47 protein-coding genes (1 of these 47 running past the window's edge) are annotated in these 57,671 nt (G+C 41.6%); 21 read left to right on the top strand and 26 right to left on the bottom strand.

Features of this window, described 5'->3' with window-relative positions:
* The 3 genes from mrdA to QZ576_RS16090 all read left to right on the top strand — a co-directional run.
* Nucleotides 1–1,687, top strand: the 3' portion of a protein-coding gene (mrdA, locus tag QZ576_RS16100; protein WP_297098819.1) for a penicillin-binding protein 2. The gene continues 131 nt to the left of window position 1, outside the view; only the last 1,687 of its 1,818 coding nucleotides appear in the window; its start codon lies off the left edge, out of view; its stop codon occupies nucleotides 1,685–1,687.
* Entirely contained in the window at nucleotides 1,687–3,114 is a 1,428-nt protein-coding gene (gene rodA / locus QZ576_RS16095) for a rod shape-determining protein RodA (RefSeq protein WP_297098818.1), read from the top strand. Before mrdA ends, rodA begins: the two co-directional genes overlap by 1 nt.
* 263 nt (nucleotides 3,115–3,377) lie before the next feature.
* Nucleotides 3,378–4,673, top strand: a complete 1,296-nt coding sequence (locus QZ576_RS16090) for a lysine 2,3-aminomutase (protein WP_297098817.1) — start codon at nucleotides 3,378–3,380, stop codon at nucleotides 4,671–4,673.
* Nucleotides 4,674–4,688: 15 nt separating this feature from the next.
* On the opposite strand, the gene QZ576_RS16085 is transcribed toward QZ576_RS16090, so the two are convergent.
* On the bottom strand, nucleotides 4,689–5,303 hold the full coding sequence (locus QZ576_RS16085; RefSeq protein WP_297098816.1) for an ACP phosphodiesterase: 615 nt from the start codon (nucleotides 5,301–5,303) through the stop codon (nucleotides 4,689–4,691).
* A 177-nt stretch (nucleotides 5,304–5,480) separates the two neighbouring features.
* On the opposite strand from QZ576_RS16085, the gene QZ576_RS16080 reads away from it, so the two are divergent.
* Both QZ576_RS16080 and QZ576_RS16075 read left to right on the top strand, forming a co-directional pair.
* Entirely contained in the window at nucleotides 5,481–6,386 is a 906-nt protein-coding gene (locus QZ576_RS16080) for a carbohydrate kinase family protein (RefSeq protein ID WP_297098815.1), read from the top strand.
* A 101-nt stretch (nucleotides 6,387–6,487) separates the two neighbouring features.
* The gene (locus QZ576_RS16075; RefSeq protein WP_297098814.1) at nucleotides 6,488–7,411 is read left to right on the top strand and encodes a DUF1338 domain-containing protein; all 924 of its coding nucleotides are present in this window, start codon (nucleotides 6,488–6,490) and stop codon (nucleotides 7,409–7,411) included.
* Nucleotides 7,412–7,870: 459 nt separating this feature from the next.
* Here the strand turns inward: QZ576_RS16075 and ppk2 are convergent, their stop codons facing one another.
* The 8 genes from ppk2 to QZ576_RS16035 form a co-directional block, all read right to left on the bottom strand.
* Nucleotides 7,871–8,683: a polyphosphate kinase 2 gene (ppk2, locus tag QZ576_RS16070; protein ID WP_297098813.1), complete on the bottom strand. Its 813-nt coding sequence runs from the start codon at nucleotides 8,681–8,683 to the stop codon at nucleotides 7,871–7,873.
* A 64-nt stretch (nucleotides 8,684–8,747) separates the two neighbouring features.
* Nucleotides 8,748–9,971 (bottom strand): hypothetical protein, encoded by a 1,224-nt coding sequence (locus QZ576_RS16065; protein WP_297098812.1) that lies wholly within the window; start codon nucleotides 9,969–9,971, stop codon nucleotides 8,748–8,750.
* Between the two features lie 69 nt (nucleotides 9,972–10,040).
* Complete coding sequence (locus QZ576_RS16060) at nucleotides 10,041–11,276, bottom strand: efflux RND transporter periplasmic adaptor subunit (protein WP_297098811.1); 1,236 nt, start codon at nucleotides 11,274–11,276, stop codon at nucleotides 10,041–10,043.
* A gap of 3 nt (nucleotides 11,277–11,279) precedes the next feature.
* Nucleotides 11,280–12,761 (bottom strand): TolC family protein, encoded by a 1,482-nt coding sequence (locus tag QZ576_RS16055; protein WP_297098810.1) that lies wholly within the window; start codon nucleotides 12,759–12,761, stop codon nucleotides 11,280–11,282.
* A 24-nt stretch (nucleotides 12,762–12,785) separates the two neighbouring features.
* A complete protein-coding gene (locus tag QZ576_RS16050) occupies nucleotides 12,786–14,159 on the bottom strand; it encodes an ABC transporter permease (RefSeq protein ID WP_297098809.1) in 1,374 nt (457 codons plus the stop codon).
* An 18-nt stretch (nucleotides 14,160–14,177) separates the two neighbouring features.
* A complete protein-coding gene (locus QZ576_RS16045; protein WP_297098808.1) occupies nucleotides 14,178–15,563 on the bottom strand; it encodes an efflux RND transporter periplasmic adaptor subunit in 1,386 nt (461 codons plus the stop codon).
* A gap of 245 nt (nucleotides 15,564–15,808) precedes the next feature.
* Entirely contained in the window at nucleotides 15,809–16,720 is a 912-nt protein-coding gene (locus QZ576_RS16040; RefSeq protein WP_297098807.1) for a DMT family transporter, read from the bottom strand.
* A gap of 169 nt (nucleotides 16,721–16,889) precedes the next feature.
* A complete protein-coding gene (locus QZ576_RS16035) occupies nucleotides 16,890–17,123 on the bottom strand; it encodes a hypothetical protein (RefSeq protein ID WP_297098806.1) in 234 nt (77 codons plus the stop codon).
* Nucleotides 17,124–17,146: 23 nt separating this feature from the next.
* On the opposite strand from QZ576_RS16035, the gene QZ576_RS16030 reads away from it, so the two are divergent.
* Together QZ576_RS16030 and pgi are read left to right on the top strand one after the other, a co-directional pair.
* A complete protein-coding gene (locus QZ576_RS16030; RefSeq protein WP_297098805.1) occupies nucleotides 17,147–17,341 on the top strand; it encodes a hypothetical protein in 195 nt (64 codons plus the stop codon).
* A 177-nt stretch (nucleotides 17,342–17,518) separates the two neighbouring features.
* Nucleotides 17,519–19,165, top strand: a complete 1,647-nt coding sequence (gene pgi / locus QZ576_RS16025) for a glucose-6-phosphate isomerase (protein ID WP_297098804.1) — start codon at nucleotides 17,519–17,521, stop codon at nucleotides 19,163–19,165.
* A gap of 179 nt (nucleotides 19,166–19,344) precedes the next feature.
* On the opposite strand, the gene QZ576_RS16020 is transcribed toward pgi, so the two are convergent.
* A complete protein-coding gene (locus tag QZ576_RS16020) occupies nucleotides 19,345–20,340 on the bottom strand; it encodes an NAD(P)H-dependent glycerol-3-phosphate dehydrogenase (RefSeq protein WP_297098803.1) in 996 nt (331 codons plus the stop codon).
* Nucleotides 20,341–20,637: 297 nt separating this feature from the next.
* On the opposite strand from QZ576_RS16020, the gene QZ576_RS16015 reads away from it, so the two are divergent.
* On the top strand, nucleotides 20,638–20,841 hold the full coding sequence (locus QZ576_RS16015; RefSeq protein WP_297098802.1) for a hypothetical protein: 204 nt from the start codon (nucleotides 20,638–20,640) through the stop codon (nucleotides 20,839–20,841).
* Between the two features lie 8 nt (nucleotides 20,842–20,849).
* Nucleotides 20,850–22,097, top strand: a complete 1,248-nt coding sequence (locus QZ576_RS16010) for a M14 family metallopeptidase (protein WP_297098801.1) — start codon at nucleotides 20,850–20,852, stop codon at nucleotides 22,095–22,097.
* Nucleotides 22,098–22,107: 10 nt separating this feature from the next.
* On the opposite strand, the gene QZ576_RS16005 is transcribed toward QZ576_RS16010, so the two are convergent.
* From QZ576_RS16005 to QZ576_RS15975, 7 genes are all read right to left on the bottom strand, one after another.
* The gene (locus QZ576_RS16005) at nucleotides 22,108–23,262 is read right to left on the bottom strand and encodes a DUF819 family protein (RefSeq protein WP_297098800.1); all 1,155 of its coding nucleotides are present in this window, start codon (nucleotides 23,260–23,262) and stop codon (nucleotides 22,108–22,110) included.
* 100 nt (nucleotides 23,263–23,362) lie between these two features.
* On the bottom strand, nucleotides 23,363–24,412 hold the full coding sequence (locus QZ576_RS16000; protein ID WP_297098799.1) for a DUF819 family protein: 1,050 nt from the start codon (nucleotides 24,410–24,412) through the stop codon (nucleotides 23,363–23,365).
* Nucleotides 24,413–24,811: 399 nt separating this feature from the next.
* Nucleotides 24,812–28,561 carry a hydantoinase B/oxoprolinase family protein gene (locus QZ576_RS15995; RefSeq protein ID WP_297098798.1) on the bottom strand — a complete coding sequence of 1,250 codons (3,750 nt, stop codon included), beginning with the start codon at nucleotides 28,559–28,561 and terminating at the stop codon, nucleotides 24,812–24,814.
* 1 nt (nucleotide 28,562) lies between these two features.
* Nucleotides 28,563–29,867, bottom strand: coding sequence for an NRAMP family divalent metal transporter (locus QZ576_RS15990; protein WP_297098797.1), 1,305 nt, complete (start codon nucleotides 29,865–29,867; stop codon nucleotides 28,563–28,565).
* Nucleotides 29,868–29,961: 94 nt separating this feature from the next.
* Nucleotides 29,962–30,501: a GNAT family protein gene (locus tag QZ576_RS15985; protein WP_297098796.1), complete on the bottom strand. Its 540-nt coding sequence runs from the start codon at nucleotides 30,499–30,501 to the stop codon at nucleotides 29,962–29,964.
* Nucleotide 30,502: 1 nt separating this feature from the next.
* Entirely contained in the window at nucleotides 30,503–31,903 is a 1,401-nt protein-coding gene (locus QZ576_RS15980; protein WP_297098795.1) for an alpha/beta hydrolase, read from the bottom strand.
* 10 nt (nucleotides 31,904–31,913) lie between these two features.
* Nucleotides 31,914–32,723, bottom strand: coding sequence for an alpha/beta hydrolase (locus QZ576_RS15975; RefSeq protein ID WP_297098794.1), 810 nt, complete (start codon nucleotides 32,721–32,723; stop codon nucleotides 31,914–31,916).
* A gap of 150 nt (nucleotides 32,724–32,873) precedes the next feature.
* On the opposite strand from QZ576_RS15975, the gene QZ576_RS15970 reads away from it, so the two are divergent.
* A complete protein-coding gene (locus QZ576_RS15970; protein WP_297098793.1) occupies nucleotides 32,874–33,377 on the top strand; it encodes a response regulator in 504 nt (167 codons plus the stop codon).
* A gap of 10 nt (nucleotides 33,378–33,387) precedes the next feature.
* On the opposite strand, the gene QZ576_RS15965 is transcribed toward QZ576_RS15970, so the two are convergent.
* Nucleotides 33,388–34,647, bottom strand: coding sequence for a DUF819 family protein (locus QZ576_RS15965; protein ID WP_297098792.1), 1,260 nt, complete (start codon nucleotides 34,645–34,647; stop codon nucleotides 33,388–33,390).
* Nucleotides 34,648–34,842: 195 nt separating this feature from the next.
* On the opposite strand from QZ576_RS15965, the gene QZ576_RS15960 reads away from it, so the two are divergent.
* The 9 genes from QZ576_RS15960 to QZ576_RS15920 all read left to right on the top strand — a co-directional run bounded on the left by QZ576_RS15960 (nucleotide 34,843) and on the right by QZ576_RS15920 (nucleotide 44,813).
* Nucleotides 34,843–35,868 (top strand): DUF481 domain-containing protein, encoded by a 1,026-nt coding sequence (locus tag QZ576_RS15960; RefSeq protein ID WP_297098791.1) that lies wholly within the window; start codon nucleotides 34,843–34,845, stop codon nucleotides 35,866–35,868.
* Nucleotides 35,869–36,014: 146 nt separating this feature from the next.
* Nucleotides 36,015–37,532, top strand: a complete 1,518-nt coding sequence (locus QZ576_RS15955; RefSeq protein WP_297098790.1) for an NAD(P)H-hydrate dehydratase — start codon at nucleotides 36,015–36,017, stop codon at nucleotides 37,530–37,532.
* Nucleotides 37,533–37,865: 333 nt separating this feature from the next.
* Nucleotides 37,866–38,387, top strand: coding sequence for a PepSY-associated TM helix domain-containing protein (locus QZ576_RS15950; protein ID WP_297098789.1), 522 nt, complete (start codon nucleotides 37,866–37,868; stop codon nucleotides 38,385–38,387).
* An 889-nt stretch (nucleotides 38,388–39,276) separates the two neighbouring features.
* Nucleotides 39,277–39,753: a hypothetical protein gene (locus tag QZ576_RS15945; protein ID WP_297098788.1), complete on the top strand. Its 477-nt coding sequence runs from the start codon at nucleotides 39,277–39,279 to the stop codon at nucleotides 39,751–39,753.
* Nucleotides 39,754–40,018: 265 nt separating this feature from the next.
* A complete protein-coding gene (locus QZ576_RS15940) occupies nucleotides 40,019–42,010 on the top strand; it encodes a T9SS type A sorting domain-containing protein (RefSeq protein WP_297098787.1) in 1,992 nt (663 codons plus the stop codon).
* 154 nt (nucleotides 42,011–42,164) lie between these two features.
* Nucleotides 42,165–42,695 carry a GNAT family N-acetyltransferase gene (locus QZ576_RS15935; RefSeq protein WP_297098786.1) on the top strand — a complete coding sequence of 177 codons (531 nt, stop codon included), beginning with the start codon at nucleotides 42,165–42,167 and terminating at the stop codon, nucleotides 42,693–42,695.
* A 116-nt stretch (nucleotides 42,696–42,811) separates the two neighbouring features.
* Complete coding sequence (locus tag QZ576_RS15930) at nucleotides 42,812–43,549, top strand: carbon-nitrogen hydrolase family protein (RefSeq protein WP_297098785.1); 738 nt, start codon at nucleotides 42,812–42,814, stop codon at nucleotides 43,547–43,549.
* Between the two features lie 25 nt (nucleotides 43,550–43,574).
* A complete protein-coding gene (locus QZ576_RS15925; protein ID WP_297098784.1) occupies nucleotides 43,575–44,045 on the top strand; it encodes a C-GCAxxG-C-C family protein in 471 nt (156 codons plus the stop codon).
* A gap of 33 nt (nucleotides 44,046–44,078) precedes the next feature.
* Nucleotides 44,079–44,813, top strand: a complete 735-nt coding sequence (locus QZ576_RS15920; RefSeq protein WP_297098783.1) for a hypothetical protein — start codon at nucleotides 44,079–44,081, stop codon at nucleotides 44,811–44,813.
* 40 nt (nucleotides 44,814–44,853) lie between these two features.
* Here the strand turns inward: QZ576_RS15920 and QZ576_RS15915 are convergent, their stop codons facing one another.
* From QZ576_RS15915 to aat, 4 genes are all read right to left on the bottom strand, one after another.
* Entirely contained in the window at nucleotides 44,854–45,678 is an 825-nt protein-coding gene (locus tag QZ576_RS15915; RefSeq protein ID WP_297098782.1) for a hypothetical protein, read from the bottom strand.
* Between the two features lie 274 nt (nucleotides 45,679–45,952).
* Complete coding sequence (locus QZ576_RS15910; RefSeq protein WP_297098781.1) at nucleotides 45,953–46,396, bottom strand: hypothetical protein; 444 nt, start codon at nucleotides 46,394–46,396, stop codon at nucleotides 45,953–45,955.
* A 146-nt stretch (nucleotides 46,397–46,542) separates the two neighbouring features.
* Entirely contained in the window at nucleotides 46,543–47,853 is a 1,311-nt protein-coding gene (locus QZ576_RS15905) for a DEAD/DEAH box helicase (RefSeq protein ID WP_297098780.1), read from the bottom strand.
* Nucleotides 47,854–47,974: 121 nt separating this feature from the next.
* The gene (gene aat / locus QZ576_RS15900) at nucleotides 47,975–48,643 is read right to left on the bottom strand and encodes a leucyl/phenylalanyl-tRNA--protein transferase (RefSeq protein WP_297098779.1); all 669 of its coding nucleotides are present in this window, start codon (nucleotides 48,641–48,643) and stop codon (nucleotides 47,975–47,977) included.
* Between the two features lie 121 nt (nucleotides 48,644–48,764).
* Here aat and QZ576_RS15895 point away from each other — a divergent pair, with 121 nt between their 5' ends.
* On the top strand, nucleotides 48,765–49,868 hold the full coding sequence (locus QZ576_RS15895) for a DUF4831 family protein (RefSeq protein ID WP_297098778.1): 1,104 nt from the start codon (nucleotides 48,765–48,767) through the stop codon (nucleotides 49,866–49,868).
* Between the two features lie 547 nt (nucleotides 49,869–50,415).
* On the opposite strand, the gene QZ576_RS15890 is transcribed toward QZ576_RS15895, so the two are convergent.
* Nucleotides 50,416–51,945 carry a peptide MFS transporter gene (locus tag QZ576_RS15890; protein WP_297098777.1) on the bottom strand — a complete coding sequence of 510 codons (1,530 nt, stop codon included), beginning with the start codon at nucleotides 51,943–51,945 and terminating at the stop codon, nucleotides 50,416–50,418.
* A 212-nt stretch (nucleotides 51,946–52,157) separates the two neighbouring features.
* On the opposite strand from QZ576_RS15890, the gene QZ576_RS15885 reads away from it, so the two are divergent.
* A complete protein-coding gene (locus QZ576_RS15885; RefSeq protein ID WP_297098776.1) occupies nucleotides 52,158–53,621 on the top strand; it encodes an aminoacyl-histidine dipeptidase in 1,464 nt (487 codons plus the stop codon).
* 201 nt (nucleotides 53,622–53,822) lie between these two features.
* Here QZ576_RS15885 and QZ576_RS15880 read toward each other — a convergent pair whose 3' ends face one another.
* From QZ576_RS15880 to QZ576_RS15870, 3 genes are all read right to left on the bottom strand, one after another.
* Nucleotides 53,823–54,923: an alanine racemase gene (locus tag QZ576_RS15880; RefSeq protein ID WP_297098775.1), complete on the bottom strand. Its 1,101-nt coding sequence runs from the start codon at nucleotides 54,921–54,923 to the stop codon at nucleotides 53,823–53,825.
* An 8-nt stretch (nucleotides 54,924–54,931) separates the two neighbouring features.
* Nucleotides 54,932–56,359, bottom strand: coding sequence for a nicotinate phosphoribosyltransferase (locus QZ576_RS15875; protein WP_297098774.1), 1,428 nt, complete (start codon nucleotides 56,357–56,359; stop codon nucleotides 54,932–54,934).
* Nucleotides 56,360–56,609: 250 nt separating this feature from the next.
* Nucleotides 56,610–57,671: adenylosuccinate synthase (locus QZ576_RS15870; RefSeq protein ID WP_297098773.1), on the bottom strand; the 1,062-nt coding region annotated here is incomplete at its 5' end.

Here is a 57,671-nt window from a genome sequence, read left to right as displayed (position 1 = left end):
TTTGCGCGAAGTTGTGCAGTATCCCGCACGCGGATTGGTTTACGACCGTGATGGCGAGTTGCTGGTATACAATAAAACCGCCTACGACCTGATGATCACGCCGCGCGAAGTGGAACAATTTGATACGCTTCTGCTTTGTAATTTGCTCGATATTACCCGTCCTGATTTGGAAGAAGGAATTGCCAAAGCCAAGAAATATTCGAGGTACAAACCATCGGTGTTGATCAAACAGATATCGCCCGAGAATTTTGCCTTGTTACAGGAGCAGCTTTATAAATTTAAAGGATTTCACTCGCAAACCAGGACACTGCGCGAATATACACACCCTGTTGCAGCTCACGTTTTAGGGTATGTTGGCGAGGTGAATGCCAACGACATCAAACGAGATACCTACTATAAATCGGGCGACTACATTGGGCAAAGCGGGGTAGAAAGAACTTACGAAAAGCAGCTTCGCGGAGTTAAAGGCGTAAAAAAATACATGGTTGATGTGCACAACCGAATTCAAGGATCGTACCTGAACGGCGGGGAAGATAAACCGGCCGAAATTGGCAAAAACCTGGTGTCGACAATTGATATTGATTTGCAGCTTTACGCCGAAGAACTTTTTCAGAATAAAAAAGGTGCTGTTGTTGCCATCGAACCAAAAACCGGCGAAATACTGGCAATGCTGAGTGCCCCGACTTACGATCCGGGTTTGCTGGTGGGCCGGGTTCGTGGAAAAAACTTTAGCCACCTGCAAAACGATACTTTAATGCCCTTGTTCGATCGGTCGTTACAAGCACGTTATCCACCTGGATCAACATTCAAACCATTCAACATTTTAATTGGCTTGCAGGAGGGCGCAATCAATACCTCAACGCATATTGTTTGTAACGGCCCCTTATCGAGTCCAATCAAGTGTACGCACAATCACGTCACGCCCACGAGTGTAATCGATGCAGTGCGCGAGTCGTGTAACCCGTTTTTGTGGAATACGTTCCGAAATACGATTAATAAATACCCAACAACTGCTGAAGGATTTCATGTGTGGAGTGAGTATGTAAAACGTTTTGGGCTGGGACAAAAAGTAAGTGCCGAGTTCTATAATGAAAATTCCGGATTGCGGCCAACCGTTGAGTATTATAACCGGGTACATAAAGGAGATTGGTGGCGGGCTTTAACAGTGCGTTCGCTGGCAATCGGGCAGGGAGAAATGGGAACAACTCCGTTGCAAATGGCCAACCTGGCTGCTATTCTGGCCAATAGAGGGTACTATTATCAACCCCACATTATTAAGGAAGTTGAGAATGATACCGTACGAAGTAGTTTTTCTGTAAAACACGAAACCGGAATTGAAGATCAGTATTTTGATCCTGTTTATGAAGGAATGCGACAAGTAACGATTGCGCGTTTGAATCGTTCGGTACCCGGAATCAGCTATTGCGGAAAAACCGGAACCATTGAAAATAATCAGGGAATCGACCACGGAGCGTACATGGCTTTTGCACCTGAAGATGATCCGAAAATTGCGCTTTGTGTTTATGTAGAGCATAGTAAGTGGGGGGCAAGTTATGCCGCGCCCATTGCCAGTTTGCTGATTGAAAAATACCTGAACGATAGCATTGCCGATAACCGACTTCGGTACGAGAAACAAATGATGGAGGCTGTTTTAACAGATCCGCACAACCCTGAATTAGCAAATTAATGCCAAGAAGAAATAACATATTAGCAAATATTGATTGGTTAACCGTTGGCCTGTATATACTGATGCTGTTTTTAGGCTGGTTTAATATTTATGCAGCTTTGTACAGCGACGAACACCAGAGTATTTTCGATATCACGCAGCAATATGGAAAACAACTGATGTGGATCGGAGCCGCTTCGGTTTTGGCGCTGGTAATCATGTTGCTCGAAGTCAATTTCTATGTGTTTTTCTCCTACATAATTTATGGCGTATTAATGCTGTTGCTTTTGCTGGTCCCGTTTATTGGGAAGGAGATAAACGGTGCACGATCCTGGTTTCAGCTGGGGCCGGTTACTTTTCAGCCGTCGGAGTTTGCCAAGTTTGCCACTGCACTGGCACTGGCGCGGTACATGAGTACGCACGGATTTAAACTTCAAACAACAAAATCGTTACTCACCATTGCGGCAATAATATTTGCACCGGTGGTTTTAATTTTGTTGCAAAACGATACCGGTTCGGCATTGGTTTACTTTTCGTTTGTGCTGGTGTTGTACCGCGAAGGATTATCAGGAGTGGTACTTTTCTTTGGAACTTTGGTGGCAATTCTGTTTGTTTTGGCCTTGGTTTTGACGAACCTCACGTTGGCCTTAATAATGGTTGGAGTTGCTTTATTAATGTTCCTTGTCTTTAATCCAAAGCTCAAACAGTTTTTTAATGTTGCCATTATTTATGGCTTGTCCATCGGCTTTTTTATTCTTCTGAATTTTGTAATCAACACCTCATACGAACTGGCGCAATTTATATTGGCCGGAGCAGTAGTAGGCTCAATAATTGTTTTGTACCAAAGTGTTCGGAATAAATTCTCGAATTATACTAAAATCGCAATTGTATTTATTGGTTCGATTCTGTTTACCATCTCGGTTGATTACGGTTTCGAGAACTTTTTAGAACCTCACCACCAGGTGCGAATAAACGAGTTGTTGGGAATTGAGTCGAATCCGCAGGGTGCCGGCTACCACGTAAATCAAAGTAAAATTGCAATTGGTTCGGGTGGTATGTGGGGAAAAGGTTATTTGGAAGGCACACAAACCAAGTTCGATTTTGTACCAGAACAGAGTACCGACTTTATATTTTGTACCGTTGGCGAAGAGTGGGGATTTGCAGGAACCCTGACCATAATTTTGCTTTTTATGACTTTGTTTATTCGGCTAATCTGGCTTGCAGAACGGCAACGATCTACGTTCTCGCGTATCTATGGTTACTCGGTGGCAGTCATCCTCTTTTTTCACTTTATGGTAAACATTGGAATGACCATTGGTATGATGCCGGTTATTGGTATACCACTTCCGTTCTTTAGTTACGGCGGATCGTCGTTGTGGTCGTTTACAATCTTGCTTTTTATATTTATCCGGTTGGATGCCAGTCGTTTAGAAAAGCTTTCCGACTAGTTTTTAGGCACTTCTTAAGATTCTTTAAAACATTTTTTTACTACCCCCATTTTTATACCTTTGTGGGGCTTTTAAAAAATCGGAAGAATTTCTACGCAGAAATTCATCAAATAAAGGGAAAAACAGACAGTAAAAATTAACATAGTTCTTTAATATCCTATGGGAGGAAGAACCGCAGATTTATTCGAGTAGCGAATACTTAGACTTGTGCGTTCACTTTTGCAGATCGACTTGCATGCGATCCCATTAAAAATTTTAATGAGATGATTTATAGACCTTATTCTCTTCATAACTTTAGGCAAATTCCGCAGATGGAGTTTCTTTCGGAAGAACAGAAACTGGAAATTGAGGTGGTTGGAACGGTTTTGCCTTTTAAAACTGATAATTATGTAGTTGATGAGTTGATCGACTGGAATAATTTTGAACGCGATCCATTTTTTATTCTAAATTTTCCGCAACGAGAGATGCTTGACAAAGCCAGTTTTGATAAAATGGCTTCGTTAATTAAAAGTAACGCTCCCCGAAAAACCATTCAAGAAGAAGTTAATAAAATCAGGTTAAAGCTTAATCCAAACCCTGCCGGACAAGAAAGTAACGTGCCGGTTTTTAACGGGAAAAAGCTTAGCGGCATTCAGCATAAATACCGCGAAACCATGTTGTTTTTCCCTACCCAGGGACAAACCTGCCACGCATATTGCACATTTTGTTTTCGTTGGCCGCAGTTTGCGCTAAACGACTTTAAATTTGCCATGAAAGAGGCAGACACATTGGTAGAGTACATAAAAGCCAACCCGCACATTAGCGATGTACTGTTTACCGGCGGCGATCCGGCAGTAATGAAAACCAAATTTTTCGAAGCGTACTTTAACGCTTTGCTTGATGCCGATATTCCACACCTTCGTAATATCCGAATCGGAACAAAATCGCTGGCTTACTGGCCTTACCGTTACACAACCGATGAAGATGCGGATGATTTATTGCGTTTGTTCGAGAAAGTGAAAAAACGCGGAATCAACATTGCGCTGATGGCTCACTTTAATCACCCGGGAGAATTGAAAACAGAGGCCGTTCAGAAGGCTGTAAAACGACTGATTGGTGCCGGAGTACAGATTCGTTCGCAATCGCCTTTACTGCATCATATAAACGACCATACCGACATTTGGGCTGAAAACTGGAGAGAACAGGTGAAACTGGGAATTATTCCGTATTACATGTTTATTGCCCGCGATACCGGTGCGCAGGATTATTTCGCAGTAACGCTCGACCGTGCCTGGAAAATTTTCAGAAGTGCATATAACCAGGTTAGTGGCGTTTGCCGAACCGTTAAAGGGCCAAGTATGTCGTGTAACCCTGGTAAAGTGCAAATTGTTGGTGTTAGCGAAATTGCCGGCGAAAAAGTATTTGTGCTGAACTTTTTGCAGGGCCGTGATCCGAATTGGGTAGGTCGACCGTTTTTTGCCAAATACGATAAAGATGCCATTTGGTTGGATGATCTAAAACCGGCTCTTGGCGAGTCGAATTTCTTCTACGAACAAGCATTTCTTGAATTACTTGCTTAAAAGATATTTTATTATTCAAAGTCCGGTCATAAGATCGGGCTTTTTTATTTCTATGCCGTGAATATCTGTAACAAAGTCTACAAGATCAGAGAAAAAGGCCGCAAAATTTGTTTCCAATTCCGTATAGTTTTCCAAAAGTATCCGTTCAACTTCCTCCGATTTTGAGGGCAAACTGGAATGTTTACCCATAATTTTTAACGACTGGATAATTCCATCAACCGAAGCATACGAAACCAAACGTTTGTGCTGAATTAGGAAAGGCAAAAATCCCTGAACCCGCAACGGGAGCGTACTAAAGTGGCTGAGTAAAATAGCGTGAACCCGTTTAGCAAAAACCGGCAGGCGAAGTGTGGAATACTGGTTCCAGTTTTTCGCCAGAAAATGATCGTAAACAAAATCAATCACAATTCCGGAATACAATCCAAACTCGGGCCGGAACATCAACCGGGCTTCCCGCTGCAGCGGATGCGAATCGGTAAACGAATCAATTTGCCGATGAAGCAAAATACCTTTGGCTACTTCGTCGTCGTACTGCAAGTATTTATTGCCTTTTATGTAATCGCCGATGAAATTGCCAACCAGCATTTTTTCCGATTCGCCCGAAAGATGGAGATGTGCTAAATAGTTCATAGTATTGAAACAAACGCTTTAGAGTAAAATTTGTTTTTTGGCCTCATTTTTTTTGTTGCTAAAAACAGTTCATTATCAATTGATTAATATGTTTTTGTTTTTAATTTGTAAAAGAGACACATACAGACTTTTGTTAGCTTTTTATTAATTTTTACATTTGCATCCGAAAGTAAAATTATGGCTAAGAAAATAGTTGCATTTGGCGAGGTTGTTTGGGACATTTTACCTAATGGTAAAGTGTTGGGAGGCACGCCTTCGAATTTCGTTTTTCGGTGTAACTCATTGGGCGAAAAAGGCTATTTACTTTCGCGCGTTGGCGACGACGAGCTGGGAACTGAAGCCATTGAAACGCTTATAAAACTTGGTATTTCTGATAAAAACGTTCAGCTCGATCCTGTTTTTAAAACAGGAACAGTTGAGGTGAGTTTTAACGAAAACGATGAGGCGGTTTATAAAGTGGCTCACGATGTTGCTTTCGATCATATCGAGTTTTCGGCCGAAGCATTAAAATTGGTTCGCAAAGCCGATTGTTTGGTGTTTGGCTTGTTGCCACAACGTTTCGGGATCTCGAAAAATACCTTGCGCGAGCTCATTAAAGAATCGCCCGATTCACTGCATTTTTTCGATCTTAAATTGTTCGAGCACTTTTTTAGCGTAAAAGTGGTAAAACGTTTGTTGAACGCTGCCAATGTTGTGCGTATTAAAGAGAAGGAAATCGAATTTCTGGCCGAAAAACTGGAGATCGAATACACAAACGTTGAAGATTTCGCAGAAACTTTATCAAAAGAATTCAAACTCGATATTGTAATTATTACACGTGGTAGTGTTGGTGTTTTAGCGCTTCATGCCACCGACGGTTTATTTTTTGAACCGGGTTATGATTTGAAGGCGATTGACAATGTTGGATCGGGAATGGCATTTGCCGCCGGATTTTTACATTATTACCTCAATGGAAAACCGGTTGACGAAGCGCTGAAATTCGGAAATGCCGTTGGCGCATTAAATACTACAAAAATGGGCGCAACCAGTTCGTTCACAAAAGACGACGTGCTCGAATTCATGAAAAGCACCGCCCAGCATTAGTCTGTGCTATAGTTTTTTTAGCAATTATCCTATATTCTTAAACATCTGTTTTTTAGTAACAAAAGCCCTGTTTTTTATGTTTAAAATAAAAAAGCTACAGGATGAAAGTTACAGCAAAAGAAATTACCAAAGCATTACTCACCCAGCTGTGGGTTTTGTATCTCGATCGGGTTTCATATGCTCGGGAATACCAGCGTTTGGTTAACGAAAAGGGAGGTAGCGTAGTCAACGATCACATCGCCTTTCGAACATTTAACACGCACACCGGAGAACAGCCGGAGGGGATTAGAGCAATAAATCATATCATTTCCTGCCTCGAATACGTCCCGGTTGAAAAATATAATTTCAAGAAGAAAAAACTTAATGCCGTTCATTTTGAGCATCCCGATCCCATGTTTCCTAAACTATTTGTGAGCCAGCTAGAGGTAGAGGAATTACCTGAGTGGGCGCAACAAATAATAAAGAATACTGTAAAAGATACGCCTTACTTATTATCTGACGAGAGTATCAGTTTACTGGCAACTTTAAAAGAGAAAGGTGAATTGCCAAGGGTAGCAGGAGAGATGTTGGTAACGGATTTAGCTAAATACTTCAGAAGACCTTGGAATGTTCCAAATAAAGAGGATGTTTTGAAGTTAAATGATGTATCGCAATATGCAGCCTGGGTGCTTTTGCATGGTAATGCGGTGAATCATTTTACAGCTTTTGTAAACTATCAGAACGTTAGCGAGTGGCCCGATCTGGAATCTACCTGCAAAGGAATGGCTGATGCAGGGATACCCATGAAAGAGGCACTTGAAGGAGAAAAGGGAAGTAAGTTACAGCAATCGGCTACGTTGGCTGTAAAAGAAGAAGTAGAGGTTAAGGGCGAAGATGGTATAGAAAAAATGCCCTGGACCTATGCCTACTACGAATTAGCCGAAAGAGGTTTAGTGATTGAAAATGGGGAGGAGAAATTATTCTCAGGATTCCTTGGAGAGCAGGCGAGGCACCTGTTCGACATGACCAGAACAAGGGATAACTAGAATAATGGAGAAGAAAATGGAAAGGGAAGCAGTTAGCTTCCCTTTTTTCTTAAATTCCCGATCTTTTTAAGTGTATTGCCCTTTGAGTTTCGTCCGGGAGAACCATCTGGCTTCGATCTGAACTCTTCGCCAGACGATTTCTCTGTGGTCATTTCATCCCGGCGCTACGCACCGGGTTATTCACATTCGACGCTTCCAGCGTCATAAAGATTCTCATAACGATAACTCAAGGAATTAGTTTTCTCCTATAATTCGTTTCAATATCCCGAAGGGATAAAATATGAATAACCTTGGGTGAAACCCGGGGTTGGTGTGCGGTAATTTAAAGGCGCAATCAGTAAGCTATTCATAGCGCAATTGTTGTGTGCGCCTTGTAATCTGGCCATTTTCATGAAATGGTGTTAACAGGCCTCGCTTTCATCTCTGTTGGTGATAATTGGGAATCATGAATGTTTTATGCTAATAAACTTCCGGTACATAAGTCATTTCATCCAGTGGCGGGCGGATATAACCTTTTCTATCCTGTCGCTCAGGAAGCACAATTTCCGGTTGTTCCAGTTCCTTGTATGGTATTGACGATAATAAGTGATGAATACAATTTAGCCGGGCGCGTTTTTTATCGTCGGCATCAACCATTAACCACGGACTTATTTTGGTGTCGGTATAGGCAAACATTTCATCTTTGGCTTTCGAATATTCTTCAAATTTCTCCATCGATTTAATGTCCATCGGACTCAGTTTCCAGCGTTTTGTCGGCTCATTCAATCGTGCCCGGAAACGTTTTTCCTGTTCATCCTGGCTTACTGAAAACCAGTATTTAATCAGAATAATTCCCGACCGAATAAGCATGCGTTCGAAATTCGGGCATGCGCGAAGAAACTCCCAGTATTCTTCGTTGGTACAAAATCCCATCACTTTTTCAACACCGGCCCGGTTGTACCAGCTTCGGTCGAACAAAACCATTTCGCCGGCGGCAGGAAGATGCGGTGCGTAACGCTGAAAATACCATTGTGTTTTTTCGCGTTCGGTTGGAGTGCCCAGCGCTACAACCCGGCAAATACGCGGATTTAGTGTTTGAATGATACGTTTTATGGTTCCTCCTTTTCCGGCAGCGTCGCGCCCTTCAAAAATCACCACAACTTTAAGTCCTTTAAACTTAATCCACTCCTGCAGACGCACCAATTCAATTTGCAATCTGTTGAGTTCGTTTTCGTAGAATTTTTTGGAGAGCTTTTTCCCCTTCTTAGTCTGTTTTTCGTCCTTATTTTCCATAGAGCCCGGATTAATCGTTCATTTAAAGGTAAATAAAAATGAAGCTAATATCAAGGCAGCTGAATTAAACCAGGAGATAGGCGCCAAATTCGGTGGTGCCGGAAAAGGCTGTGAGCGGGAAAAAGCCGGACACAATTTTTTGATCTTGCAGAACAAGCGGGTGTTCGTGGCTCATTTGTTGGCTGAAATCAGCAAAACGTTTTTTGGGGTTGTAGTACATGCGGAAACGGCCTTTTTTTGTTGGGGCAACAAATTTTTCGAGGTAAAGCGAAAGCAATCCCATGTTGTGGCGAACATTAATTTCTAAACAAGGATTTATCTTTAGAGCTCCTGTTTTGTCTCTGAAAATCAGAGTGTCGACACCAAAATAGCCCTCGTAGTTTTCTGCCAATTTGCTTTTCCCGAGCTCTTCTTTTAAGGCGGGAATAATCTGTGCTGACATTTCCTCTGCAAAGTCTTTCACATCCTCATCCAGTTCATCGGGTAATCCGTTGAGGCTGTTTCCGAGGTATTGCCCTTTTTTGTCGGCTGAAAAATTACTTGTTCCCAGATACCGGATTTCGCCGGCTTTTAATTCAAACTGAAAAGCCAGATCGAGCTCTTTGTTCTGAAAAGCTTCAACAATCGCATAACCTTGTTCTTTTACAATTCCTAGTAATTTCTCCCAAACTTTATCATGGATCGGCTGCTTGGTAATTGGTTGTAATCCGCGTCCCGAACTGCTCCACGGAGCTTTTACCATTAGCCTGTCCCACTTAGCCAAAAGCTTTTCTATCTGCTCCTGTGTTTCGCAAACCTCGGTTCTTTCGTTTTGGCTGAGAAAATGGGGCGACGGACGATTTGTTGTTATTTGTTGTAAAATCTGTAAGGCAAATTTCTTCGAGTAAAGCTCGCGATAATCCGGTTTCCACATAAATACCGGAGACGTTTTGAATTCGTCGGTGCAAAGCGGCTTTAAACTTTCCAAACGTTTATGTACGGCCGGACTCCATCCCCAAGGTTGAAGTTTACCAACTTTTTCCGGCAGATTATTTTGCAGCTCTTTTTCTGTGACAAAATGAGGTGGTGTGACTCCAATTTTTTGGAGGTGCTCATAAAATTCATTGTTGGGAATTTGGGGAACAATTACCACATCATTTTCAGCAGCAAAATAGAGTGGGAGTGTGGCCAGATCGGCTTCCATTTTTTGCAGAATTTTATTCGGATGCCACGTAGCATTGCCATTAGCCACCGCATATTCGCAAGTGGGATTAAACAAATAAATGTTAGGATGTACCGATTTCTGCATGGCGCGAATTTAAATAAAAAAACGGACTGAAAATTCAGCCCGTTTTTAATATTGATTGCTAATGTTATTCTAAATTTCTTCCAACACCGGGTTTAAAATTACCTTGTCGCCTTCCTGAAGTCCGCTTTCTATCAGTACAAATTCTTCATTCTCGAAACCTGTTTTAACCGGAGTTTTTTCCTTGCTGTTATGTTTTGAGAGGTAAACAAAATCCTCACCATTTTCGCTAATAACAGCTTTTAGCGGAACAAACAAAGCTTCCTCTTTATTGGCCAGGATTATTTCATTGTTGCTCGACATTGCCGGCTTTAACCCGTCGTTCGATTCATCGAGATGGATGAGTACCTTAAAAACTTTCATATCGAAATCTTTATGGTCTTCACCAACGCGCGCAATCGAATTAATTTCGCCATTGATTACCACTCCTTCAAGCGCATCAAACGAAACTCTAACTTTATCGCCCACATTTATCTTCGAAATATCGATCTCTTTCACATAGGTTTCAGAAATTACGTCCGACATATCGGGCAAAGTGGCAATCGGAGGGCCGTTCGACCAGGTTGAAATGTCGCCATCTTTACTGTATTTGGTGCCATCCCAGCTTTCGCCAAAAATTACAATTCCGTCTTCAGGAGCGGTAATACGCGCTGCCTGCATAGCTTGTTGGAATTTTGAAATCTTCTCCCGACTGCGATTCACTTTTTCTTCCGAGCGGGCCACACCCGTTTTTAACTTATTCTGTTCAAGCAGGTAATCGCGCTGCTTTTTGGCAATTGTATTTTCTGCTTTTTTGTAAGTCATTTGGGCTTTCCGCTGGTAAGCTGCCGATTCGTAAATCGACTGTTCCAAATCGATCTTATTGTATTCCAAATCGAGTTTGGCATTTTTTATATCCTCGCGAAGTTCAGTCAATCGCACTGTGCTATCGATCTTTGCATTTTTCAGGTCAGCTTCTTCTGTTTCCAGGTTTTGCTGTTCTTGTCGCATACTGGAAATAATCTGGCTGGCATCGAGTTGCATAATAAAATCACCTTTTTTAACGTATTTACCGTCTTGGGCAAGATCAAGAATTTTCAGTTGCCAAATCCGCAGGTCTCTGTCGCCAAGTATTTTGGGCATTGGAATGGGCGTGGCCACCAAACCGTTAATTTCTCCTTTGCAAGTTAATGTGGCCTCAAAAGGGCCTTTTTCAACCACATAGAATTTCTCCGACTTGGGCGTTGTCAGCGTTCCGGCAAAAGCTGCAATGGCAATAACGCAAATTACTGCTGCAGTTATTATAATATGTTTTCTTTTTATGGCCATAAACTATTCTTCTAAAAGTTTGTCGTAATCGGCTTCAAGCGGTTTCTTTTTCTCAAAATCGAAAAGTGTTAAACTACGAAGTCGGTAATAAGAAGCCCAGTAATCGCGCAAACGCGACAGGTACGACATACGTGCCGTTTCCTGGTCGTTACTGGCAATATTTAGTCGTGTTACATCAATTTTCCCGATGAGGAAACGTTGAAAGGTAACGTTGTATCCCATTTGGGCAACGGTGTCGGCCTTTGCTGCTGTATTCACCTGTCCGGCCTGAAGATTGAACTCCAGCACACTTTGGTAAATATCCTGCTCAAAATCAATGCGTTCCTGACGTATTGTTGCAAGGGCAACTTCGCGGTTCGATTTGGCCATTGAATAACGTCCTTTTCCACGCCCCCAGTCAACAATCGGAATATTTAAACCCAGGCTAAACACCTGGCTTTTGTCGGGTTCGGTGTACACATCATCAAAATTGTCGGCACTTTTGTTTAAACCATACATGGCGTAAAGTGTCGTGTTCAGCCCCCGTTCCGATTTCGCAATGGCTACATTTTCATCTTGTTCCAGCCGTTGTTGCTGATGACTGAGAATTTCGGGATTGTTTTTAATTGCCTCGTCAATCGCCTCGTCCGGATCAATTTTTAACTCCGGAATTTCGCTGGGGACAACACATTTTATCATCGTTTCTTTCGGAAGTCCGAGGAAAGAGTTCAACATGGCCTGTGCTCTTTTTTCTCCAAGTTGAGCGACACTTAATGCCTGCTCACTATTCAGCAAACGGAGCTCCAGTTCCAACAATTCATCCTGAGTTACTGTTCCCACCTGAAAACGCCCTTTACCAATTTTATAAAGTGTATCGGCATTGGCATAATTCATTTCAGCAATATTTTTCTGAATTTGTGCATTTATCAATCCAAAAAAGCGCGAGGTAGATGTTACACGCAGATCTTCCATGTCCTGAATGAATTCTTTTTTGGCTTTTTCAAATTTCAATGGCTCAATTTTCGATTGCCATTTCAGGCGGTTGTAACCATTCAATTCCTGCGAAAAACCAACACTGATAGGCGTTGCATTAAACGAAGTGTTTTTGTCTCCACCAAGGTTTTTAATCATTCCAAGTTCCGAGCGTAGAAATACCTGACCGCCGGTTAGCGAAACATTCTGAACGGCAGAAACGCTAACTTCAGAGTTAAAATATTCGCGCAAACGGAATTCATCTTCGTTGGTTTCGAAGTTATATTCGCTATTACTGTAGCGGTTAAAATCGGCCGGATTTGAACTTAACGAAATGCTGGGTAAGCGCTCGGCTTTGTAAAAGCGGTGTTCCCAGTAACTGGCCAAATACATGTTTTTATTTCGGAAAGCGTCGATTGATTGTTCTGAAGCAATATCGATCACTTCGGGAAGTGTTAACACCAGTTCTTCCTGGGCGGCGGCAAATCCCGTAAGGCCCAGAATAAATATAAATGATAAATATATTTTTTTCATTTTAGCTTGTTTTCAGGTTAATTTTTATGAACGAAGACTTACTACCGGATCGTTTGCTGCGGCTCGTTTAGCGGGCAAATAGCCAAAAATAATTCCGACACCAACCGACACACCAAAAGCAATAAAAATGCTAAAGGCGGAAACAATGGTTTTGATATCGAACATGGCTGTAATAATTTTAGAGAGCACCACGCCCAGAATAATTCCGATAATCCCACCGGTTAAACTGATTAATGTTGACTCGGAAAGAAACTGCGCGATAATGTCTTTTTGTTTGGCACCCAATGCCTGGCGAACACCAATTTCGCGAATACGTTCCAATACCGACGCCAGCATAATATTCATAATGCCAATTCCGCCAACAACCAGCGAAATTCCGGCGATTACACCTAAAACGATGTTGAATATTTTTTTGGTTTTTTGTTGCTGTTTGAGCAGAAGCTCGGGGATGGTGACTTCAAAATCGTAAAGATCGGAGTGGCGCCTGAGCAACATACGTTTTATTAATGTTGCCGAGCTGTTGAGCTGTTCCGTTTCTTTTATCTGAACAATGATTTTGTCGAGTTGGTTAAGATTATCGTCGGTGTCAACCGGCTCATCGGTTTGTTCCGGGCCGCCAACAATAATAACCATATTACTGCTATTGCTGTTTTTATTGGCACTTAAAACTTCGTCGGCTCGGATTAGCGAACGGTTTTTAAACCGCAGCAGCATGGTTTGTACAGGAATGAAAATTTTATTGTCGGAACTGCTGATTCCCAGCTCGTCGGATGCCGATGCGGTAAAATCGCGTCGTTCAACAACACCAATAATTTTTAACCAAATCTGGCCGCATTTTATATACTTTCCTATTGGATCTTGCTGACGGAAAAATTGCTCTTTAATGTTATTCCCCACAACACAAACGGGCAGTCCTTTTTCAATTTGTGTGTTGTTAAAACGGTTTCCTTCGGCCAGGTTCATGTTAAATAAATCGAAGTAATGGTTTTCAATTCCTTCGAGCACAACCGGTTTGCTGATTCCGTTTAACAGGGCCGAGTAATTAAAGGAGATTACCGGTGAAATACGTTCAACAGTAGGAACAATTTTTTTAATGGCTTCAACATCGTGAAGTGTCAGTCCTTTGGAGAATTTCTTAGCTGTGGGCTGGCCATTGCCATCGCCACCTGCTCCGTCGGATAACGAATAAGTGCTCGGCGTAATAACAATGTTATTTACCCCAACCAGTTTTATCTGCTCCAGAATTTCCTGCTCGGCGCCATTTCCAATTGCCATCATGCTAATTACCGCAGCCACACCAAAGATGATACCGAGTGCGGTAAGTATCGATTTCAAGCGGTTGGCAATAATGGCTTCAACCGCTATCAGAATATCGTGTAAATATCTTTTAATAAACATCTTGTTTGGTTTGAGTGGTTAATTGGCCGAAGTAATTGTAACACCCGGAGGCAAAGCCATTCCCTGTGGTAATTCAGGCGCTTTTTCCTCTTTTTGTTCCTTCTTTTTTGCCGCTTCTTCTGCCGCTTTTTCAGCTGCTTTGCGTTGCATGTCGGCGTAAATTTCAAAACCTGTAAGATCGTAATCGGCAGCATCTGCCGGCTCCAGCAACTGTACTTCCTGACCTTCTTCAAGTCCCTGGTTTACTACCACATAATTTTCGTTGGCCTCGCCGGGTTCTATAATTTGTGCTGTTTTCGAATCGTTCAGATATACATACGACAAACTATCGTTTGAAAATACGGCTTCGATGGGAATATAAGTGGCATCTTCAATAAAGCTGGCCTGAATAGTGTTACTGGTTGTCATGGCCGGTTTCAGATCAGCATCGGAACCGTTGACCTTAATTTTTACCTCGAAAACCTTCGCATCGCTTTTTGGCATTAACTGCCCCATGTTGGCCACGGTGGCTACTTCGCCGGTTAATGTTTTATCGGGGAAAGCATCAATTCCAATTCTAACTTTCTGTCCGGGTTTTATCAAAGCAATGTCAATTTCGTTAATAAAGGTTTTGGTAACCAGGTTATCCATGTTCGGGAAGGTGGCAATAATCGGGCTCCACTGCGATACGCGCGATCCGGTTTCAACAGTACCGCCCCACTCGTATTTGTGGTAGGAAATAATACCTGCTTTTGGCGAATAAATAATCAGTTGATCCATTAATTCTTCCAAGGCATCAACACGTTCTTTAACTTGCTTATAGGTAATAAATTTACGGTTCACTTTATTTATTTCCTGTTGCGTTTTTAATTCGTAGGCTTGTTTCGATTGTTCAAGTTTCCGCAAGGCTTTATCGTAATCCATCTTCACCTTTTTCTGTTCCGATGGCGATTCGTAAATTGATTCGTCAACCGCAATTTTTCGCTCTTCTACATCCAGTTGGGCGTTAATAATCTGGTCGCGTTCGTTGCTGAGCGTGAGGTTGGAATCTATTTTACTGTCGTTGTATTCCGACAAAGTTGTTTCCAGTTCATCCTGGGCATCTTTTAATTGTTCCTGAACGGCCTGATGATCGAGTGTGGCCACATAATCGCCCGAATCAACATAAGTTCCCTCTTCAACAATATCGGTAATTGTTAAGTTGGAAATTCGGGTTTGGCGATCTTTCATTTTTTCGGGAACATAAACATGATCGGAGTTTTCCGATTCGAGTTGCCCGCTGGAATATACCAGCACTTCAAAAGGGCCTTTCTGAACGGTAGCGGTAATTTGTGTGGTTTCGTTTTTCGAACCTGATAAAATAATGACTACCACAAACAGTATAATTACTGCCATGGCGGCAAACAGCCAGTTTTTTTTCTTCATTTTAGTATGCTTTTAGTTTTCAAGAGTGACGGATAGTAAAATGCATGAGGGCATGCCGTTTTAAGTAAAATTTTGAGGATGTTGTTTCATGACTTTAGTTTTCGTTTCTGATTGAATAATTGTTTGTTTTTGTTTAACAAAAATTGTGCCTTGGCTTAATTTCAACGAAAGAAACAAAAAATAAGTATGAAATTTTGTTAAATAAACTTCAAATAAACTAAAAATGTAGTTTTTTAACTGAAAGTTCAGTTTGAAAGTCGGGTTTTGGATCTAAAAATACCGGCTTGTGCCAATGTCATTATCAGCACACCAACAACTGTTACCATTCCACCGACAAACTGGTGAAACACCGGGAAGGTGTGAAAAACAAGGTAGGCACCTATTAATACAAAAATTCCTTTTAGCGTTTGTACCACTGCCGAGCGCGATGCATCGATAAACTGGTACGAATAATATACCGTTAAAATGGCGATAAATTCGAGGAAAGCCCCGATTGAAATATTGGCAAAAACCCGCGATGGAATTGCGGCCTCAGGGCTGTAGATAAAAAATGCAATAAGCGAAAATGTGAAGAGCCAGGTGTAGCGATTCAGGTTAAACAGCTCGGGGCTAATGTTTTTAACATGCACTTTTACAATAAGTGTTGCAGTGGTGGCAAAAAGTGCATTAATCACCACAATTCCGGTTCCGGCAATAAACAGGGTTCTTAAACTCGTTCCGCCGGTGTAACTAATAATAAAAGTACCGATTAGGGCCAGCGATGCACCAACAACTTCAACCCATCCAAACTTTTCTTTGAGCAGAACGATACCGCCCAAAGTAACCATTACCGGGAATAGATTGCCGATAAACGAGGTGATGGATGGATCGGGGATAACGTTTATGGAAATAAAAAATGAGGTAGTTGTCAGGATTTCGAGAATGCCAAGTAGCAAAAGAATACGACGTTGTTTTTTACTGAGAACTTTTAACTGACCCAGTTTTTTGTTTTTTAGCGCAAACAGGAAACTGAACAGCATGCCAAAACCACACCAGTAAATACCAAATTGTGTTAAATGAACTTCGTTTAACGCAGCCTTACTAAATATATAAACGTTTGAGAAAGCAATTGTGGCAACAAGGGCCAGCAGGTATCCCTTAAATGTGGCTGTTTTCATTCGTAATAATTGAGTTGTCTTTCCGGTTCCATAATTACAATTTAATTCGTCTCCGGAAGCTGTGGCAAAGATAAAAAATCAATGCAAAGTGTAAACCGGTCTCTCAAATCGTAAAATTACAATCTTCAAAACGTCAAAAATATTACAAAATGATTGCTTTTTGGATTCTTCAAAATGAAAAATTTGGATAAGTATCCGGTGTTGCTAGCTTTGTTGTGTTTAATGTTAAAACCAACAAGATGTCAAAAACCCGAAAAACATTGTTGATATCATTTTTAGCACTTTCATGTATTTTGTTCGGCATAGGATCGCTAGCAAAATTGGAGCACTGGAGCAATCTCGTTTGTTGTAGTTTTGTATTGAGCGGATTGATTTTGGCAACAGTTGCACTTGTTGTTGCCATGTGGCGGCCTAATATGAAATAGTATGAAAATCACAAAAACCGGAAAAATTCTGCTGATCACCGCGGCACTGCTTGCACTAATACTTGTAATTAGTGGAACTCTGATTGACTTTGAAAATTTGTCGGAACGTACGGCTAAAATAGTAGCAACAGCAGGTTACGGTATTATGACTTTGGTTTTACTCAGGATCTTTTTACTCACTCGTAAGCAGAAATAAATTCTGTAACACACTAATTTTTCTTAACCCAACATTAACCTTCCTGTAACTTTCGGCTGCAATTTTCAGAATCGATTATCTTTGTATGGTTATTCATTGATTATTAACTATCGGACGACTGCAGCAACAGGTTTGAAGCAAACTTCAGGCTCCGGTCATCCTGCTTAAAACAAAAATATGTTACCTAAAATCAATCCTATTGAAACTAAAGCCTGGCAAAAACTGGAAGAGATTTATTTCGAGTTTGAGGGCACTCATATGAAAGACCTGTTTGCAGCCGATGCTGACCGGTTTGAAAAGTATTCACTGAAATTTGAAGATATCCTGCTCGACTTCTCGAAAAACATTGTTAGCGATGAGGTAAAAGCAGCTTTATTGGAGCTGGCTGAAGAGTGTGGTCTGAAAGACGCGATTTCGGCCATGTTTTCGGGGCAGAAAATTAATGCTACCGAAGATCGTGCTGTGCTTCACGTGGCTTTGCGCAACCGCAGCAACACACCAATTGTTGTTGACGGCGAAGATGTAATGCCCGAAGTAAATGCTGTGCTCGACCAGATGAAAGGTTTTACCGCAAAAGTAATTTCGGGCGAGTGGAAAGGTTACACCGGAAAAGCAATTACCGATATTGTAAACATTGGTATTGGAGGTTCGGATCTTGGTCCGTTGATGGTTACCGAGGCTTTAAAACCTTACAAAAACCATCTGAAACTGCACTTTGTATCGAATGTTGACGGTACACACGTTGCCGAAACCTTGAAAGAAGTTGATCCGGAAACTACCATGTTTATCGTGGCTTCTAAAACTTTCACTACACAGGAAACTATGACCAACGCCAACACGGCAAAAGACTGGTTCCTTGAGTCGGCAAAAGATTTGGAGAACGTAGCCAAACACTTTGTTGCCGTGTCAACCAACGCTGAAGCTGTTTCTGCTTTTGGTATCGATACCGACAACATGTTCCGTTTCTGGAACTGGGTTGGTGGTCGTTATTCGTTGTGGTCGGCAATTGGTTTAAGCATTATGCTGGGCATTGGTTACGATAATTATATAGAACTGCTTGATGGTGCTCATACCATGGATAAGCATTTCAGCGAAACCGATTTTGATAAAAATATTCCGGTAATTTTGGCACTGATTGGCCTTTGGTACAACAATTTCTACGGTGCCGAAAGTGAAGCAATTCTTCCTTACGACCAGTATATGCACCGTTTTTCTGCTTATTTCCAGCAAGGAAACATGGAAAGTAACGGTAAATATGTTGATCGCAACGGCGAACAAGTGGATTACCAAACCGGCCCGATTATTTGGGGAGAGCCTGGAACAAACGGTCAGCACGCGTTTTACCAGCTGATTCACCAGGGAACAAAACTGATTCCTTGCGACTTTATTGCATCGGCAATTAACCACAACAAAGTGGGCGATCACCATCCGAAATTACTGGCCAACTTCTTTGCACAAACCGAAGCAATGATGGTGGGTAAAACCGAGGAGCAGGTAGTTGCAGAATTAAAAGCTGCCGGTAAATCGGAAGCGGAAATTAAAGAATTGACACCATTTAAAATATTCATGGGTAACATTCCAACCAACTCGATTTTGGTGAAACAATTGACTCCACGTGTTTTGGGATCGTTGATTGCCATGTACGAACATAAAATCTTTGTTCAGGGAATTATATGGAACATTTACAGTTTCGATCAGTGGGGAGTTGAGTTGGGTAAACAATTGGCCAACGCCATTCTTCCGGAATTGAATAACGACGAAAAAGTAACAGGCCACGATGCATCAACCAATGGTTTGATCAACGCCTGGAAAGCAATGAGATAAGAAGATTCTCACCATAATTTTCAGAATGCCATTCGTTTTACGGGTGGCATTTTTTATTATGAAATTGTGATGCTTAACCAAGTATTTTTCAAGTCATATTGAAAAGCTGTTGGAATCTGATCGATTGTTAAAAACAGATTTCTCACTTCGTTCGAAATGACAGAAAAGCTAGTTCGTTTTTAACACAGTTTTGGTGTTAACTCGCAGAACACTTTATGCGGCGGAACTTTATCGTAAAGTATTTTGTAAACAGCCTCGCAAATCGGCATATCGACCTGGTGTTTCTCGTTAATTTCGTGAATGGATTTTGAAGCGTAATAACCTTCTGCAACCATATTCAGTTCCAGTTGTGCAGCTTTTACCGAGTAGCCTTTTCCAATCATCGATCCGAAAGTACGGTTGCGGCTAAATTGCGAATAAGCAGTTACCATGAGGTCGCCCAGATAAGCCGGCGCTTTTATGTCGCGGTTAATCGGGTGCACCTGATCAACAAAACGTTTTATTTCCTGGATAGCCCGTGAAATGAGCACTGCATGAAAATTGTCGCCAAAACGCTGCCCGTGTGCAATACCCGCAGCTATAGCAATTATATTCTTCAGTACCGCGGCATATTCCGTTCCCCAAATATCATCCGATGCCGAAGTGTAAATGTAATCGCACTCAATAAGTTGGGTAAACTTAACAGCCTTTTCTTCAGTAGTGCAGGCCACGGTAAGGTACGACAGTTTCTCGCGCGCCACTTCTTCGGCATGGCACGGACCGGCCAAAACACCAATCCTGTCATGATCGACATTAAAATACTTTTGCAAATATTCGGCCACCAAAAGATTTTCCTCGGTAACAATTCCCTTCACTCCCGATAAAATGTATTTGCCCGAAAGGTCTTTAACATCAGCCAATACGTCCGGAAGGAATGCCGAAGGAACAGCTATTATAAGTATATCGGAATGGGAGATGATGCAGTTTATATCGTCGCAGAAATTAATTTTTGAAGTATCAAACTCAACTTCGTGTAAATAACGCGGGTTGTGTTTATTCCTTTTAAACGTGTCAATGGTTGATTGTTTACGAAAATACCAGTTGATTTCGTTTACGTTTTCTAAAAGAATTTTAGCTAAAGCTGTTGCCCAGCTACCACTCCCGATAATGCCAACTTTATCTGTCTTTAAATTCATTTACGTGATAAATAACGTGCAAAGGTACAATTTGTACGTGCTTATCGAAGAAAAAGTAGGAATTTAATGGTTTTTAAGAATTCGTATTTTCAACGGGAAATGGATTATTCAGTTGTAAATTAGCAGGGTAGAGGCGCACGCCGGGTATTTGTAAATGGTAAGATGAATTTATATTTTTAGTAAATATGTTCAACATGAACAGAATTGGTAAATTAGTAATCAAAATAACATACCGATGAAACGAGCATATTTAGTGCGGATTTCTGTGATACTTTATAAATAAACAAATCTAATCAGATGAAAGAAGAAGTAAGTGAAAGTTCAATCCGTTTGAAAGCAATGATTGAAAAAGCGATTGAAGATCATAAGATTACGCGCGACGAGTACGACAAAATCCTGAATATTGCCGCCGAGGATGGATACATCGATCGACACGAACAGGTTTTACTCAGCCAGTTGCAACAGATGATCGAAGACCGCGTTGTAAAGTTTGTAATCTAATTTCTGTTATGAACAAATTTCTGAAGATTGCAGGAATAACCCTTGTTGCGTTGGTTGTTCTGCTGCTGGGGTATTCGTATGTAAGTTTTAATTCGTATTCGCCAACCGACCCCGATGTAACCGTCGACAAAACAAAATTGGGCTATTACCAAAATTCGTGGGAGGATTGTCGTGATGCTTTCAGAGCGCAAGCCAATTCCATGAAAACACGATTTGATAGCGTGGCCGTATTTTCGAGAGCAGTGGAAAGTAAATCCGACACCGGTTTAACCATTGACTTTTGCTACATTCCGGCAAGCGATACCACCGAAAAACTGGTGATGATCTGCTCGGGTACTCACGGCATTGAAGGTTTTGTGGGTAGCGCCGTTCAGCAACAATTAATGGCCGAATTTTTCAAACCCGAAATGTTAGAGACTACCGGTGTTTTATTGGTACACGGACTAAATGCATGGGGTTTTAAAAACCAGCGGCGTTTCACCGAGAGCAATGTCGATCTGAACCGGAATTACAGCACCGATAAATCACTTTTCGAAACCAAAAACGATGGTTTTGTGGCGCTTTACGATATGCTAACTCCAAAAGGAGAACTGAATATGAACAGCATAAGCAACAAGTTCTTTATGGTAACGGCCATCAACCAAATTGCCCGAAAAGGAATGCCGGCTTTATTACAGGCTTTTGCACAGGGACAGTATGAATTTCAGGAAGGAATTTATTTTGGCGGAAACGATTTTGAGCAACAAGTGGCAATTATGTCGGAGGTTTTGAGTGACATTGCAGCGCCTTATTCTACGCTGTTAAATCTCGATTTGCATACCGGTTTTGGCGAAAGGGGAGAGTTACATCTTTTCCCCAATCCAATCGATGATCCGGAATTAAAAGCAAAAACCGTGGAAGTATTTAAAGGCTACCAAATTGATTGGGGCGACTCAGATAATTTCTATACCGTTTCCGGCCAGTTTGTTGAATTTATTGGCGACTTATTTCCCGATAAAACATCGATACCCATGTTGATGGAATTTGGCACTTTAAATACCGGCTCAACTATTGGCGCGGTAAAATCGGCACACATTTCTATAGCTGAAAATCAGGGGGCGCATTACGGTTATAAATCACAGAAAGATAGCTTAAAAGCTTTGGCCGGTTATTACGAAATGTTTTATCCGCCATCGGAAAAATGGCGTACGAATGCACTTACTGTTTCGCAGGAAATGATGGGGAAGATTTGGGAAAACTTACAGAAACTGGAGTAAAAACGGTTTTCTATTTTAGCAGATACGCGATTATCACCCCCAAATAATTTCCAACGGCATAACCGGCAATTCCTACAACCAGTCCGGTTAAAATTATCTGTCGGTTTTTTAATGCGCCGGCAACCACCGGAACAAAGGGCGGTGAGCAAATTAATGCACTGGTTGAAATGATCACTGTATCGGCATCAACTTTAAAAATACGTGCCAGTGCAATGTGAATAATGTGCGAACCATAAACCGCTAAAGCCACATAGTAAAACAGCGAAAAAGATATGTTCGATAGTTTGCTGATGTCGGCCATAGAGGCAATCGTTAAACAGAAAATGAGGATGAGGTACATGCCCAATTGAAAAGTCTTTTTTATGGCTTTTATTTTGGGCACAAACGAAAAGGCAATTCCAAAAGTTGTGATTAACAGAATTACAACTGCCGTTTGGTATTCCTGTGGTAAAAGCAAACTGATGCCGTAACTCACTCCAAGGATGGCCACCGAAATTCCAAAAGCACCGATTAATGGCAGCAATGTTTTTTTCTTCAACATCCCGTCGTACGATTCAAACTCTTCTTCCGTATTCATTTCTGCAACGGCTGTGTCTTCTGTTTTCACCGGTTTAAAAGGCGGTAAAAACCACAGAAAAACTTTCTGCCCGATGGAAAGAATAAAAACCAGGTAAATAGCACCGAGTGTCAGGTCGTAGGTGTGGGTCATAATGTACAGTTCCTGCGACACGTTCAATGCGGTTTTCATGGCGGCCATGTTGGGTGTTCCACCGGTGTATACGCCAACCAGCATTCCGGCCACCTGCCAAATGTTTTCAATGTCGTTACGGAAAATAAAATAGCCGATAATCACAATTATCAATACGGAAAGTAATCCGGTGGCTAGCGCAATAAATGCCGAGCGGGCCATTTTAAACCACGAGCGCACATCAACCGAAAAAAGGATCAAAGGTAAGGCCAGTGGAATGGTAATATCGGTGAGCATGTTTTGGTATTTTTCTGCTCCGTGAGGCAGCACGCCCATGTTACCAATAATTAAACCAACGCCGTAACAAATAAGCACGGCGCCAATTTTCTTTAATATCGAAAACTTGCCTTCGAGATAAATAACAACAACAGGAGTGATAACAAAAAGAATAATCAACGCCAGAAACGGTGTCTCCATAGTTTTAAAAATTTCCCTTACCGGGCGGTAAAGATATCAGAATGAGGAGAAACTACAAATAACAATTAGTTAGCGATTGTGTGACGGACTCTGAAAGTTTCTATTTTAAAATATAAGCGATAATAACTCCCAGGTAATTTCCGATTGCATAACCTGCAATTCCAACAAAAATTCCTGTTAAAATTACTTCGCGGTTTTTTAAAGCCGATGCCACCACCGGCACAAATGGCGGCGAGCAAATAAGTGCACTCCCGGAAATGATTACAGTATCGGCATCAATTTTAAAAATTCGGGCAATGGCAACATGCAGGATGAGCGAACCAAACATGGCCAGTCCAACATAATAGAACAACGATATGGAGATATTTGCCAGCTTGCTTATATCGGCCATAGATGATACGGCGATACAGAAAATCAGTATGAGGTACATGCCCAGCTGGAAGGTCTTTTTTATCTTTCTTATTTTAGGGACAAATGATAAACCGATGCCAAAAGTTGTTACCCCAATAACGGTAACTGCATCGGAAAATTCATCGGAAAAAAGTTTACTAATAAGAAAACTTACGCCAAGAATAGCGCCGGAAATAACAAATGCGACCATTAACGGCCTAAAGATTTCTTTTTTAAATAAACCGGTGTACGACTCGTATTCTTCCTGCAGACTCTTAGCCGTCTTCTCACTTTCCTTTTTATTTGATGATTTATAAGGAGGCAAAACCCAAAGCAGTACCCGTTGTCCAACAGAAAATATGAAAATAAGATAGATTGCGCCCAGTGTCATTTCGTAAGTGTGGGTTAAAATGTAAAGCTCCTGCGGAACATCAAGTGCTGTTTTTATAGCTGCCATATTTGGGGTGCCTCCTGTGTAAACTCCCACCAGCAAGCCAGAAACTTTCCATATTTCCGTAATGCTGTCTTTAAATAGCCAGTATCCCATAAATATCATCAGTATCACAGCAAATAACCCGATAAGTAAAGATCCCATTGCTGAGCGTACATGCCCCAGCCACTTTTTCACATCAAGAGAAAATAAAATCAGGGGTAAACAAAGCATAATGGTGTAGGTAGAAAAGAAATCCTGCAAAAAGGCAATTATATTTCTTGATACATCCTGTTCCGAAACCAATCCTGCTGCAAGGTATTCGCTCATTTGTTTAAAGGGAATGTAAACTTCCTCCTGCAAGAGTTGAAAATAACTTTCAGAAGCGGATGGGAGTAAACCTATATTTCCAATAAAAATTCCAAATCCATAACAGAGCAAAACTGCCCCGATTTTTTTTTGCCAAAGCATATTTACTTTCAAGATAAATGATAGCGATTGGAGTGATGACAAACAGAAATATCAGAACCAGAAATTGTGCGTTCATAATTTCATGGTGTTTTGGTTAAATACTGAAGTCGCAGAATATGTTCGTAACTGCTCTTTCGTTGAAATGATACGCGAAGCAGGTATTAATGTTCCATTGTCTTATTAGAAGGATTGTATTTGGAGGTGGAAATTCAGTGCTAAAATTACATTTGATAAGAGTAAAACAGAAAGAATAGCAGATTATCCAAAACCGCCACCACCCGGCGTTTCAATTACAAAAGTGTCGCCTTGTTCCATATTTGTATTTTGAATGGAATCAAGAATAATTTCTTCGCCATTGGCACGAATCACTTTTTGGCATCCCGGTTTTCCGTCGCCACCTCCATTTAACCCAAAAGGCCCTAATTTTCGTCGTTGGGTGAGTACCGAAAGATTTACCGGCTCCAGGAATTTTAATACCCGTTTTACACCATCGCCACCGTGCCATTTGCCGTGGCCACCAGAGTTTTTCCGAATGCTGAATTCCTCCAGCCGAACCGGGTAACGGTGTTCCATAATCTCGGGGTCGGTAATGCGTGTATTTGTCATGTGGTGATGAACAGCGCTGGCTCCGTTAAAACCTTTTCCGGCACCGCAACCACCACAAATAGTTTCGTAGTAGCCAAAATTCTTGTTGCCAAACAGCGTGTTGTTCATAGTTCCCTGGCTGGCTGCCACCACGCCAAAAGCTTTTAACAGCGTGTCAGTCAGGCGTTGACTGATCTCCACATTGCCTCCAACCACCGCCGGACATTTCGACGGATCATCATCAAAATCCGGATTCAATAATCCGCTTGGCAGAATAAAATCTACTGGCTCCAAAAGACCGTCGTTCAGCGGAATGGTTTCATTCAGCAACAACCGGAGCACATAAATACTTACACTTTTTACAATTGCTTCAGTGGCATTCATGTTGCCCTTGTGCACGGCAGCACTGCCTGTAAAATCGATGCTGCAGTTGCCATTGTTCAGCTGAATATTTACCTGCAGTTTTGCCCCGTCATCGAGGTATTCAGTGGCTGAATAATTCCCATTTTCAAATTTCTGAAGTGTGGCTTTCATCTTTTGTGCAGCATGATCGCGCAACAGGTCGAGGTAATTCTGGACGGTTTCCTTTCCGTGTTTATTGATGAGGTCGATCAGTGCTTCGGAACCATTTTTATTGGCAGCCAGCGCCGCATTTAAATCGGCCAGATTTTCTTCCACTGAGCGGGTAGGGTATTTGCTGTTGAGCAGGATCTTTCGCATTCCATCCCAATCAGGTTGCCCATTTTTTACCAGGTAAAAAGGAGTGATACAAACGCCTTCTTCCTCCAGGTTTTTTGCGTTTGGAGGCATCGATCCGGGACTGATTCCGCCAATCTCGGAATGATGAGCACGGTTTACCACAAAACCAACACGTTCTCCGCCATAAAAAACGGGTGAAACCAATGTTACATCAGGCAGGTGCGAGCCTCCGTATTTCGGGTGATTGGTAACGATGGTGTCTCCCTCCTCAAATTCGAAATGTTTAATTAGTTCGCGCACACAAACACCCAATCCGCCAAGATGTACCGGAATATGCGGAGCATTGGCCACTAGCCGTCCATCTTTGTCGAGCAATGCACACGAAAAATCGAGACGTTCTTTAATGTTTACCGACAAGGATGTACGTTGCAGCAGAGCCCCCATGTTTTCCGCAATAGCCATAAAACGGTTGGTGAACAGTTCCAGTTCGGTTTCCCGGTTTTGTACCTTGTTGAGTTGCTGACTTTCGGTTTTGCTTTTTAAAATAGCCGTCCCTGAATGTTGCAATTCCAATGACCAGCCACTTTTTACAAAGGTTGTAGAAAAACTGTCGAGAAAAAGCGCCGGACCTTTTATTTGCGCTCCGGCTTTCAATTCGTTTCGGACAAAAACAGGAGTACCATTCTCTGTCGATTTCATCGGTTCGGGCAGGTAGCTTGTTTTTGCTTCGGTGCTTGTTTCGTTATCTGTTTTTTCTACGGCTGCCAGCACACGAATCGCTTCAATTTCGATGGTGCGGTTGCTAACCGTGTGCCCGTACACTTTTTTGTATTGCTGATGAAAGTCGGCAACCAGCTGTTCAACATCGGAAAAATGAATTTCAAGACTCGAATCCTGTCCTGCAAAACGTATAAATACCATGCGTTGGCGTATGCTTATTTTTTCTTTGTTGAAACCTTCGTTTTGGAGTTTTTTTGTTGCCTCATTTTCAATTTCTGTGAACCAGTTGGGGAGCAAATTTTCAACTTCATTTAAGTCCTGTAACACTTGCTTTTCGGCAAATCGCACAACACTGGCATTACCTATTCCGTAAGCGCTTAACAACCCCGCATCTTTTGGCAAAAGAATATTTTGGATGCCAAGAATTTCGGCAATGTCGCAGGTGTGCAGACCGCCGGCACCACCAAATGCAACCAGCGAAAAGTCTTTTGGATCGTAGCCTTTTGTAATTGAAATTTTGCGAATGGCTCCGGCCATAATTTCGTTGGCTATGGCAATAAATCCATTCAATACTGTATCGGCTGACGGTTTTTCTCCGGTGCTATTTTCCATTGAATCGAGCAACTCTTCCAGTCGTTTTTCTGCTTCGTGCTTAAAAACAGGAATTCCGAATTGACTGGCATCAAGACGATCTAAAAGCAGGTTTACATCGGTAATCGTTAACGGACCTCCCGCGCCGTAACATGCCGGACCGGGATAGGCGCCGGCACTTTCGGGGCCAACAAAAAGTTTGTAACCATCAAAACCACAAATGGAACCACCGCCTGCTGCCACGGTTTCAATAGCAATAGCCGGACTGTTTATGCGTGCATCGCCAACCTGCAATTCGTAGCGGTAGTCGAACTCGCCGTCAATTCGCGAAACATCGGTACTGGTGCCACCCATATCAAAAGTGATCAGTTTAGCGTAACCTTCTTTTCCCCCGATTTCGCGTGCGCCAACCACACCTCCGGCCGGTCCACTCAACAAACTGTCTTTCGGATGAAACTTATCCGCCGACACCAAACCTCCGGCACTGGTCATGATCTGGAATAAATTTCGGCCCGTTTTTTCGGCAATGCGGTTTACGTAGTTGTGAATGATGGGAGAGAGGTAGGCGTTTACAACCGCCGTTTCGGCGCGATTCAAGATCTTTATCAGTGGTGATAATTCTGTTGATTGGGAAACGAAGCTGAATCCAATTTCTTCAAGAACTTGTGCCAGTTGTTGCTCGTGTTTGGGATTGATAAAAGCATTCATTAATGCGATGGCCACCGATTCTATTTCATGAAGATTTACTTTTTCTAGCTTTTTTTTGAGGTCATCAACATCGATTGGTTTTAATACTTTTCCATTTGAGTCGATGCGTTCATCAACTTCAACAATCTGGTGTGTTAATTGCCGTGGTTTTTCCACGTTCATGGCAAAAATATCAGGGCGTGCCTGGTTGCCAATTTCCAGCAAGTCGGCAAATCCTTTTGTTACGATAAAAAGTGTTTTGGCGCCTTTATTTTCCAGCAAAGCATTGGTCCCTTTTGTCGATCCGAGTTTCAGGTGCAGTTCCGGAAATGCCTCGTTCAATCCCGTTTGCGTGATCAGTCGTGCTCCCAAAACCGGTGCTTCCTCATGTGAAGTCAGCTCAAAGTTGCTGCCTTCCATTTCAGTATTTAAGCAAGGAGAATCGAGTTCAAGTATCCTGCTCTGCAAATCAAACGAAACAACTTTTCTTTCGTTAAAATCCTGTTGGAGCAAACGAAATGAAAAGCCATTAAATATGTCGCGGTGTAAGTTCCACGAGTCAGCAATAACACATTGGTTTGCGGAAATTACTTTTTGAATGGTACTGCGCAGACTGCTGCTGCTCAATACCTTTTGGCGGTATTCTTGGCCCGATTCGTCGATGCTAATACAATCGGTGAAAGTTCCGCCGGTGTCTACAAAAAGTTGAAAATATTTATTTGCCATGTTACTTCTTTTGTCCTTTAAACCACACCCACCCTGAAATTATAATTGCCACAAAACCAATGCCCCAAAGTATTTCATTTCCGGCAGAAACTGTTGGCAAGAATACGTTGTAAAATGCTTTTATAGCGCTGTTTAAACCAAGAATCAGCGTAACAAAAATTACAATCAGCATTAGCACATTCAATAATGTGGGATTTGTTTTTGCACCGGTTATTTTGTTGTTGTTGATTACGATAAAAAGGAAAATGCTTACAAATGGCAGCAGAAATCCATTTAATGCCTGCGCCAGAATTATTGCCGGGATAGGTTTTACATTTACTACTGCAAAACCGATTCCGATGAGCAAAACCACCAACCAGCCCAATTTAAAATTTAGCGAATTTGCCTGCCATTTCTCCGGTGTTTTATTTCCAAAAAGGCTTTTTAAAGTAATGGCAGCAGCCAGTGGTGCAGTTACCGATGAGGTAAATCCGGCAGCAAATAAGCCAAAACCAAGCAGGTACTTCCCGGCCGGACCAACTTTTTGTTGTAAGGCGAGTGAAAGATTTTCAAACGAAAATTCAGATGTAACGGCTGTTCCAACTATCAGCACAGCCATCGAAAAAAGTCCGCCCAATAAAATAGCCACCGCCAGTCCGAATCGCATTTCTTTTACCGATTGTTTTTGGCTGGAAATGCCGGAGCCCAAAAAGAGGTTATAAGGAACAATGGTTGTTCCGATCAATCCTAATACCAGAAGCCCGGCTGCATTAGTCGAGGGAAAACGCGGAATTAAAGTCCCTTCGAGTACCGCTTCTAATTCCGGTTTAATTAAGAAGGCAGTAATCAGAAAGCCGATGCCCATTAACACCACGACAAATCCCATTATCGTGGAAATTATTTTCAACGAAGGAATATTGAGAATGACGGCAGCCACGCTGCCAATGATCAAAACCAATACCCATGCAGGTAAATCAAAAATTAGTTGGAAGCCAGCAACAGCACCCAGCAGATTCCCCATTTCGTAAGCTGCGGCACCAACAACAATGGCTCCCAAAACCAAAATCAGTATGGGAAGTTTGGCTTTGCTTTTTTCAAATTGGTGTACAATCGCCTGCCCCAAATTTAACCCGGATTTGATTGTCAATCGCGCAGCAGCTTCCTGCAAAAGCAAACAGGCAAACGTGGAAAATAGTAAAGCCCAGAGAAGTTCAGTTCCCAAAGCGGTACCTGATTTGGCTGCAGTGGTAATTGTTCCCGGACCGATAAAAGCCGCAGAAACAACTGACCAGAAAAGGATATTCAGAATGCGTTTTTTTGTCGACATAACCGTTTGAAAGCTCCAAAGTACAAAAAACGAACTTCAAATATTTTGAATCGTGAACAAAATGGAGGTGGGTAAAAGAAATTATTGAAGGAAGCTAAATCAGTTGCCTGTTTCTCCATTCCCGCGCCAGCAACGCATAAATCACATCATCAACCCATTTGTCGTTTAGAAAGAGGCTCTCAACGAAATGCGCTTCTTTTCGAAAACCAAGTTTCTCCAACAAAGCAACGGATGCAATATTTTCGGGATCGATTGAGGCAGTTATTCTGTGTTTTTTCAATTCGGTAAAAAGGTAGTCGATAACCGCTAAGGCAGCTTCGGTGGCAAACCCCAAACCCTGGTGCTGTTTGGCAATGGTGTAGCCCAGTTCAACTTGTTGCTCATCGATAAAATGAATGCCGATATCGCCAATTAATTCCTTACTGCTTTTGTCAACAACAGCCAGCTGAAACCAGGTGTCGGGTACATTAAATTCGGTAGCTAATTTTCCTAAAAATATTTCTACATCGTCAAGTGTTTTCGGAATCCAGCCCTGGTATCTATTGGTTTCCGCATCCGATCGATAAGATAAAATCGCATGTTTGTCATTTGCTTCAAGCGGGCGTAAAATTAATCGTTGGGTGGTTAGCTGCATTTTATTTTGTTGTTTGCTCCACGATCCAGTCTTTCATGGTCTTTAAAACTTCCGGATCGATAGTTTCTTCAATTTGGGCATATTCGGCTGTAGAGCCTGTCTCGCAGTTTTGAAACAGGTGATTATGATTGGCAAAACTCACGGTGTCAACATTCATATTTGATCCTGAATTTACTGCTTTTATAACCGCTTCCAGGTTCGATACCGGAACCTGCAAGTCTTTTGATCCGTTGAGTGCCAGCACCGGACATTTCACTTTTGCCAGAATCGGCGTTGGATCGTAAGTCAGGAAAAAACGAAACCATGTTGAGTTTACATTCGAGATCTCTACATCGACGGCTTTTTTCATATCGTCGTTCATTCCCTCATACATCCCTTGCGAAAGTGTTTCGCGTAGCTTTTCCTTTGCTTTGGCCGTATCGGGTTCATTTTTTAGCACATCAAAAATTCGTTCTTGTGTTAATCTTTGCTGTTCAATCGAAAAGTCGGGCAGACCAGCAGCTTTAGCGATTAAAGCCCCTTGCTCGTATAAAATTTGTTCGCCAACGGTTCCGGGGCCGGCCATCATTACAATAAAAGCAATGTCTTTTGATTCGGTAGCTGCAATCGGGGCGATCAATCCACCTTCACTGTGTCCGATCAGTCCGATATTTTTCGGATCAATTTCTTTGCGGTCTTTCAAAAACTCTACGCCGGCCAGTACATCGTCAACAAAATCAAGACTGGTTGATGTGGAAACACTTCCTTCCGAGCCGCCAACACCACGATCGTCAACACGTAAAACGGCAATTCCATTTCGGGTCAGATAATCGGCGATCACGGCAAAAGGTTTGTGTCCAAAAATTGTTTCATCGCGGTCCTGCGCGCCTGAACCCGTAATCATTACCACTGCCGGACACGCTTTTGCATCCTTCGGGATGGTAATTGTCCCGGCCAGTTTTAATCCCGACTCCGGATTGGTGTATTCCACTTCCTCCGAAAGGTAAGGGAATGGAGGTTCGGGTGTTTGCGGACGCAGCAACGGTACTACTTCTTCAATTCGTACCAGGTTTACATCGAATGTCATTCCGCTCTGCTTCCATTTTCCTGTAATTGAATCGGGCGTGGAGAAAGATCCCGAATAATTTCCCATGATAACAGGCACCGCAATCGATACACTATCGCCAGTTACCAACACATCGCCAACCGGCAAATTGGTAGCACCTTGTTTCGGTACATCCATTTTGGCTTCGTATTTCCCCTCGTTTTGAGCGATCTTAAAAATCATTTCCAGCTCTCCGGTGGGGAGTTTTATTTTCCCCGACCAGTTTCCCGAAAAATCATGTTCCAGAGCAATTGCTGTTTCAGCAATTAAAAAACTTAGCAGAAGTGTGGTTAAAAGGCCAATCGTGTAACGTTTCATGGCGTTCGTTTTATTTGTCGAGTACTCTAATTTCTTTCAATAATACTTCCAGTGCCGGCGAAGCCATTTCTCCGTGGTTAAAGCCGTCGAGTTCCATTAGTTTGCAGTTTTTGTGTCCGGCCACTTTCATCATGCGCCACATGTAGGCATTTTCTTCGTAACGGCCCAGCATTTCCTGTTCGCGGTCGCCGGTAATAAATATAATTGGTGGCGCGTCGGGGCGAACAAAATAAAGTGGTGCATATTCGTCAACAATAGCTTGTGTTCCCGGAATTCCTCGTTCGTCGCGAACGGTGAAGTGCGTAACGGTATGGCCGCTAAAAGGAATCAACATGGCAATAGCGTCGGCATCGATGTCGTGTTTTGCCAGGTAATGTTTATCCAAACCAACCATGCTGGTGAGGTAGCCGCCGGCCGAATGCCCGCTAACCACAATCTTATCTTTGCTGCCACCATATTTTTCAATGTTGTTAAACGTCCAGGCCACTGCCTCGGCAGCATCTTCTATGTAAACCGGGCACTTTACTTTTGGCGACAAGCGGTAGTTAACAGCCACCACTGCAATTCCCTGTTCTTTCAATTTCTCGGGAATAAATTTATTTCCGCCGGTAATTCCGCCACCATGAAACCAAACTACAGTGGTAAAGTCGGTTTTATTTTCAGGGTAATAAATATCAAGTTTACAACGCTCCTGTGCATATTCCGAGGCGTCGGAGGTATACAGAATATTTTCGTCGGTGGCGTATTTTGTTTCTTGCGCAACAAGGGTTTGAGCGCCAATTAAAAAGAAAATAAGGGAAAGAAGAATATAGTTTTTCATGATTACTTTTTTTGATTTCGGGCTAAAGTACAAAAGAATTTGCAACAGTGGAATTGAACGCTGGTAAATAGTTGGGGCGAATCGGAGTCGTTGAAAATGAATAATTAATCGTACATTTAAAATGTTAAATACAACAAAAAGATAGGAATTGTGAATAAGAATTTACTGATTTTCGTAGTTGAAGACAATAAGTTGTACCATAAGTTGGTAGTAGATTTCCTTCAGAAACAAGGCATGAAAAGGGTTAAATCGTTTTATACTGCCGAGGATTGTTTGGCTGCAGTAAACAAAGGCGAACGACCGGATATTGTTGTCGAGGATTATCATTTGAATGATACCACGGGGATTGCCGTTTTGCAGGCCGTAAAGAAAATCAGTAAACGCACCGAGTTTATTTTTCTCACTTCGCACGAAGACATGGAAGTGGCTGTAAATTCGATAAAATACGGCGCTTACGATTACATTATAAAAGACAACGATATTGCCCTGAAAAAGGTCTACAATAAAATTGGTAAAATCTCGAAAGTTATCGAACTCGAAAAGCGCAACCGTTTTGTGCGAAACGCTATGGTTGTATCGCTGGCAATTTTATTTGCCATTGTAATTTTTGTTGCCCTCCGCGAATTTTTTGACCTTTTCGGATCAGCAAATTAAAAAAGTCGGTTTAGTGTGCCGCCACCTGCATCAGCAGTCCGCACATCCACGCTCCGTACGTTCCGAGCGCATATCCTAAAACTGCCAGTAAAACACCAACCGGTGCCAGCGACGGGTGAAATGCAGCCGCCACAACCGGAGCACTAGCCGCACCTCCGATGTTTGCTTTACTACCAACCGCCAGGAAGAAATACGGCGCACGGATCAACTTGCCGACAATCAACAACAGAATAACGTGAATGGCCATCCAGATTCCGCCAACCAAAAACAGTCCCAGGTTGTCGAAGATCTTGCCAACATCCATTTTCATACCGATTGTGGCCACCAAAATATAGATGAAAATAGTACCGATTTTTGACGCGCCGGCACCTTCGTAATTCCGAAGTTTAGTAAACGACAAGGCAATTCCAATAGTGGTTGAAAGGATAATTAACCAGAAGAATTTAGAGGTTAAACTGAACTTGTTCAGCGCCGGGGCATGAACCTCGATATAAGGCGCAATCCAGTCGGAAACCAAATGTGCAAAACCGGTAACGCCAAGTCCGATAGCTGCAATAACCATAATGTCGGTAGTGCTTGGTATACGTGCTATTTTCTGGCTGAATTCGTGCATGTGATCTCTTAGTTGGGTAACACTGCTGGCGTCGGCTTTAAAGCGCTTGTCAATCTGTTTCGATTTTCCAACACCGATCAGCAAAATCGCCATCCAAACTTCGGCCACAAGCACATCAACGGTAATCATTATCGAGTACAAATGATCCGATGGTTTAAAAATTTCGTACATGGCCGCCTGGTTAGCGCCACCACCAATCCAGCTTCCTGCAATAGTTGTCATTCCACGCCAAACAGCATCGGGGCCGGCACCTCCAACAAGATCAGGATTTATGGCCGACGCTGCCAAAATAGCCAATGGTCCGCCAATAATAACCCCAACGGTACCGGTAATAAACATGATCAGCGCTTTGCTTCCCAGTTTAAACACTTCTTTAAGGTTAATACTCAGCGTTAGCAATACCAAACTGGCAGGCAGCAAGTAGCGCGATGCCATAAAATACAGCTGCGAATGTTCGCCATCAACAATATTAAAAGTGGTAAGCAAGCTGGGTAAAAAATAACAGAGCAACAGCATGGGAACAACGCTGTAGAATTTCTTGAAAATGGGTTTCGATGAATTGCTGGTGTAAAAAATAGCGGCCAGTAATGCCAATAATAGTCCTAATACAACTGCATCGTTTTTAATAAGTGCTCCTACTTGTTCTGTTTCCTGCATACCTCTTCTTTTTTTGCCTCAATTTTATGTAAGGTGGCAAATATAAAAATCTTTTCAGGTTTAACAACTTGATATTGGTCAGGTTCAATGCTTTATAAAAGCAACCGAAATTGTTGTTTAACAGAATATGAAAAAAACATTTGCTTTGAAAAGCGAAATGCCGTAATTTTTATCTGTTTTTTAAATCTTTCAATCATGCGAAGCAAAAAATTTACATTTATTCTACTGTTAATCTTATCATTTACACAGGTAATTGCCCAAAACGATAAAATATACACCTCGAACGGGGATGTACTGGTGGGCGAAATTAAATCGATGCAACGTGGTGTGCTGGTTTACGATACCGATTATGCCGACAGCGATTTCCAGGTTGACTGGCAAGAAATTGAGGGTTTGGTTTGCACCCGCCTGCTGATGATCTATACTGTAGACGGAGAAAAGTACAACGGGGGATTAGCCTTTTTGCCCGACGAACCTAAAAAAGTAATTATTCAAACACTGGATGATAATATTACGGTCACCATGGATCAGATTGTTGCAATTGAATCGTTGGAACAGCGGATTATCGACCGGATAATTATTTCTATCGATGCCGGACTATCGATAAGTAAAGCCAACAATGTGCGGCAAACCTCGGCGGCCGCCAAAGTAAGCTACCGCGGTATAAAATGGAATATTAGCGCGAATTTAAATAATGTGGGAACAAGACAGGATAATGTTGAGCCGATAAAACGTACTGATGGTGGACTATCACTGGTGCGCGACATTTGGGGAAACGGAATGATAATGGGTGGTGCCGAATTCCTGAGCAACAGCGAACAGATGCTTGATCTGCGTTCTACATTCCGCGCAGGTTTGGGTTTGTACATCATCCGCACCAATCATTTGTATATGCAGTCGGGTCTTGGTCTGGCATTCTCGCAGGAAAAATATGGCGGCGACAATCCTACCTCGCAGGGTAGTTTTGAAGGACTGGGACTGTTTGATTTTAATGCCTACGATATAGGCGATCTGTCGTTCCAGTTTAAGCTAACCACTTATCCGAGTTTATCGGATTGGGGAAGATGGCGTATCGACATGGACACCTCGCTGAAATATGATTTGCCGCTCGATTTCTACATAAAACTAAGTTATGTGCATAACTTCGACAGCGACCCGCTTGTTGACGTAGCTAAAAACGATTTTGTGTTTAAAACCAGCTTAGGTTGGGAGTGGGATTAAACGTTTCGCAAAAAAAAAGGATCGCTGCGATCATAATTCCCTTTTTAAATTCAGCGATTCACCCCCGTTTTTTATAATTTAGAGAAAACAAATGTTGCAGGCCGAAAAAGGACAGTTTCGGCCTGTAACTTTCAGCTTTCTCTAGAATGAAGATATTTACTACAAAACAAATAGCGGCAATCGACAAGTTTACCGTCGAAAATGAACCCATTGCGGATATCGATTTGATGGAACGTGCCTCGCTGCAAATGACCAACTGGATTGTTCAACAGTTTTCAACCGAAGAACGGCTACTGTTTTTTGCCGGCCCCGGAAACAATGGCGGAGATGCTTTGGCAATGGCGCGACAACTCGCCGATTTGGATTACCAGTGCGAAGTTTACCTGCTTGATTTTGGAAAAGCGTTGAAAGGATCGCCTGCCATCAACTACAAACGACTGGAAGAACAAGGAAAAGTAAAGCTGACAAAACTACGCTCGGAAAACGATTTTCCACAAATTGCAGATACAGACGTGCTGATTGACGGTTTGTTTGGCTCCGGTTTATCGAGGCCTTTGGAAGGACTCCCGGCGCAATTGGTGCAACACATCAACCAGTTGCTAAATGCAGTGGTGGCAGTTGATATTCCCAGTGGATTGATGGGAGAAAACAATGCCGAAAATAATTTGGAGAATATTATCCGCGCAGATTACACGCTAACGCTGCAGTTTCCGAAAATAAGTTTTCTGTTTCGCGAAAACGAACAGTTTGTGGGGCAGTGGGAAGTGTTACCTATCGGTTTGCATCCCGATGGAATACGCGAAACACCATCGCCATATTCGTTTGCCGATGCAGCAGATATTGCGGCGCGTTTACCGCTGCGTACAAAATTCGATCATAAAGGAACCTTTGGGCACGCGCTGCTTATTGCCGGAAGTTACGGAAAAATGGGAGCGGCTGTGTTGGCATCGAAAGCCTGTTTGCGTGCCGGGGCGGGGTTGTTAACAGCTCATGTCCCACACATGGGATTCCCGATCATTCAAACTGCGGTGCCCGAAGCAATGGCCAGCATCGATCAGCACGATTCGATGTTTACTTCGTTTCCCGATCTTACGCCTTATGCCGCCATTGGTGTTGGTCCGGGGCTGGGATTAAAACGAAATTCGTGCCGCGCTTTGTGCGATCTGTTCGACGAGGCAAAAATACCGATGGTTATCGATGCCGATGCGCTGAATATTCTGGCCGAAAATGAAAAATGGCTGGAGAAATTACCCGAAGGCTCAGTACTTACTCCGCATCCGGGCGAGTTTCGGCGTTTGGTGGGCGAAACTACCGACTCGTACGATGCCGTTCAGAAACAAATTGCTTTTGCCAAAAAATACAACTGTGTGGTGGTGTTAAAAGGAGCGCACACTTCGGTGGCTGCTCCCGATGGAACGCTTTGCTGGAATTCCACCGGCAACTCGGGAATGGGAACCGCCGGAAGCGGCGATGCACTTACCGGAATTATTCTGGGGTTGCTGGCCCAGGGAATGGCATCGTTTGATGCAGCGCTGGTGGGTGTTTATCTGCATGGGCTGGCCGGAGATATGGTGGCCAAAAAACGCTCGGAATTCGCGTTAATGGCCGGCGATATTATCGAAACCCTGGGAAAAGCATTTCTGAAAATTCAGAAAGTATCGTAACAGCCAATGCCGTGTATGATGGTTTTTCCTGCCGGCAAATCACGCATTTTGATGAAGTAAATCGTGCATTCTTTGTTTAATCCATACTTTTTCAGAAAAAATATTTCTCCTATTTTATTTTTTTGTATCCATTCATTTTGACTGATAAATATCATGTTTTGATGGTGGCGGTCCTATTTTGATTAAAACATTAGTTTAAAATATCCACTTCTTTTTAAATGCTTCTTTAAACGCTTTTTAAAATCCGAAGTCAATCATAAAACAAAAAGTTAGCAGCCTGAAACGCTCCTCACTTTAACCAAACTTGATTAACAAAAAACAAAATAGGATTTTATGGAAGTAAAGAAGAAAAAATCGGTGCAGCACTGGATGCGCTCATTACATCGCGACATTGGATATTTAATGATTGGCATGACACTGATTTATGCCATTAGCGGAATTATTTTGGTGTACCGCGACACCGGATTTTTAAAAAGTGAGAAAACGATTACACGGCAACTGCCGCCGAATTTGGAGGAGCAACAACTTGGAATGATGTTGCATCTGTTTGATTTTAAGGTGGAAAAAACCGAGGGCGATTTGGTGTATTTTGGCAATGGCACTTACAATAAAGCCACTGGCGAAGCCATATACCAGGCGGTAGGTTTACCCGAGTTTATGAACAAACTGAACGGGTTGCACAAGGCCTCGAGCCAAACTAAGACACACTGGTTTACCACTGTTTTTGGTGTGCTGATGTTGTTTTTGGCACTATCGTCGTTGTGGATGTTTAAAGCCCGCTCAAAACATTTTAAGCGCGGAATGGTATTTTCGGCACTGGGCCTGGCGCTTGCTGTGGTCATGCTGGTAATGTAGAGGGAGTATTTTTTTTATAAGTTTCACCACTTTCGAACGTGTAGGAATGCATGTTTCGGAAGTGGTGTTTTTTTGTGAAGGACAGAAATTGCGTCAGTCGTTCCTCTTTCGCAATGGCTGTAATTATGTTGAGCCTCTGAATCGAGTTCAGGGTGACGTCTTTTTTGAGTAAAGGAGATATAACCAAGTACGTCATGCTGAACTCGTTTCAGCATCTTTGTCATCATCTCATTGTGCCTAATTGAATAGAAAATTTGAAGCCCTTACTACTCACCCTATTGGGAGCTTCTCCCCTGAAGGGGCCAGGTGTTAACCGATTTGTGGACTTTGCAACAATGCTTTTTCCCCTCACGAGGGGAAATGTCGACAGACAAAGGGGTAGAGAGGAGTTGAAAGTTTATGTTAACAAATTTATTTCCAGCCATCAAAACATAAAAATTATAATTAGCTTTAGTGCACCAAAAAAATTGTAATACCCGATACATTGAAAATTGCTCTTGCAAATTATCATCAACAAATCAGTGAAAAACCGATAGCTAAAATAGCTTATACCCGTATAAAGAAAATAGCCTGCGTTTTTAAGTGCCAGTTTGGGGCATTGGGCTTAATTCAAAACGCCCGCTTTTTAGATGGAAGGAAATAAAAAACGTAAACATAACACTATGCATATCATCATAGCCGTAAAAAGCCAACGCCAAAACCAAAGCTACGAGACATGCAATTACCGTTACCATTAATTTTGAATGAGGATGCAGTTGAGTATTTTTGAACTATAAAAATGAACATAAATATAAAATATTTGATGACGAAGAATCTCACAATTATAACAATCCTAATTTCACTTTTACTTACATCATGTAATTCAAAGAAAAGTGAAAATGAAATAATTGTGGATAGATTATTAAATTACAGTTTTGACACGCCACCATCCCCTGAACTAAGTTTTATACCACTTTATATCAGACAGTCAGACTCAATTATTTATGCAACGACTTATGACCTAAAACAATTTTATGACAGTAAGAATTACTCGCAAAATATTTCATTTCATAGTTTTATATTAAACTCTTTCAACCAGGAAATAAATATTAAGGATACAAGCCAATATTTGAATTCGTTTAAACTTGACACAACTATTTATAAAGAGTATACTAATCGTGGTTTTAATTTTATAACCAATAAATACACAGAGAAAAGAGAAGATGAGTTTGATTTAAAATACTCAATCGCGGATTTTGGAAAAGAATCGACAATTTCATATGTATTTTTTTTAAATAATTATTTCGCTCTTTTTGACGATGTTGATGGTGAAACATCTTATGTACCTTTTAGAAAAAGACTAAATATTCCAGAAGATGATTATTAATGAAACTCAAATAAAAAACTAATGGTAACAAATTGTACATGGCAGGCGGGGGTTTCAGCGGTCTGACAAGTCAGACCTTGCGCCCACTTTCCTGCGGGTCTGACACGATTTCTTTCAGAAATCCCGCCCGACCACATACAAGTGACCGTTATAGCCAATTATAAAAAAAGAAATGAGAATAACCTCAATCATATTTTTTCTACTAATCTCGATTAATTCATTTTGTCAATGGCAACAAACTGAAGGTCCTATTACAAATATCAGTATGTCTGACATTGCATCCTATGATTCAGCATTAATTGCTTCTGCTCCTTGCGGAACTTTCATTTCAACAGACGAAGGAGATTCTTGGTCTCCGGTAAATCCTGCAAATTTTAACACGCACACAATTTTTAAAAATGAACTTTATCTTGGAGGAGAAAGTATTCGGAAGGTTTTACAAATCAATGAAGATTGGATAGAAAGTTATTCTTTATATAAAAAAGGTAAAACTTCTGGTTTTTATACGGATGACCAAAATATTTATGCTGCGTTGGAAGATGGAGGATTTTACTATTCTAATAATGGTAAAAATTGGAACAAATTTAATGATGGTCTTCCCAGTGAAATATACTACGAAACGTCAGGTATTTTTTATACCTATGATTTATTTGCGATAGACGGGAACGAACAATATATTTTTGCAGGAACAAAAGAGGGAATTTACAGAACTCTTAAAACGAATCTTAATTGGTCGGTCGTTAACAATAATTTGGACAATATAAAAGTGAATGCAATACTTTGTAAGGATAGCATTGTGTTTATTGCAAAAGAAAATAAAATCTACAAATCTGTTAATAACGGAACAACTTGGCAATTATCGAATACATTTTCATCTGATGACAGAATAAATAAATTAATTGCTATTAATGATTCAATTTTTGCATTAACAAAGCTTGAAGGAATTTATGTTTCAAACAACAATGGGATTGATTGGACAGCAAAAAATACTGGTTTAAAAAGTTTGTCAACATCAAGCATCACAAAACATAAGAATCAATTCTTTTTAGCCAACGAGGATGGCGTATTCAGAGATATTACGAACTGGCAAAACGTGTCCCGACATATTATTTGTTCCCATATTCTTGACTTAGAAAAAAACGATTCATGCATTGCAGCAATTGATTTTAATAATGTCTCGATAACAAAAAATAAAGGTTTAAGCTGGGGCAACTCTACTGAATCAATTTCAATGGGAATTGTTTGGAATATTGTAGACTTAGACAACACCTTGCTTTTTGTTGCTAACAGTCCTGAATATGTACCACAAAAGAACCTGACCTATATTACTTCAGATAACGGAAGTTCCTGGCAAAACAAAACCGATTTAATATACGACCATACAACATTCAAATTAAAAGCCAGTGGAAACAAAGTTATTGCAGTTGGAAATGTATATGTTTTTTTATCAGAAGATAAAGGTACAACATGGAAGAATATTAGCCCCCCTTCTGGATTGGTTTGTAACAATTATGATGATGCACTTTTTGTAGGAAATGAGATTTACATTGCAGCTTGCGGAAACCGGGAAATTATAAAAACTTCAGATTTTGGATTGAACTGGGAATTTATCAATGATGGATTACCAAATGAGCGAGTTTATAAACTTGGAGAATGTCAAGGGGTTTTGTTCGCTGCATTAGAATTTTCATATTTATTCCGATTAGAAAACAATAGTAAAACATGGGAGTATAGTGGAAAAGGATTACCGAAAAATAGTCCCGGGTTATCCACGAGTATAAACGACTTTACTTCAAACGAAAATTATTTATTTTTATGTACACCCGACAGCGTTTATGCTTCAAATAATCAAGGTAAAACATGGTCGAATATTAATCAAGGATTACCCAAGTTGCCGAACTACTATTGGAGTGGAGCATTATTACTTGATGCAAACATACTTTATTTTGGAACAAATAATTATGGAGTTTGGAAACAAGATATTTCAGATTTGCAACTACCTGACATACCTGTAGAAGAAGTTGAAAATTTTATAGCCTACCCAAATCCAACAACAGACTTGATTTATTTTAAATTACCACAAAATGATATTGGAGAAACAATTGAATTTATTGATATTACTGGAACTGTAATTTATGCTTCCGAGATTAATGAAAACAAATTAAATATCAAAAATATTCCAGCTGGACTTTATATTATTAAAATTAAATCACTTAAAAACGAAATTTATATTTCTAAAATATTGAAAATAAAATAACTGGCTATAACAAATTGTAAATTGCATTGCGGGGGCAGTGCGGTGTCGTTCGCTGGATTCTCGCAACATCGTTCCGTCCTGCCGGACAGGAACGAGCTCCGAAATCCGCAACGACAACTTACAAGTGACCGTTAAAACCAACAAAGTCAAAACAATGATAATATTTGAAACCGAGCGATTAGCGGTAAGGCGATTAGAACCAGCGGATAAAGAATATTTCGCGGAACTATTTACCGACCCGAAAGTTTTGGCTCCAATTCCTCAAAAGGCTTTTACGGAAAGTGAAATTAACGATCGGTTTACTAAAAGTATGCGTTTAACGCTAAACGATATCGATAAACAAAAATGTGCTTGCGGAATTTTTGAAAAGGGAAACACTAAAATGATCGGACTGGCTCTGTTTTTACTGAATGAAAACAATGAGAATGAATTGGGTTACCGCGTTCGTCCCAAGTACTGGGGAAAAGGATTTGGTACCGAAATAGCAATTGGCATGTTGGAGTTTTATTTCGATGTGCTGAATATTAAAAAGGTAACGGCCGACGTTAACATTGGAAATACCGCGTCGGTAAAAATCCTCGACAAGTTGATGACGCCGGTAAAAGAGTTTTTTAACGAAAGAGATAATTGCACCGACAGAAGATATGAACTCGAAAAAAAGAACTGGCTAAAACAACGATTATAGTTTTTGGGGCCAGCGATTTAAAGCGATTGGCTATCTTTGATTTATAGCAACAAACCGGAACCAGAAAAGCGTAATTAACCGAAAAAGTTAAACAAAAAAACAACTATCGAAACACAATGAGAGTAGCTGTAGCACAAATTGAGGCCATAAAAGGCAACATCGGGGCAAATGTAGAAACCCATTTAAAGTGGATAAAACGCGCCATTGAGAATAACGCAGATATGGTGGTTTTTCCGGAGTTGTCGTTAACCGGTTACGAGCGCGATTTGGCAGAGCAACTAGCAACCCACCAGGATGACAACCGACTGGATGAGATGCAGCGCCTAAGCGATCAGCACGGCATTACCATAGGAGTTGGATTGCCAACACGTACAGCAAAGGATGTATTTATCAGCATGGTTATTTTTCAGCCGCAAACAGAGCGGATAACTTATTCGAAACAGTATTTGTACCCACCGGAAGAACCGTTTTTTACAGCAGCAAAAAATCCAATGCTACTTCATTTAGAAACAGAAGTGGTGTCGCCCGCCATTTGCTACGAAGCCTCAAATGACGCACACTGGGAGTACGCCAGCCAGAATAATGCAACAATTTATATTGCCAGTGTATTAAGTTCGGTTGCAGGAATCGATGCTGAAATCAAAAAACTTTCGGGCATGGCCAAAACCAAAAATCTGGTAACATTTATGGCCAATTATGTGGGGCCTTCAGGCGGTTATGAATGTGCCGGAAGATCTTCGGTTTGGAATGAAAAAGGAGAACTGCTGGGGCAACTCGACGGCAAAACAGAAGGCCTGTTATTATTCGATACAGAAACAAAGGAGATTATAACTGCCATTGGCGGCGAAGCATAACAGCACTTAATAAAAAACGAAAACAATGAACAAACTATTAGACGATACCAAGCTAAGCAACAAGGCAGCAGAACTTTTTTGGCAGGATTATAATTGTGCGCAATCGGTTGTGGTGGCTTATTCCGATGTTTTAAATATTGATAAAGAAACAGCAATAAATTTGTCGTGCGGATTGGGAGGCGGCATGGGCCGGTTGCAGGAAACCTGTGGCGCAGTATCGGCGGCTTATATGATTTTTGGTTTGGCAAATGCAGATTCGGTAGATAATCCTGATAAGGTGGCAAAAACCTACGCGATGGTTCAGGAGTTTCATAAACGCTTTACGCAGGTTAAAGGAACAACGGTTTGTAAAACACTAATCAATTGCGATTTAAACACTGAAGAAGGCCAGGGTTATTTTAAAAGCAATAACCTGAAAAAGGATATTTGCGAGGGCTGTATCCGCGATTCGGTGAAGTTGATAAATGCAATAATCGGAGAAACTACTGAGGACTAACAAATGCAGCGTTTAAAACCTTTTTCCAGAGAAATGAATATCATTGTTAGTGTGTTGCTTGGCCTGTTTTTGGCTGCTTGCGGACAAACCGTTAATAGATCAGCAACAGCCTCCAATGTCGATATTAAGGCAAAGTATTTATCCGAACAGCATTATATTGCTATAAATAAAGATTCCTTAATTAGTAGCTACAAAGACTTTTTTAGCTTTTCTACGGAAGAAATTGGTGAGCCGGCTTTTTCTGTTCGAGATTCATCAAACATCAGTCTCGGGAATGAAAAAATATTTTGTTTCAAGGTAGTTGCAAAAGCTCAACAGGTTTGGTCGTATTGCGAAAAACTGGTAGTGCTAAGTTCTTATGGCGATCTGCTTTATGCTACCGAATTCCGGCAAATCGATGAGAAATTGCAGATTGCAGAATGTGGCGTTCCGAGCTACTGGCCCGATACCATGGAAGTAATAACTATAGCCGAAAAACAACTGCTGGCTGTTGTTATTGAGGAAAGATACCACCCTTGCTGTGGCCAATCGCAACAACAAAAGAACACGCTTTATCTTTATGATCCGGATGATCTTTCGTTAATCGATTCGGTTGATACTTATTTCTGGTTGCCTTATAATGACAGTTGTGAGAAGGGAAAACCGGAGGAAAAAACAACTTCCGAATTAATAATCAGTGATACCAAATTGCAGATAAAAATTGATGAAACTATTGGCGGCGAGCTGGTTAATAACTACACCCGCGACCTTTATGAAAGTCGCAACTAAATAATCAGGAAATATAAACAGCTTATTCTCACTCTTGTAATTATTCGAATTTTTGTCGCCCCTTTAAAAAGGTGATAATACCTCCTGCTGATGCCAGCACAAAAAAGTACTCGGCAATAATGCCAATGTAGAAAAAGAGTGATTCTTCATCCCCGGTTTTGCCCGAATGTACATTGTGTATAACAATACCCGCAATAGCAACAGGAAGCGAGATTACTGCGATTTTCAGCAGTCCTTTTAACCTTTTCTGGAGTTTTTCAACTAATGCAGCTTCCGTTTCAGGGGAGAAAAAGGAGTGCTTTTTCCAAAGGGTTACGCCCAAATAAATCCAGAATGCCAACGAAAGAATTATCCCCCAGGGAAACGCGAAAAAGATCATCACCATTACGCCTAATCCAATAACCAAGCCGTTTAACAGCTTCTTGTCGGCTGCAGTTCGGATGAATTTATTGGCTGGTTTTATGGATGCAGCGATAAAAGTTAGTGTGGCGGCCGTCAGATCGAAAAAGATACTTGTGAACATCAAATAAGAAATGTAAAGGACATCTGTATTGTCGAGGAATGCAAAAGCGCCGTCGGTATCGATTAAGCCTAAAATGAGAAGAAGTACGCCGATAAGGATGTAGCTTCCTATTCGAATGTTGTCGTTCTTCCTGCTTCTTTTAATCGTTATCAGGTAGCCGAACAACAGCGCCACGCGCAATACAATTGCCAGCGACATTCCTATTAAGGCTCCTGTATTGTTTGAGCCGGGTAGTGTTTTTGTATAAACTCCGGGCGTAATAATGAGTAAAAAAAGTATGGAAAGGATCAACATACCGCTTGCAGTAATTAATAGCCTGATATGTCTTTGTTTTGTTTTCATAATACCTGTCTGTTTTGTTACTCTTGCCGCAGTTCTGCATACAAGCGTATCTTTTTTTACATAAATATTATGAAAAAGGTTACGGGGTTTCTTCTGGTGAAATTTGTATTGTCGGGTAGTTTTAAGGGGGTAATTAAATAAGCGAAACGCGTACTTTTTTGTTTTCAGTTTCGTGTTGCTGACTTCCTTGGTTACTGCCTCAGCTTTATTCGATTTAACAGCTTTTTATTCATAGTTTTTCTATTCGTACATCTGTAATTTGTTGTTTCCCGATTTATAAGGTGCCGTTTGGCTTAATCAGTTTTTTTGGTCTGAAATAAGCTGCAATAAAAGTAAGTAGAGCTGCACTTACATCGAGTATTACATTTACAAACATTATAGTGGAAACGTTGGGAATCGTTTCATTATCCATGAATGCTACAGCGCCATCCGAATAAATAAATGCAAAAACGATCAGCAGTCCTCCAATAACGTAATAACTACCTGTTCTTCGATCGCTATATTTCCTGATTCTTTTGATTATTGAAAAGTACCCGGCGAATAATGGAATGCGTATAAGAACTGCCAGCGACATTCCTATCAGCGCACCTTGATTTTTCATGTTTGGCAATGATCTTGTGTAAATGGCAGGAGTAATAATTAACATTAATAGCATGGAAAGCAATAATATGCCGGCAGCAATTAGCAATAACCTTTCATGTTTTTGCAGTGTTTTCATGATTTTCGGTTTTAAAGTTATCAGTGCCACCAGCCACAGTTAGTGGCATTGTTGTTTACAATGGTTTTCTGAAAAGGTTACGGTTTGGGCAATTCGTGTTCGATAGTGACCATTGTTCGGGGGGTATTCTTATTTAAATACTGATATTAAATAAGCGAAACGCGTACTTTTTTGTTTTTCAATTTTGTGTTGCTGACTTCCTTAATTACTGCCTCAGCTTTATCAGATTTAACAGCTACAAAAGCGCAGTCGTGTTTTAATTCTATCACGCCCAATTCATCCTTGCCAAGTTTACCTTGTTTAAAAAATAATCCGGCAATGTCGCCTTTCGAAATTTTGTCTTTTCGGCCGCCTGAAACAAAAAGTGTATCCCATCCAGATGTGACGGGAAGAGGCGCATCTGTAAGTTCCTCAATTTCGGTAGGTTGAATAAATTCAGGATATTCTTCGCCTTCCCATTTTAAAATATAGGCAGTTCCTTCACTGTGCATTCGTGCGGTTCGCCCGTTGCGGTGTGTAAATTCCTGAAAACGTAAAGGAAGATGGTAGTGCAGAATAAATTTTAACTCCGGAATATCTAAACCACGCGCTGCCAGATCGGTTGCGACAATTAAGCGGTGTGTACCATTTCGGAATTTAATCAGTACCCGCTCGCGGTCGGTTTGTTCCATGCCTCCGTAAAAAGTGCCGTGGTTGATCCCGTTTTCGGTAAGGTAAGTACTAACCCGATCAATCGATTCTTTAAAATTGCAAAAGATAATACCGGGTTGGTTGCCTAAATGGCGCAACGCTTTTACCAGCGTTTCCAGTTTATCTTTTTCGGGCGAAACAATTGTTTTTATCTCCAGCTCAGGAATCTCGTCTTTCAGGAAATTAACGCTTAGCGGATTTTTAAACGCCAGAAACTCGGGGATGCGCACACGATGAGTCGCCGATGTAAGCACTTTTTTCTCCACTTCGGGAAGGAAAGAAACAATGTCTTGCATATCTTTCTCAAAACCAATTTCCAGCGATTTATCAAACTCATCAAGAACCAGCGTTTTAATTTTGTGCGTATAAAACGTTTCGCGGCGCATGTGGTCGGCAATTCGTCCCGGCGTACCAATTAAAATAGCCGGCGGCCGGTTTAAATCGATACGGTCTTTGCTAAAATTGCGTCCTCCGTAAAAAGCATTGCACTTGTAACCGGTACCCATGTCGCGGGTAACCTGCTCAATTTGAATGGCCAGTTCGCGCGAAGGAACCAAAATAAGTACCTGCACAAATTCGCAATCCGGATCGAGTTCGGCAACAATGGGTAGCATAAAAGCCAGCGTTTTTCCTGTTCCGGTTGGCGAAAGTAATATGGTATTATCGGCTTTATGAATGGCAAGTTTTGCTTCCTCCTGCATCGGATTAAGCTTCTCGATATTTAACTTGCTGAGAATATTTTTCTGGTTCTTCTTTTTTCCTGACATGGCGCAAAGGTAAGTTTAATTCGTTGAGTTTGATAGAATAGTAATTTAAGGGCTTATAATTTAACTGCAACCCTGAAAAGTATTCTTGGGAAAATCTGCGGAAATCTTAAAATCAGCTTCATCAGCGTTCCATTTCTATTGTCCACTTTCCCTGCAATGTATCTTGCTGCAAAGCTTTTTCAAGCATCTCCAAAAAATCTTTTCGCGGAATAGGTTTGGCGCCCAAACTTGCCAGGTGATCGGTAGGTTGTTGTGCATCGATAAAAGCAAAATTGTTTTTCAGGGCGAATTGTACCAGGTGGTAAAAGGCAAATTTGCTGGCATCGGTTTTGGTAAAAAACATCGATTCGCCAAAAAAACAATTCCCCAACGAAAGTCCGTACAATCCGCCAACCAGTTCTCCTTCAAAATACGATTCGAACGAGTGCGCATATCCCAGTTTGTGCAGTTGTACATAACCGTCGATGATTCCATCGGTTATCCAGGTTTCATCTTCGTGGCTGCGTTTGGTTTTACTACACGCCGTAATTACTTCGCGGAAAGCGGTGTCGATACGCAGTTCAAAAATCCCTTTATTAATCACCTGCCGCAGACTTTTCTTGAGTTTAAAATCCTCCGGCAGTAACACCATCCGCGGGTTAGGCGACCACCATAAAATGGGTTCGCCTTCGCAAAACCACGGAAATACGCCCTGGCAATAAGCGGACAACAAAAACTCGGGAGTGAGCTCGCCACCTTGTGCCAGCAACCCATCGTCTTCGGCCTGATTTGGATCGGGAAATTGTATCATGTTTGCAAATATAACATCCGATGAAACATTTTAATACGATTGGCGAGACGAGAACCAAAAATGAATTTACAACACAAAATAATTTTAATACTTTTGGGTTTTACAACAAACAATTTGAACAATGAGGTATTTAGCTTTGATAATTGCTGTAATGATAGTCGTTCCGACATTTGGACAGCGCAAAAAGAAAGAAGACGAAGGAATTGCTCCGGCCTATGTTGAGGGTATTGCGTACGCTTTGCCACGCACAGGAATTAAAGTACACGTGGAAGCTATTCGCGAGAAATTTGAGCCGGGGCCATACGCTGCCTATGCCCAGCAGTTACTGGGTATAAAAGATGCCCGAAACAGAGCATCGGTAAAGTGGTCGGTATCTGCTGTAAAAATCGAAACTTTTTCGGAGCCCGATCCGCAGCAGGTTTACAAAGCAATGGGCGATATTGCTGCAACGATCAGCCTGGCACCCAACGGTTGCCTGGCCGGAATAAACGCCTCTGGAACAGCGATAATGCCGCTTGAGGTTCAATCCAATAAAACATTTCAGAAACCGGATATCGACGATGGTTTTTCCTTTGATTATTTCTCGGATACACCATTTTTAATCCCGGGAGACTCTACCAATAACTTCCGACCTACGGCTGTAGGTATGGAGCAAAAAGCTGCGGAAGCAGCGCAGCGCGTGCTCGACTGCCGGATGAACCAGTACGATTTGGCAGCTCTCCGAATCGACGGCGAGTACCCCGACGGTAAAGCTTATGAGGTGAGTTTGGAAGAGCTAAAACGTACCGAGCAGAATTACATTAAATTGTTTGTTGGCCGAACCACGTATAAAACCGAAACATACAGTTTCGATTACGTGCCGGCTGCAAATGAAAAGAATGCGGTGATCTTCCGTATTTCGGATGAAAACGGCGTTGTTCCCGCCAGCGATCTTTCAGGAAAACCTGTTATGGTTGAGTTTGAGCAGGCAGCCGGTTTACTGGCAAAATACCAGGCCGAAGCCGTGTCGGATAATCCCGATGCCGGTTACGATGGTGTTTACTACCGGATGCCGGGAGTGGCTAACATTAAGGTTATTTACGAGTTAAACAGCCTGGCTTCAGCGCGTGCAACCATTGCACAGTTTGGTATTACTGCTCCGGTTCCTGAAGATTTACTGGGTGGTGATTATTCCATCGAATTTCATCCCGAAACAGGAGCTATTAAATCCGTTCAATTGAAATAGAACAGCACAATATATAAATGAAAGCCCGGTTATATAGCCGGGCTTTTTTTATGAAAGTCCCCATCTTTTATATGTAATTGCCGTTTGAGTTTCGTCCTGGAGAACCATCTGGCTTCGATCTGCTGTCTGCGCCGGACTATTTCCCTTTGTTCATTTCAACCCGGCGCTACGCACCGGGTTATTCACATTCGACGCTTCCAGCGTCATGAAAAGTTTGCAATTCCGACATAGCTGGTCAATAAACTCGTTTTACGTTGTAATTCAGGTCATTATCCCGAAGGGATAAAATATGACTAACCGCGGGTTTCACCCGCGGTTGATTTATGGAGTTCAATAATGTAAATGTTTTACAGGCGTTAATGTGTGCTCGCTCTGCTCAATTATAGAGCTTAGCGTTGTTCGGGTTGGAGGCTGATCGTCTTTCCCTTCATGGAAGGGAGAGACAGGAGAGAGGGTAAAGAAACAATACTTCAGTCAATTGTGGGGTAAAAAAATACCCGACTTTAAAAAGCCGGGTACTTTCAATATTTTCTTGAATACGGTGTTCTTATTTGATTCCGTGCATCATCTTTTTCAGTACAGGAGAAAGGGCAATTGCAATAAGTGCAAAAATAGCCGATTGGATAGCGATCAGCCAGAAAACCTGAATTTCTCTTCCCAGCGCATCTTCCAAATGTATTGAAATCGCTTTCATTTGCGAAGCTACAAAGTTACCCGCAGCAATCGAACCAAACCAAATTCCCATCATTGTAGAAACCAGTTTTGGTGGCGATAATTTGGTCACCATCGAAAGTCCAATTGGCGACAGGCAAAGTTCACCAAATGTGTGGAAAAGGAATACCACGATCAACCATAACGGGCTAACCAAACGAATTGTATCGCCTCCTGTTGATCTGCTGTAAGCAATTGCCATGATCACAAATCCCAACGAAAGCATAATTAAACCCCACGCAAATTTCATTGGTGTATTAGGGTTAATTTTTAGTTTATCCAGTTTCAGCCACAAAATACTGAACAATGGCGCACAGGTAACAATCCAGATGGCGTTAATACTTTGAAACCAGCTGGCAGGAATTTCCCAATTGCCAATCATTCGTTGTGTATTATCGCGGGCAAAAACGTTAAAAGTTGTTCCAGCCTGCTCAAAACCACCCCAGAATAAGATGTTGAAAACGGCCAATATTAGGATTACTCCAATTCGCGACCATTCAGCTTTACCACTTGTTCCTCTAAATATTGTAGTGGCCAATACAACTACGGCACCAATTCCAACTACGTAAATGATTGTTGTTGAAACGGCCTCAGGCATTGCTCCCCAGCCTACAATTAATGCAAACACAACTCCAACGATTGCAACAACATAAAGTAATATACTAAACCAGTCTTTTATAATCAGACGAACTCTTTCGGCTTTTACTTTTGGAGGCATTCCAATGTGACCAAGGGTGTGACTACGAACAAAAAACCAGATAGTTCCTAGTACCATTCCGATTCCTGCCGCCAGAAAACCATATTGCCAGGCTACCTGCTCACCCAGTTTTCCTGTAATTAATGGTGAAATGAAAGCGCCAAGGTTAATACCCATGTAAAAGATGGTAAAACCACCGTCTTTGCGCGGGTCGTTATTGTCGTACAATTCGCCCACCATGGTAGAAATGTTGGGTTTAAAGAAACCATTACCCAAAATCAAAATACCCAATCCGGCATAAAAAATTGTTTGACGCAGTTCAATTCCAGCATCGCCTCCACTTAACCAGGCACTTGTTGCTAATAAAAACTGACCAATTGCCATTGTTAAACCACCAATGTAAATCGATTTTCGCTGCCCAAGAACTTTGTCGGCCAGCATACCGCCTAAAATCGGGGTTACATAAACTAAACCGGTGAAAATACCATAAATGGTAAAGGCATCGAGTTCTGCCATTTCAAATCCGCCCGAAGCAAAAGTTGCCGTAAGGAAAAGAACCAGCAAAGCTCGCATTCCATAGTAACTAAAGCGTTCCCACATTTCACTGGCAAATAGTGTTGAAAGCCCGATCGGGTGACCAAAAAAGGCTTTATTTGCATCTCTACTCATAATATCTTTTTCTTTTATTTTCTAAAGCTCGCTAAAATATCAATATTCTTCAAAGAATTCCGTGAAACATATCAGCTTTTCTGATCTTCTGCCTAATTTTATCTTCTTTTAAAAACTTTTAAGCCGAAAATGCACAAAATGTTTTTTCATTTGTTGCTTACTTTGTTCTATAAAATTGCAGGTATAATACCTGAAGTAAAAAACGCATTATTATGAGTGTAGAAATTAAAAATCTCGAGCCACAAAATGTGTGGGAGATATTTTCTGAAATGACCCAAATTCCACGTCCTTCAAACCACGAAGAGCAAATTCAGAATTGGGCCGTAAGTTTTGGTGAAAAACTGGGGTTGGAAACCATAAAAGACGAAGCCGGAAATGTGATTATAAAAAAGCCGGCAACACCCGGTATGGAAAACCGTAAAACAGTTGTTCTGCAAGGGCACCTCGATATGGTTCCGCAAAAAAACAGCGATAAAGTTCACGATTTTCAAAACGATCCGATTGAAACGTATGTTGATGGCGATTGGGTAACTGCCAACGGAACAACGCTGGGTGCTGATAATGGAATTGGCTCGTCGGCAGCAATGGCTGTTTTGGCGTCGAAAACCTTAAAGCACGGACCAATTGAAGTGTTGCTAACCGCTACCGAAGAAACCGGAATGGACGGAGCTAACGGGTTAAAAGCCGGTATGCTCGATGCCGAAATCCTGATCAATACCGACTCGGAAGACGAGGGTGAATTGTATGTAGGTTGCGCCGGTGGCGAAGATGTGAATATTACTTTCAATTATACTGAAGAAGAAGTACCTGTTGGTTTTGTAGCGTTGCAATTAAGCGTTACAGGTTTAAAAGGTGGCCACTCCGGAATGGATATTATTCTGGGCCGCGGAAACTCAATAAAAACATTTTTCCGAATTATTAATGCAGCCGAAGTACTTGGCGTTCGTTTAGCAAGTATCGATGGCGGAAGTTTAAGAAATGCCATTCCTCGCGAAGCCTTTGGTGTTGTTGTAATTGAAGAGGCAAAAGTGGCCGATTTTATCGCTTTGGTAGATGAAATTGCCGACGCTGTAAAAGTAGAATTGGCGGCTACCGAACCTGATCTGGATATTTCTGTTGAGCAAACTGAATTGCCGGAAACCTTGATCGATGCTGCTACGCAGAAAAACGTAACACGAGCTGTTGTTGCTTGTCCGAACGGTGTAATTCGCATGAGCGACAGCATGGAAGGGCTGGTTGAAACTTCTACCAACCTGGCAATTTTAAAATCGGATGCTGAAAGCAAAACCATTAATGGTGGTTGTTTGATGCGCAGCTCGGTTGATTCGGCAAAAGAAGAATTGGGAACACGCCTGATAGCTGTTTTTGAACTGGCAGGTGCCGAGGTAACTTTGTCGGGTGCTTATCCGGGATGGAAGCCAAACATGGAATCGCCGATCTTGAAAACCATGCAAAATGTGTATAACGACAAGTGGGGCAGAGTGCCAAAAATTATGGCTATTCACGCCGGCTTGGAATGTGGTATTCTGGCACAGAACTACCCACACTGGGATATGATTTCGTTTGGTCCGACCATTCGTTTCCCGCACTCGCCGGATGAAAAAGTAAATATTGAAACAGTTAAGAAATTCTGGGAGTTTTTGGAGGCTACACTGGAAGCTATTCCTGAAAAATAGAATCTTTAAATTGCAGCGTAGGAACGCTGATGACACTGATGTGAATTGATTTTCGCAGAATAGAAAATAAAAATCCGATTCGAATGATTTGATCAAACGAATCGGATTTTTTATGTTGAGAACAAAAGCGTAGCCTTTTGTTCCATTTTGTATTTCAGTGGTAATCTGCAAAATCTGCGTCACCAGCGTTCAGATCTTTTTTTAATATTTCGGCATCATTTCAATAAACTCGCCGTCGGTGGTAATCAAATGCCCCATCATATTTGCAGTAAGACACGAATGCACAGGAATAATTTCCACCAAATCGCCCACTTTTATTTGTTTAAAATTAGTGGGTGTAACTTTTAATACGCCATGTTCCTGCGAAAGTCGCGACAGATAATTTTTGGTGTCGAGCAGAACTTTTTCCTTGTCCTGGTTGATAATGATCCGGCCATACAATTCTTTTCCATCGGTATTTTGCAGCGTGTCTTTCGAGAAATGAACAGCGCCACCGTAAATCACAATTTCGTTTCGCGAAACATGTTTGGCCACCACCGGGCACACTAATCTTACAGCAATGTCGCTAATTTCGCATACGCCAAGGTTGTGCTGCATCAGGTCGTAAAACACAAAGTTGCCGGGACGAAGCTCATCAATCCCGTCAAAATTTCCGCAAATGCTGGCAGACGGTGTATCTCCCATGCTCAGTTCCATTCCCGGATAGTTTTTATGGTACCTGTTTTTTAGCTTTTTCAGTTTTAGCAAAGCATCAAAATGACTGCTGAATATTTCGTTGGTTGATAGTGCCGTGTAAGTATGACCGGTGTGCGTGAGAAAACCTTTAAAAGTAAGTTTGCTGTTTTTGCGCAAAATATCAAGAATCGAATCGATGCGACCGGTTCTGCCCGCCGGAATTCCGGTGCGGTTGTATCCGGTGTCGATTTTTAAATACACGCCAATTTTGTTTGTTGCTTTATTGGCCAGCACTTCTGCTGCCTCTTTGTTCTCCACCAGAACATTCAGTTTTATCGAATCTGCCAAACGGTCAATCCTGCTCATCTCAAGAATATTCAACGGAAAAGCCAGGGTGATGTCATTCCATCCGTTCGATGCAAAATATTCAGCCATCAATACCGACGAAACAGTAATTTGGCTGATCCCGAAACGTTTAAACCACTCACCGACCTTCGCTGCCTGATGCGTTTTGAAGTGGGGCCTCAACCGAAGATTGTACTTCTTCGCTTTATTAGCCATCCGTTCAATGTTTTGCAGGCAAACTTCTTTGTCAATAATTAGTGTAGGTCGTGTAATCTCTGTCATAAAATAACTTAGTGTAACGTTCTTAATTTTTGCGTTAGAGCGTTGCGGGTAGCCATTAATTGGTTCGAAATGCCCACTTTATACAGGTGCGGACTGATAAAACGTTTATGCTCGTCGGGCAATAAAGCGGCCCGGCTTTTTAGGTATTCGTAAATTTCCAGCGGACTTTTGTGTTGAAGCAAAATGTTTCCTTGTTCAACCACTTTTTCGCGAAGAAGTTCACATTTTAGTTTGGAGACTTCGGTATTTTTTTCGGGGTAAATCCGGTGGTAGATCGTATCCACTTCTTCCTGCTTTTCATTTTGCAGCAGAATTCCGTCGCGGTAGAATTGGCCTTCTTCATCAAAATACCTCACCAGTTGTTTTTTCCCGGGCAGGGTAATTTTTTCGATATTTTCGGAGAATTTCATTTTTGCTTCTCCGTCAATCTCGGTCAGTTTATACACGCCATCAAGTGCAGCGTCGCTTTTGCCGGTAATCATTTCGGTGCCAATTCCAAAACCGTCGATAGCAGCATTCTGGTCCAGCAGCAAGGTTTTTATAACGTATTCGTTCAGTTGGTTCGATGCCAGGATCTGAACATCGTGCAAACCGGCATCGTCCAATTGCTTCCGGGCTTTTTTACTGAGGTAAGCCAGGTCGCCACTATCCAAACGAATGGCCTTTAGTTTTTCTCCTCTGGCTGCCATTTCATGCCCAATGGTAATGGCATTGGGCACACCCGATTTTAAGGTGTCGAAAGTGTCAACCAATAATATGGTATTGTCGGGATTGGTTTCGGCAAAAGCCCTGAAAGCTTCCAGCTCCGAATCGAAACTTTGTACCCAGCTGTGTGCCATTGTTCCGCTTACAGGAATATCGTAGATTTTTCCGGCCAAAGTATTCGATGTGGATGAAGCACCACCGATACAAGCTGCCCGGCTGGCATGAATAGCACTAAAACCCTGAGCACGCCGCAAACCAAAATCGGCAAATAACTTTTGCCCCGAAATATGTTTAATGCGGAAAGCCTTTGTGGCAATCAGCGATTCGAAATTCAGAATATTCAGCAAAATACTTTCCAGCAGCTGGCATTCAATAATGTTTCCTTCAACCGACAGCAGCGGCTCGTTCGGAAAAACAATCTCACCTTCTTTTACGCTGTAAATGTCTCCCGAGAATTTGAAGTTACGCAGGTATTCTAAAAACTCATCTTTAAAACCATTTGCTTTCAGAAATTCCAGATCCGATTTGGAATACGTGAATTCATTCAGGGCATCGATAAAATCCTGCAAGCCGGCAAAAACGGTAAATCCACCTTTGTACGGATTGGTTCTGAAATAATAGTCGAACGAAGTTTGCTGGTCTTTTTTTTGACAATAAAAGTACCCCTGAGCCATTGTTAGCTCATACAAATCGGTATATAGTCCTAATGTTTCCTTAAATATTGATCCCATTTTTGCCCCTCACTGAGATGCTTAAAGATAATTAAGAATTATAACTATTTAAATGATCTATTAATAATTTAACCGAATGTTTATGTTCAGAATGTAGAGGCTGAATCGTAAACTGGTCTGTTTTTGATACTTAATATGAACGAATGGTTGAAGAAGTGGGTGGTAGTTTTTGAATACGGGGGACGATATGAAAGAACAAAAAACGCTGCTCAAATAAATGAACAGCGTTTTCAATCTAAAATATCTTTGTTTATTCTTTTTCAAGCATAATTGTTTGTTCCCTGTTTGGGCCAACCGATGCAAGTGAAATTGGAATACCCATTTCATCTTCAATAAAGTTGATGTAGTTGTTCAGTTCTTCCGGGAATTCGTTCTGATCTTTAATCTTAGTCAAATCGGTTTTCCAGCCCGGTAGTTCAACGTAAACAGGTTTTACATTGTCGTCCAATTCAAATGGGAAGTGCTCAACAACTTCACCATCAATTTCGTAACCTACACAAACTTTAATCGTGTCGAAATCATCCAGCACATCGGCTTTCATCATAATCAGTTCGGTAACGCCATTTAGCATGCAAGTGTATTTCAGCGCTACCAAATCAAGCCAGCCACAACGACGCGGACGGCCGGTTGTTGATCCGAACTCATTTCCTGCAGTACGCAGTTTTTCGCCTGTTTCATCGAAAAGCTCGGTAGGGAACGGGCCCATTCCAACGCGGGTACAGTAAGCTTTAAAAATTCCGAAAACTTTACCGATTGCATTTGGAGCAAGTCCCAAACCGGTACAAGCTCCGGCGCAAATGGTGTTCGAGCTGGTTACAAAAGGATACGATCCGAAATCGATATCTAGCAATGTTCCTTGTGCTCCTTCAGCTAAAACTGATTTACCAGCTTTTAGTGCATCGTTAATCATGTGCTCGCTGTCAACCAAATTAAATGATTTCAGCACTTCAACACCTTCGAACCACTCTTTTTCGCATTCGTTAAGCATTGCTTCGTAGTCGTACTTAAAGAACTCGCTCAACATTACTTTGTGGTTGTCAATACGTGCAGTATATTTTTCTTCGAAACCGTGAACAAGGTCGCCAACACGCAAACCATCACGGCCGATTTTATCTTTATAAGTTGGGCCAATTCCTTTTAAGGTAGAACCAATTTTTGTATCGCCTTTTTTCTGCTCCGATGCAGCGTCCAAAATCTTATGTGTTGGCAAAATCATGTGTGCCTTTTTCGAAATGTAAAGGTTTTTCGAGATATCGACACCGATTTTACTCAACGACTCAATTTCTTTTTTGAAAACGATTGGGTCGATAAC

This window comes from uncultured Draconibacterium sp. (genome assembly GCF_913060805.1).
In the GTDB taxonomy this organism is placed as follows: domain Bacteria; phylum Bacteroidota; class Bacteroidia; order Bacteroidales; family Prolixibacteraceae; genus Draconibacterium.
Note: the sequence above shows the minus strand (reverse complement) of the source record. Positions and strands in the feature narration are given on the sequence as shown.

Coding starts and splice junctions, on each gene's coding strand:
- QZ576_RS16040 (WP_297098807.1), bottom strand. CDS start 16,720: ATGAAAACAGCCACATTTAAGGGATACCTGCTGGCCCTTGTTGCCACA.
- QZ576_RS15985 (WP_297098796.1), bottom strand. CDS start 30,501: ATGCAGCTAACCACCCAACGATTAATTTTACGCCCGCTTGAAGCAAAT.
- QZ576_RS16000 (WP_297098799.1), bottom strand. CDS start 24,412: ATGAGCGAATACCTTGCAGCAGGATTGGTTTCGGAACAGGATGTATCA.
- rodA (WP_297098818.1), top strand. CDS start 1,687: ATGCCAAGAAGAAATAACATATTAGCAAATATTGATTGGTTAACCGTT.
- QZ576_RS15960 (WP_297098791.1), top strand. CDS start 34,843: ATGCGAAGCAAAAAATTTACATTTATTCTACTGTTAATCTTATCATTT.
- QZ576_RS16055 (WP_297098810.1), bottom strand. CDS start 12,761: ATGAAAAAAATATATTTATCATTTATATTTATTCTGGGCCTTACGGGA.
- QZ576_RS16050 (WP_297098809.1), bottom strand. CDS start 14,159: ATGTTTATTAAAAGATATTTACACGATATTCTGATAGCGGTTGAAGCC.
- QZ576_RS15995 (WP_297098798.1), bottom strand. CDS start 28,561: ATGGCAAATAAATATTTTCAACTTTTTGTAGACACCGGCGGAACTTTC.
- QZ576_RS15875 (WP_297098774.1), bottom strand. CDS start 56,359: ATGGGATCAATATTTAAGGAAACATTAGGACTATATACCGATTTGTAT.
- QZ576_RS16065 (WP_297098812.1), bottom strand. CDS start 9,971: ATGCAGAAATCGGTACATCCTAACATTTATTTGTTTAATCCCACTTGC.
- QZ576_RS15935 (WP_297098786.1), top strand. CDS start 42,165: ATGATAATATTTGAAACCGAGCGATTAGCGGTAAGGCGATTAGAACCA.
- QZ576_RS15905 (WP_297098780.1), bottom strand. CDS start 47,853: ATGTCAGGAAAAAAGAAGAACCAGAAAAATATTCTCAGCAAGTTAAAT.
- QZ576_RS16075 (WP_297098814.1), top strand. CDS start 6,488: ATGAAAGTTACAGCAAAAGAAATTACCAAAGCATTACTCACCCAGCTG.
- QZ576_RS15880 (WP_297098775.1), bottom strand. CDS start 54,923: ATGACAGAGATTACACGACCTACACTAATTATTGACAAAGAAGTTTGC.
- QZ576_RS15930 (WP_297098785.1), top strand. CDS start 42,812: ATGAGAGTAGCTGTAGCACAAATTGAGGCCATAAAAGGCAACATCGGG.
- QZ576_RS15950 (WP_297098789.1), top strand. CDS start 37,866: ATGGAAGTAAAGAAGAAAAAATCGGTGCAGCACTGGATGCGCTCATTA.
- QZ576_RS15940 (WP_297098787.1), top strand. CDS start 40,019: ATGTCTGACATTGCATCCTATGATTCAGCATTAATTGCTTCTGCTCCT.
- aat (WP_297098779.1), bottom strand. CDS start 48,643: ATGATACAATTTCCCGATCCAAATCAGGCCGAAGACGATGGGTTGCTG.
- QZ576_RS15915 (WP_297098782.1), bottom strand. CDS start 45,678: ATGAAAACAAAACAAAGACATATCAGGCTATTAATTACTGCAAGCGGT.
- QZ576_RS16015 (WP_297098802.1), top strand. CDS start 20,638: ATGAAAGAAGAAGTAAGTGAAAGTTCAATCCGTTTGAAAGCAATGATT.
- QZ576_RS15890 (WP_297098777.1), bottom strand. CDS start 51,945: ATGAGTAGAGATGCAAATAAAGCCTTTTTTGGTCACCCGATCGGGCTT.
- QZ576_RS16090 (WP_297098817.1), top strand. CDS start 3,378: ATGATTTATAGACCTTATTCTCTTCATAACTTTAGGCAAATTCCGCAG.
- QZ576_RS15920 (WP_297098783.1), top strand. CDS start 44,079: ATGAATATCATTGTTAGTGTGTTGCTTGGCCTGTTTTTGGCTGCTTGC.
- QZ576_RS16045 (WP_297098808.1), bottom strand. CDS start 15,563: ATGAAGAAAAAAAACTGGCTGTTTGCCGCCATGGCAGTAATTATACTG.
- QZ576_RS15955 (WP_297098790.1), top strand. CDS start 36,015: ATGAAGATATTTACTACAAAACAAATAGCGGCAATCGACAAGTTTACC.
- QZ576_RS16060 (WP_297098811.1), bottom strand. CDS start 11,276: ATGGCCATAAAAAGAAAACATATTATAATAACTGCAGCAGTAATTTGC.
- QZ576_RS16010 (WP_297098801.1), top strand. CDS start 20,850: ATGAACAAATTTCTGAAGATTGCAGGAATAACCCTTGTTGCGTTGGTT.
- QZ576_RS15990 (WP_297098797.1), bottom strand. CDS start 29,867: ATGTCGACAAAAAAACGCATTCTGAATATCCTTTTCTGGTCAGTTGTT.
- QZ576_RS15925 (WP_297098784.1), top strand. CDS start 43,575: ATGAACAAACTATTAGACGATACCAAGCTAAGCAACAAGGCAGCAGAA.
- QZ576_RS16035 (WP_297098806.1), bottom strand. CDS start 17,123: ATGGCAACAACAAGTGCAACTGTTGCCAAAATCAATCCGCTCAATACA.
- ppk2 (WP_297098813.1), bottom strand. CDS start 8,683: ATGGAAAATAAGGACGAAAAACAGACTAAGAAGGGGAAAAAGCTCTCC.
- QZ576_RS15975 (WP_297098794.1), bottom strand. CDS start 32,723: ATGAAAAACTATATTCTTCTTTCCCTTATTTTCTTTTTAATTGGCGCT.
- QZ576_RS15965 (WP_297098792.1), bottom strand. CDS start 34,647: ATGCAGGAAACAGAACAAGTAGGAGCACTTATTAAAAACGATGCAGTT.
- QZ576_RS16020 (WP_297098803.1), bottom strand. CDS start 20,340: ATGAATTTAAAGACAGATAAAGTTGGCATTATCGGGAGTGGTAGCTGG.
- QZ576_RS16030 (WP_297098805.1), top strand. CDS start 17,147: ATGAAAATCACAAAAACCGGAAAAATTCTGCTGATCACCGCGGCACTG.
- QZ576_RS15980 (WP_297098795.1), bottom strand. CDS start 31,903: ATGAAACGTTACACGATTGGCCTTTTAACCACACTTCTGCTAAGTTTT.
- QZ576_RS16005 (WP_297098800.1), bottom strand. CDS start 23,262: ATGGAGACACCGTTTCTGGCGTTGATTATTCTTTTTGTTATCACTCCT.
- pgi (WP_297098804.1), top strand. CDS start 17,519: ATGTTACCTAAAATCAATCCTATTGAAACTAAAGCCTGGCAAAAACTG.
- QZ576_RS15910 (WP_297098781.1), bottom strand. CDS start 46,396: ATGAAAACACTGCAAAAACATGAAAGGTTATTGCTAATTGCTGCCGGC.
- QZ576_RS16080 (WP_297098815.1), top strand. CDS start 5,481: ATGGCTAAGAAAATAGTTGCATTTGGCGAGGTTGTTTGGGACATTTTA.
- QZ576_RS15895 (WP_297098778.1), top strand. CDS start 48,765: ATGAGGTATTTAGCTTTGATAATTGCTGTAATGATAGTCGTTCCGACA.
- QZ576_RS15885 (WP_297098776.1), top strand. CDS start 52,158: ATGAGTGTAGAAATTAAAAATCTCGAGCCACAAAATGTGTGGGAGATA.
- QZ576_RS16085 (WP_297098816.1), bottom strand. CDS start 5,303: ATGAACTATTTAGCACATCTCCATCTTTCGGGCGAATCGGAAAAAATG.